At 63.2% G+C, this 57,671-nt stretch carries 48 protein-coding genes (2 of these 48 cut by a window edge); 24 read left to right on the top strand and 24 right to left on the bottom strand.

Features of this window, described 5'->3' with window-relative positions; all coding sequences use genetic code 11:
* A protein-coding gene (locus tag CURSPS6_RS12205; protein WP_051688029.1) for an amino acid permease crosses the window boundary here: on the bottom strand, nt 1–1,053 show its 5' portion. Its footprint begins 402 nt before the window's first position; the window shows 1,053 of its 1,455 coding nt (coding positions 1–1,053); its start codon is at nt 1,051–1,053; the stop codon falls past the left edge of the window.
* Nucleotides 1,054–1,202: 149 nt separating this feature from the next.
* Here CURSPS6_RS12205 and CURSPS6_RS12200 point away from each other — a divergent pair, with 149 nt between their 5' ends.
* Together CURSPS6_RS12200 and CURSPS6_RS12195 are read left to right on the top strand one after the other, a co-directional pair.
* A complete protein-coding gene (locus tag CURSPS6_RS12200; RefSeq protein WP_051688015.1) occupies nt 1,203–2,654 on the top strand; it encodes a carboxylesterase family protein in 1,452 nt (483 codons plus the stop codon).
* A 2-nt stretch (nt 2,655–2,656) separates the two neighbouring features.
* The gene (locus tag CURSPS6_RS12195; protein WP_030016604.1) at nt 2,657–3,070 is read left to right on the top strand and encodes a ChaB family protein; all 414 of its coding nucleotides are present in this window, start codon (nt 2,657–2,659) and stop codon (nt 3,068–3,070) included.
* A 123-nt stretch (nt 3,071–3,193) separates the two neighbouring features.
* Here CURSPS6_RS12195 and CURSPS6_RS12190 read toward each other — a convergent pair whose 3' ends face one another.
* Nucleotides 3,194–4,603, bottom strand: a complete 1,410-nt coding sequence (locus CURSPS6_RS12190; RefSeq protein ID WP_200910962.1) for an MFS transporter — start codon at nt 4,601–4,603, stop codon at nt 3,194–3,196.
* A 453-nt stretch (nt 4,604–5,056) separates the two neighbouring features.
* On the opposite strand from CURSPS6_RS12190, the gene CURSPS6_RS12185 reads away from it, so the two are divergent.
* The gene (locus CURSPS6_RS12185; protein WP_051688014.1) at nt 5,057–5,569 is read left to right on the top strand and encodes an asparaginase; all 513 of its coding nucleotides are present in this window, start codon (nt 5,057–5,059) and stop codon (nt 5,567–5,569) included.
* An 83-nt stretch (nt 5,570–5,652) separates the two neighbouring features.
* Here CURSPS6_RS12185 and CURSPS6_RS12180 read toward each other — a convergent pair whose 3' ends face one another.
* Together CURSPS6_RS12180 and CURSPS6_RS12175 are read right to left on the bottom strand one after the other, a co-directional pair.
* A complete protein-coding gene (locus CURSPS6_RS12180) occupies nt 5,653–6,474 on the bottom strand; it encodes a trimeric intracellular cation channel family protein (RefSeq protein ID WP_030016598.1) in 822 nt (273 codons plus the stop codon).
* Between the two features lie 184 nt (nt 6,475–6,658).
* The gene (locus CURSPS6_RS12175) at nt 6,659–6,844 is read right to left on the bottom strand and encodes a YegP family protein (RefSeq protein WP_030016596.1); all 186 of its coding nucleotides are present in this window, start codon (nt 6,842–6,844) and stop codon (nt 6,659–6,661) included.
* A 375-nt stretch (nt 6,845–7,219) separates the two neighbouring features.
* Between CURSPS6_RS12175 and CURSPS6_RS12170 the strand changes: the two genes are divergently transcribed.
* The gene (locus CURSPS6_RS12170; protein WP_030016595.1) at nt 7,220–8,677 is read left to right on the top strand and encodes an MFS transporter; all 1,458 of its coding nucleotides are present in this window, start codon (nt 7,220–7,222) and stop codon (nt 8,675–8,677) included.
* A 142-nt stretch (nt 8,678–8,819) separates the two neighbouring features.
* On the opposite strand, the gene CURSPS6_RS12165 is transcribed toward CURSPS6_RS12170, so the two are convergent.
* Both CURSPS6_RS12165 and CURSPS6_RS12160 read right to left on the bottom strand, forming a co-directional pair.
* Nucleotides 8,820–9,734 carry an aldo/keto reductase gene (locus CURSPS6_RS12165; protein WP_030016590.1) on the bottom strand — a complete coding sequence of 305 codons (915 nt, stop codon included), beginning with the start codon at nt 9,732–9,734 and terminating at the stop codon, nt 8,820–8,822.
* A 103-nt stretch (nt 9,735–9,837) separates the two neighbouring features.
* Nucleotides 9,838–11,169 carry an MFS transporter gene (locus CURSPS6_RS12160; RefSeq protein WP_051688013.1) on the bottom strand — a complete coding sequence of 444 codons (1,332 nt, stop codon included), beginning with the start codon at nt 11,167–11,169 and terminating at the stop codon, nt 9,838–9,840.
* A 396-nt stretch (nt 11,170–11,565) separates the two neighbouring features.
* On the opposite strand from CURSPS6_RS12160, the gene CURSPS6_RS12155 reads away from it, so the two are divergent.
* Entirely contained in the window at nt 11,566–12,804 is a 1,239-nt protein-coding gene (locus CURSPS6_RS12155) for a PhoH family protein (RefSeq protein WP_416371679.1), read from the top strand.
* Nucleotides 12,805–12,896: 92 nt separating this feature from the next.
* Here the strand turns inward: CURSPS6_RS12155 and CURSPS6_RS12150 are convergent, their stop codons facing one another.
* A complete protein-coding gene (locus CURSPS6_RS12150) occupies nt 12,897–13,874 on the bottom strand; it encodes a helix-turn-helix transcriptional regulator (protein WP_051688012.1) in 978 nt (325 codons plus the stop codon).
* Between the two features lie 92 nt (nt 13,875–13,966).
* Between CURSPS6_RS12150 and CURSPS6_RS12145 the strand changes: the two genes are divergently transcribed.
* The gene (locus CURSPS6_RS12145; protein WP_035811312.1) at nt 13,967–14,530 is read left to right on the top strand and encodes a DUF664 domain-containing protein; all 564 of its coding nucleotides are present in this window, start codon (nt 13,967–13,969) and stop codon (nt 14,528–14,530) included.
* Nucleotides 14,531–14,549: 19 nt separating this feature from the next.
* Here the strand turns inward: CURSPS6_RS12145 and CURSPS6_RS12140 are convergent, their stop codons facing one another.
* Nucleotides 14,550–15,404 carry a GH25 family lysozyme gene (locus tag CURSPS6_RS12140; protein ID WP_051688011.1) on the bottom strand — a complete coding sequence of 285 codons (855 nt, stop codon included), beginning with the start codon at nt 15,402–15,404 and terminating at the stop codon, nt 14,550–14,552.
* A 366-nt stretch (nt 15,405–15,770) separates the two neighbouring features.
* On the opposite strand from CURSPS6_RS12140, the gene CURSPS6_RS12135 reads away from it, so the two are divergent.
* The 3 genes from CURSPS6_RS12135 to CURSPS6_RS12125 all read left to right on the top strand — a co-directional run bounded on the left by CURSPS6_RS12135 (nt 15,771) and on the right by CURSPS6_RS12125 (nt 16,945).
* The gene (locus CURSPS6_RS12135) at nt 15,771–16,226 is read left to right on the top strand and encodes an SRPBCC family protein (protein WP_030016584.1); all 456 of its coding nucleotides are present in this window, start codon (nt 15,771–15,773) and stop codon (nt 16,224–16,226) included.
* Between the two features lie 110 nt (nt 16,227–16,336).
* Nucleotides 16,337–16,501 carry a hypothetical protein gene (locus CURSPS6_RS12970; protein WP_416371677.1) on the top strand — a complete coding sequence of 55 codons (165 nt, stop codon included), beginning with the start codon at nt 16,337–16,339 and terminating at the stop codon, nt 16,499–16,501.
* 3 nt (nt 16,502–16,504) lie between these two features.
* Nucleotides 16,505–16,945, top strand: a complete 441-nt coding sequence (locus CURSPS6_RS12125; protein ID WP_051688010.1) for an N-acetylmuramoyl-L-alanine amidase — start codon at nt 16,505–16,507, stop codon at nt 16,943–16,945.
* A 143-nt stretch (nt 16,946–17,088) separates the two neighbouring features.
* Here the strand turns inward: CURSPS6_RS12125 and CURSPS6_RS12120 are convergent, their stop codons facing one another.
* Nucleotides 17,089–18,207, bottom strand: a complete 1,119-nt coding sequence (locus CURSPS6_RS12120) for a helix-turn-helix domain-containing protein (RefSeq protein WP_152978157.1) — start codon at nt 18,205–18,207, stop codon at nt 17,089–17,091.
* Nucleotides 18,208–18,311: 104 nt separating this feature from the next.
* Between CURSPS6_RS12120 and CURSPS6_RS12115 the strand changes: the two genes are divergently transcribed.
* The 3 genes from CURSPS6_RS12115 to CURSPS6_RS12105 are packed head-to-tail and all read left to right on the top strand — an operon-like array spanning nt 18,312 to nt 22,664.
* Nucleotides 18,312–19,655 carry an MFS transporter gene (locus CURSPS6_RS12115; RefSeq protein ID WP_035811311.1) on the top strand — a complete coding sequence of 448 codons (1,344 nt, stop codon included), beginning with the start codon at nt 18,312–18,314 and terminating at the stop codon, nt 19,653–19,655.
* 28 nt (nt 19,656–19,683) lie between these two features.
* Complete coding sequence (locus CURSPS6_RS12110; RefSeq protein ID WP_051688009.1) at nt 19,684–21,039, top strand: M20 family metallo-hydrolase; 1,356 nt, start codon at nt 19,684–19,686, stop codon at nt 21,037–21,039.
* On the top strand, nt 21,036–22,664 hold the full coding sequence (locus CURSPS6_RS12105; protein WP_030016572.1) for an amidohydrolase: 1,629 nt from the start codon (nt 21,036–21,038) through the stop codon (nt 22,662–22,664). The genes CURSPS6_RS12110 and CURSPS6_RS12105 overlap by 4 nt, the downstream gene beginning before the upstream one ends.
* Nucleotides 22,665–22,700: 36 nt before the next feature.
* On the opposite strand, the gene CURSPS6_RS12100 is transcribed toward CURSPS6_RS12105, so the two are convergent.
* Nucleotides 22,701–24,692, bottom strand: coding sequence for a GDSL-type esterase/lipase family protein (locus tag CURSPS6_RS12100; protein WP_160319803.1), 1,992 nt, complete (start codon nt 24,690–24,692; stop codon nt 22,701–22,703).
* A 475-nt stretch (nt 24,693–25,167) separates the two neighbouring features.
* Here CURSPS6_RS12100 and CURSPS6_RS12095 point away from each other — a divergent pair, with 475 nt between their 5' ends.
* Together CURSPS6_RS12095 and CURSPS6_RS12090 are read left to right on the top strand one after the other, a co-directional pair.
* Nucleotides 25,168–26,052, top strand: a complete 885-nt coding sequence (locus CURSPS6_RS12095) for a shikimate dehydrogenase (RefSeq protein ID WP_030016569.1) — start codon at nt 25,168–25,170, stop codon at nt 26,050–26,052.
* Nucleotides 26,049–27,920 (top strand): sugar phosphate isomerase/epimerase and 4-hydroxyphenylpyruvate domain-containing protein, encoded by a 1,872-nt coding sequence (locus tag CURSPS6_RS12090; protein ID WP_030016567.1) that lies wholly within the window; start codon nt 26,049–26,051, stop codon nt 27,918–27,920. Before CURSPS6_RS12095 ends, CURSPS6_RS12090 begins: the two co-directional genes overlap by 4 nt.
* Before the next feature lie 79 nt (nt 27,921–27,999).
* On the opposite strand, the gene CURSPS6_RS12085 is transcribed toward CURSPS6_RS12090, so the two are convergent.
* Nucleotides 28,000–29,409 (bottom strand): MFS transporter, encoded by a 1,410-nt coding sequence (locus CURSPS6_RS12085; RefSeq protein WP_035811309.1) that lies wholly within the window; start codon nt 29,407–29,409, stop codon nt 28,000–28,002.
* Between the two features lie 236 nt (nt 29,410–29,645).
* Here CURSPS6_RS12085 and CURSPS6_RS12080 point away from each other — a divergent pair, with 236 nt between their 5' ends.
* The gene (locus CURSPS6_RS12080; protein WP_051688008.1) at nt 29,646–30,434 is read left to right on the top strand and encodes a phosphatase PAP2 family protein; all 789 of its coding nucleotides are present in this window, start codon (nt 29,646–29,648) and stop codon (nt 30,432–30,434) included.
* Here the strand turns inward: CURSPS6_RS12080 and CURSPS6_RS12075 are convergent.
* Nucleotides 30,374–31,819, bottom strand: a complete 1,446-nt coding sequence (locus CURSPS6_RS12075) for a tryptophan-rich sensory protein (protein WP_030016561.1) — start codon at nt 31,817–31,819, stop codon at nt 30,374–30,376. The two genes, CURSPS6_RS12080 and CURSPS6_RS12075, sit on opposite strands and share 61 nt — an antisense overlap.
* An 84-nt stretch (nt 31,820–31,903) precedes the next feature.
* On the opposite strand from CURSPS6_RS12075, the gene CURSPS6_RS12070 reads away from it, so the two are divergent.
* Nucleotides 31,904–32,548 carry a type II CAAX prenyl endopeptidase Rce1 family protein gene (locus tag CURSPS6_RS12070; RefSeq protein WP_051688007.1) on the top strand — a complete coding sequence of 215 codons (645 nt, stop codon included), beginning with the start codon at nt 31,904–31,906 and terminating at the stop codon, nt 32,546–32,548.
* Here the strand turns inward: CURSPS6_RS12070 and CURSPS6_RS12065 are convergent.
* The 7 genes from CURSPS6_RS12065 to CURSPS6_RS12035 form a co-directional block, all read right to left on the bottom strand.
* Entirely contained in the window at nt 32,529–33,644 is a 1,116-nt protein-coding gene (locus CURSPS6_RS12065) for an LGFP repeat-containing protein (protein ID WP_030016558.1), read from the bottom strand. The genes CURSPS6_RS12070 and CURSPS6_RS12065 overlap by 20 nt on opposite strands.
* Nucleotides 33,645–33,979: 335 nt before the next feature.
* On the bottom strand, nt 33,980–34,780 hold the full coding sequence (locus tag CURSPS6_RS12060) for a hypothetical protein (protein WP_152978156.1): 801 nt from the start codon (nt 34,778–34,780) through the stop codon (nt 33,980–33,982).
* Between the two features lie 321 nt (nt 34,781–35,101).
* Entirely contained in the window at nt 35,102–36,328 is a 1,227-nt protein-coding gene (locus CURSPS6_RS12055; protein ID WP_051688006.1) for an AI-2E family transporter, read from the bottom strand.
* A gap of 133 nt (nt 36,329–36,461) precedes the next feature.
* Entirely contained in the window at nt 36,462–37,823 is a 1,362-nt protein-coding gene (locus tag CURSPS6_RS12050; protein ID WP_030016552.1) for an LLM class flavin-dependent oxidoreductase, read from the bottom strand.
* Nucleotides 37,820–39,163 (bottom strand): MFS transporter, encoded by a 1,344-nt coding sequence (locus tag CURSPS6_RS12045; RefSeq protein ID WP_051688005.1) that lies wholly within the window; start codon nt 39,161–39,163, stop codon nt 37,820–37,822. The genes CURSPS6_RS12050 and CURSPS6_RS12045 overlap by 4 nt, the downstream gene beginning before the upstream one ends.
* Entirely contained in the window at nt 39,160–40,503 is a 1,344-nt protein-coding gene (locus CURSPS6_RS12040) for an acyl-CoA dehydrogenase family protein (protein WP_235503775.1), read from the bottom strand. Before CURSPS6_RS12040 ends, CURSPS6_RS12045 begins: the two co-directional genes overlap by 4 nt.
* 137 nt (nt 40,504–40,640) lie before the next feature.
* A complete protein-coding gene (locus tag CURSPS6_RS12035) occupies nt 40,641–41,951 on the bottom strand; it encodes a CoA transferase (protein ID WP_051688003.1) in 1,311 nt (436 codons plus the stop codon).
* A 105-nt stretch (nt 41,952–42,056) separates the two neighbouring features.
* On the opposite strand from CURSPS6_RS12035, the gene CURSPS6_RS12030 reads away from it, so the two are divergent.
* Together CURSPS6_RS12030 and CURSPS6_RS12600 are read left to right on the top strand one after the other, a co-directional pair.
* Complete coding sequence (locus CURSPS6_RS12030; RefSeq protein WP_051688002.1) at nt 42,057–42,653, top strand: LURP-one-related/scramblase family protein; 597 nt, start codon at nt 42,057–42,059, stop codon at nt 42,651–42,653.
* Nucleotides 42,654–42,810: 157 nt separating this feature from the next.
* Nucleotides 42,811–43,035 carry a hypothetical protein gene (locus CURSPS6_RS12600; RefSeq protein WP_152978155.1) on the top strand — a complete coding sequence of 75 codons (225 nt, stop codon included), beginning with the start codon at nt 42,811–42,813 and terminating at the stop codon, nt 43,033–43,035.
* Here the strand turns inward: CURSPS6_RS12600 and CURSPS6_RS12025 are convergent.
* The 3 genes from CURSPS6_RS12025 to CURSPS6_RS12015 all read right to left on the bottom strand — a co-directional run bounded on the left by CURSPS6_RS12025 (nt 42,998) and on the right by CURSPS6_RS12015 (nt 45,165).
* The gene (locus CURSPS6_RS12025; protein ID WP_030016541.1) at nt 42,998–43,960 is read right to left on the bottom strand and encodes a beta-ketoacyl-ACP synthase III; all 963 of its coding nucleotides are present in this window, start codon (nt 43,958–43,960) and stop codon (nt 42,998–43,000) included. The genes CURSPS6_RS12600 and CURSPS6_RS12025 overlap by 38 nt on opposite strands.
* 64 nt (nt 43,961–44,024) lie before the next feature.
* The gene (locus CURSPS6_RS12020; RefSeq protein WP_030016539.1) at nt 44,025–44,525 is read right to left on the bottom strand and encodes an FBP domain-containing protein; all 501 of its coding nucleotides are present in this window, start codon (nt 44,523–44,525) and stop codon (nt 44,025–44,027) included.
* A gap of 193 nt (nt 44,526–44,718) precedes the next feature.
* Nucleotides 44,719–45,165: a hypothetical protein gene (locus CURSPS6_RS12015; RefSeq protein WP_035811305.1), complete on the bottom strand. Its 447-nt coding sequence runs from the start codon at nt 45,163–45,165 to the stop codon at nt 44,719–44,721.
* A 355-nt stretch (nt 45,166–45,520) separates the two neighbouring features.
* Here CURSPS6_RS12015 and CURSPS6_RS12010 point away from each other — a divergent pair, with 355 nt between their 5' ends.
* From CURSPS6_RS12010 to CURSPS6_RS12000, 3 genes are read left to right on the top strand one after another with little or no spacing between them, the layout of a single operon-like run.
* Nucleotides 45,521–47,044, top strand: coding sequence for a pyridoxal phosphate-dependent decarboxylase family protein (locus tag CURSPS6_RS12010; protein ID WP_235503774.1), 1,524 nt, complete (start codon nt 45,521–45,523; stop codon nt 47,042–47,044).
* Nucleotides 47,041–48,357, top strand: a complete 1,317-nt coding sequence (locus tag CURSPS6_RS12005; RefSeq protein ID WP_030016533.1) for a lysine N(6)-hydroxylase/L-ornithine N(5)-oxygenase family protein — start codon at nt 47,041–47,043, stop codon at nt 48,355–48,357. The genes CURSPS6_RS12010 and CURSPS6_RS12005 overlap by 4 nt, the downstream gene beginning before the upstream one ends.
* Complete coding sequence (locus CURSPS6_RS12000; RefSeq protein WP_051688000.1) at nt 48,354–50,717, top strand: GNAT family N-acetyltransferase; 2,364 nt, start codon at nt 48,354–48,356, stop codon at nt 50,715–50,717. Before CURSPS6_RS12005 ends, CURSPS6_RS12000 begins: the two co-directional genes overlap by 4 nt.
* A gap of 39 nt (nt 50,718–50,756) precedes the next feature.
* Here CURSPS6_RS12000 and CURSPS6_RS11995 read toward each other — a convergent pair whose 3' ends face one another.
* Nucleotides 50,757–51,359 carry an AAA family ATPase gene (locus tag CURSPS6_RS11995; RefSeq protein WP_160319802.1) on the bottom strand — a complete coding sequence of 201 codons (603 nt, stop codon included), beginning with the start codon at nt 51,357–51,359 and terminating at the stop codon, nt 50,757–50,759.
* Nucleotides 51,360–51,626: 267 nt separating this feature from the next.
* Between CURSPS6_RS11995 and CURSPS6_RS11990 the strand changes: the two genes are divergently transcribed.
* From CURSPS6_RS11990 to CURSPS6_RS11980, 3 genes are read left to right on the top strand one after another with little or no spacing between them, the layout of a single operon-like run.
* A complete protein-coding gene (locus tag CURSPS6_RS11990; protein ID WP_051687998.1) occupies nt 51,627–52,853 on the top strand; it encodes an ATP-dependent nuclease in 1,227 nt (408 codons plus the stop codon).
* A gap of 46 nt (nt 52,854–52,899) precedes the next feature.
* Entirely contained in the window at nt 52,900–53,826 is a 927-nt protein-coding gene (locus CURSPS6_RS11985) for an ATP-dependent endonuclease (protein ID WP_051687997.1), read from the top strand.
* Nucleotides 53,819–55,624, top strand: a complete 1,806-nt coding sequence (locus tag CURSPS6_RS11980) for a UvrD-helicase domain-containing protein (protein ID WP_030016527.1) — start codon at nt 53,819–53,821, stop codon at nt 55,622–55,624. Before CURSPS6_RS11985 ends, CURSPS6_RS11980 begins: the two co-directional genes overlap by 8 nt.
* A 1,526-nt stretch (nt 55,625–57,150) precedes the next feature.
* Here CURSPS6_RS11980 and CURSPS6_RS11975 read toward each other — a convergent pair.
* Nucleotides 57,151–57,671: the 3' portion of a helix-turn-helix domain-containing protein gene (locus tag CURSPS6_RS11975; RefSeq protein WP_030016526.1), read on the bottom strand. The gene runs 643 nt beyond the window's last position; the window shows 521 of its 1,164 coding nt (coding positions 644–1,164); its start codon lies off the right edge, out of view; it ends in the stop codon at nt 57,151–57,153.

Below are 57,671 nucleotides of genomic sequence, written 5' to 3'. Positions count from 1 at the left end.
GATCACCGAAAGAATGACCGACAGATAGGGAACGCCCTTCTTGTTGATGACCGCGAGCTGCCTGGGAGCGGATCCGCGGCGGGCCAGCGAGTACAGCATGCGCGAGCCGCCGTACATGTTCGCGTTCAGGGCCGAGAGCATGGCCAGCACGATGATGACGGTCATGATTCCTTCGGCCGCCGGAAGGCCGGCCACGTTGAGAACCGCCACGAAGGGGCTGGCCGACAGGGACTCGTCGTCCCACGGCATCACCAAGACCATCACGGCCACGGCGCCCACATAGAACACGAGCACGCGGATCAAGATCGTGCGGATCGCCCGGGTGACGTTCTTGGCGGGTTCGTCCGTCTCGGCCGCGGCGATGGTCGCCAGTTCGGTGCCGCCAAAGGCGAACACGACGACCAACAGCGCACCGGCAACCCCCGAGATGCCGTTCGGCATGAACCCGTGGTGCTCGGTCAAATTGTCCAGGCCGGGCGAGGGCGCGGGGAGAACGTTGATCAACAAGAGCACGCCGACCACGAGGAACCCCAAGACCGCAAGAACCTTCAACAGGGCGAACCAGAACTCCGTCTCCCCGAGGGTCTCGACGTGGAGCAGGTTGACGGCGGTGAAGACGCACATGAAGATCAGGGCCAAAACCCACTGCGGAACCACGGGCCACGCCTCGTTGATGATCTGTGCCGCGGCCGTGGATTCGGCGGCGATGACGATGACGATCTGGATCCACCAGAGCCACCCGAGGGCTCGACCCGCGGTCGGACCCATGGCCTTACCCGCGTAGGTCGAGAAGGACCCCGGGGCGGGATCGGCGGCGGACATTTCCCCGAGCGCCCTCATCACGAGGACCAGGAGCAGGCAGCCGGCGAGGTAGGAGATGATGACGGCCGGACCGGCGGCCTTGATGGCGGATCCGGTGCCGACGAAGAGGCCGGTGCCGATGGCCGAGCCGAGGGCCATCATCACGAGGTGGCGCGACTTCAGGCTGTTATTCGACGGCGCTTTGAGAGGAGGGCTCGTGACCCCTTCGGTGGAGTGTGATGTGTGACTCATGTGGATCGACACTACCCGACCTCGATCCTTTTGTAGAACGATCGGTCAGTATTTTTTTGAAGAAGTTTCGAAGGCAATCTTACCTTGTCACCGGCAAGTATCCGGATCCTCTGTGTTGGTTCAAAGGCTCGGCTCCTAGACTCGGAGACATGACGGAAACGAGCAATGAAACCGCACGTCCCCGAGCCGGATCCGACGACCGATCAGCGACATTCGCGGTCGATCGCCAGAGCCCCGGGCCGTGGGACACGATCGCGGCTCCCGCGGGCACCTTCCGCACGACGCGAGGCGACGACGTCGTGCGCGGCCTGGGCATTCGCTACGCCAGGGCCGAACGTTTCGGCGCCCCCGTGCCCCACGTCTACAGCGAGCCGTTCACGGCAGACACCCCCGCGCCGGCTTGCCCCCAACGCTTCGAGGCTGAGGACGCCGCGATCCAGGCCCTCGGCTTCGACGAGCACTGCCAGCGCCTGAGCATCACCCGGCCCGCCCACCGCCGGTCGGGCCTGCCGGTCATGATCTGGATCCACGGAGGCTCCTACATCGGTGGGGCCGGCGATCTGCCCCACTACGACCCCTCGGCGCTCGTGCGCGAGGAAGACATCATCGTCGTCAACGTGACCTACCGCTTGGGCCTCTTTGGCTACCTGGGCGACGGCCGGACGCGCGAGGCCAATCCCGGCCTGCTGGATCAGGTCGAGGCCGTGAAATGGGTTCACGAGAACATCGAGGCCTTCGGCGGCGATCCAGAACGCATCACGATTGCGGGTCAGTCCGCCGGCGGACATGCCTGCTGGGACCTGCTGCTCGTCCCGGAGATCAAGGGGCTGATCCGCCGCGCGATTCCGCAGAGCGCGCCGCTGGGCATCGTCCACGGGCGGCGTAGGGCATGGAAGGCCGTGACCCCCGGCCCCGAGAAGACGGGGCGGATGCGTCAGGCGACACCCACCGAGCTGGCCGCCGCCGAATCGGTGATCAATCGAAAGGCCGCGCTTCACCTCCGCGCGTCGCTCATGCCGTTCTCCCCGCAGTATGGCGCGCGCCCCCTTCCGGAAGAGCGCGATCTCAAGACCGCGTGGAAGAACGTGGGAGGCAACGTCGAGGTCCTCATGGGCACGACCGCCCGCGAATCGGCCCTGTTTACCGGCCGCGTGAACCTCCTGGAGAAGCTCGCCGGGCGGCGCTGGGGCCGCCGCGGCGTCGTCGAACCGCTGATCCGGCTCACGACGCAGCTCATCTACGCGGCCGACAACGCGATCTGGGCCCAGCGTCTCGCGAACGCGGGCGGGAAGGTCGGCCTCTACCGGTTCGTCTATGGCCGGCCCGATGATGCCCTGTCCTGTTGCCACGTCGCCGAGCTACCGCTCCTCTTCCCCGGCCCGATTTGGACCGAGTCTGAGGACAACGCCGGCGCGGGCGTCTCCGGCCCGCGCATTGTGGAGACCTTTGACCCGGACACTATCGAAGCGGCCGGCCGCTCCCTCCGACGCGTGTGGGGCGGATTCGTGCGCGAGGGATTCGAATCCTCGGCGGTGCACGAGCTACCGGGCATACTGGAGCTGAACACCTTGAACCATACGTCCACGACAACCGGGAGCTGACCATGCCCAAGACCAACAGCCAGGGGAACCCCCGACGCGAGGAATTGCCGGAAACCCTCAAGAAGTCCGACCGCAAGGCCCAGGACACTTTCGCCAAGACCTACGACTCCGCGATGGACGAATACGACGACGCCAAGCGCGCCTCCCAAACGGCCTATGCGCAGTTGAAGCACACGCACGAAAAGGTCGGGGATCACTGGGAGGAGAAGGAAGAATACGGCGATTCGGATGACCGGGCCGAATCTTCGGGGCGCGGCCGCGGGGAAAGCGCCGGCGGCGTCAACGCGAACGCTTCCAAGGAGCACCTGTACCAGCAGGCCCAAGAGCTGGACATCGAAGGACGTTCCGACATGTCCAAGGATGAGCTCGTCGAGGCCCTTCGGAAGGAAAGTCAGCGCCGAACCTCGGGTTCCTGACCCACAACACCGCTTCGTCGCGACGCAAAAAACGCACCGCCCTCACACAGAGGACGGTGCGTTTTTTGCTACCGGCGGCCAGCCCGAAACGGGGGTGTACCCACGACGGGCCGGGGCGACCGGCTAGGAGCCCTTGTTCACACGCGGGTCTTTGACGATGTCGATCGGCATGGTCGAGAGATCATACTTCTCGTTCTCTTCGAGGTTTTCGAGAACGTCCTCGACCTCCTCCTCGTTCTCCACCGCGGGCATCGAGCCCTGGAGGTTACGCCCGGAGGATTCCTTCATGAAGTACACGCCGATGGCGCCCACGACGCACGCGAGCATGATGTAGAACGCGCCCATCATGTCCGTGTGGAACACGTTGGCGAGGGCCGTGATCACAAAGCCGGTGGTACCGCCGAAGATCGCCACGGCGATGTTGAACATGATGCCCATCGCGGTGTAGCGGACCTTGGTCGGGAACAGCGAGGGCAATGCCGAGGCCTGGACCGAAACCTGGAACATCATGATGATGCCCATGATCAACAGGCCCAGGAAGGTGGACCAGGTGTGGCCCATCATCATGAGCAGGAACGCCGGGATCGCGCCGACGACGCCGACGATGCAACCGGTCAGCATGACCGGGCGGCGTCCGATGCGGTCCGAGACGGCGCCGAAGATCGGTAGACCGACCGAGACGATGATCAGGACCGGCACGAGCAAGGCGTTGCCGTGCAGGGTGTCGTATCCGAGCACGTCGGAGAGGTACTCCGGCATGTAGGTGGTCACGGCATAGCCGACGACCTGGGCGCACATGACCATCGCGGCACCGATGAGCAGGTGCTGCCAGTGCTCCCCGATGACGGCCTTGAGCTCGTCCATGATGGACTTGCGGCCGGCCTTGGCCGACTGCTTGTCGTTGGAGTCGTTCTGCGCCTCGAAGGCGTGGGATTCCTGGATGTGGCTACGCATGTACACGCCGACGATGCCCAGCGGAAGGGCAACCCAGAAGCAGATGCGCCAGCCCCACTCGGTCATGAACTGCTCGCCGCCGATGACCTCAATCACGGTGGCCAGCGTCGCGGCGGCCGCGAAACCGAGGTAGGAGCCGAGGTCCAGGAAGGAGCCCCAGAAGCCACGACGGCGGTCGGATGCGTATTCCGCGATGAAGGTCGCGGCACCGGCGTACTCGCCGCCGGTCGAGAAGCCCTGGACGAACTTCAGCAGGATCAAGAGGATGGGGGCGAAGATGCCCCAGGTGTCGTACCCCGGCAGGCAACCAATCAGGAAGGTGCCGAAGGACATCATAAGGATCGTGAAGGCCAGAACCTTGCGTCGTCCGACCTTGTCACCGATCGGGCCGAGGATCAGGCCGCCCAACGGTCGGACCAGGAAGGTCACGGCGAGGGTCGCGTAGGTCGCGAGGCTGTCCCACGGTGCCGGCAGGGGGAAGAAGACGAGGGCGATGTAGGTCATGACATAGGCGAAGACGCCGATGTCGAACCATTCCATGAAGTTGCCCAAGAGGGTCGCGCGGAGCGCCTTCTTCATCTCCGCCTGGTCGACGACGTGAATGTCATCGGTAGTCAGTGCAGGTGAAGGTGATGCGGATGGTGCTGATCGAGAACCACTCATAAGTACGCTTTCTTTTTCGACAAACGCGTGCCACTGTACTCGCTTGTTTCAGGGGTGCAACCAGGTGGTCACCCACCGGACCCCTTCGAAGGCGCTCGGTGAACGCCGTCCGAATCCCCGGACGAACTTCTCGCAGACTCCCCTTCACACCGTGTTGGCAAGGCGAAACGGACTGCAAGTCGATGGCCCCATAGACAGTTTGTGAATCTACCAGGACGTCCGGCCAATGCGGATAGTTGCCAGACCATTTTGTGATGCAAACCATCTGAAACGCGCTGATCGGCCTGTGACCGGCGACCCAGATAGGCTGGTACGGTGCCCGGGACTTCGCCCGGAGCCTCTCATCAGACCCACCAACGGAGGAGCATCGTGCCCATCCCTAGCGCCGCCGACAAAATTCTCGTCCTCACGACCGGCGGAACGATCGACAAATACTATTCCGTGGCCGGTGAGATGGAGATCGACGAGCCCACGGTCGGCCCGATCCTGGACCAGGCGGCGACCAATCTGACCACCGAGGTGCGCTCCGTCGTCGCGATCGACAGCTTGGACATGACGGATTCCCACCGGGCGCTGATCGCGGAGGCCCTCGCACAGACGGATGCGCGCCGCATCGTCATCACGCACGGAACCGACACGATGCCCGAGACCTCCGAGTTCCTCCGCGAACGCCCCGAAGCCATCGAGGGTAAGACGATCGTGCTGACCGGTGCGATGCAACCGTCCTGCATGCGGTTAACGGATGCGCCCTTTAACCTCGGTGCGGCGGTCGCCTCCGCCCAGTTGCTGGAGCCCGGCGTGTACATCTCGATGAGCGGTCGCATCTTCGAGGCGGGATCCGTAGCCAAAGACCGCTCCCGCGGAGTTTTCGTCAGCAAATAGGCCGCCCGTGGTAACCCGTCACGGCGTCGAGGCCAGAGCCCGGCGCCGTCTCGGGGCCCACGAGGCTACCGGAGTCTCCCGGGTCACCGGTCGTCGCGGAAATGACGCCTCTTCTGATTGCGGTGGGCACGCACCTGTTCTTCGGTGACCTGATCGAGGTTCTGCGTCAGGGGCGAGGTGGTGGAATGAGGCTCGGAAGAGCCCCGGTCCCCGGCCCGGCGCGCGCGGAACCGTGGTCGCCGCCGGAAGTCGAAGCTGGGCCGCGGAACGGTCACCTTGAGCGTGACCGGCGCGGGCAGTTGCCAATTCCGCCACCTCGCCAGGATGCCCACGACGCCGCAGGTCAAGATCGAGACGCCCATTCCCACGGATTCCATGTGGAGCACCAGCGAGAAGAAGGCCATCTCGGCCGCGCCAATGACCCCGACCGTGGCGTAGAGCGAGCTGCCCCCGAGGACCGACGGGATGCGATTGACCATGATGTCTCGGAGGATGCCACCCCCGACGGCGGTCGTCACGCCCAAAAGAATCGACGGAACCCAGTGAAGTCCTAGCCCGAGGCCCTTGGCGGTACCGGTGGCGACCCAGCAACCCATTCCGATGAAGTCGACGGCCGTGAGGAATCGGTTGGCCCAGGACGCACCGAGATCCAAGGTGTAGGCGATGGTCGCCGCCACGGCCACGCCGATCCAGTATCCGCTGTCCGTGAGGGCGATCGGAAAGCCGGTGTTGAGGAGGATGTCGCGAATGAGCCCGCCGCCGGTTCCCGAAAGGATCGCGAGCATCACGAAGCCGACGACGTCGAACCGGAAGCCCCGGGCGACCGCCCCACCCAGCAGGCCATTGGCCACGACCGCCGCGATATCCACGACCCGGAACCACAGGCTCGGATCCCACTCGTTCATCCCGTGCACCTCCGCCTCACCCGTCCGCGACCCCTGTTGGGCCGCGGTGATATCCCGATCCTAATGAGTCGATGGTTCTGAGCCGCGCCGGTCTCCACCATGTGGAAGAAGCACGACGCACGCAACGACCCCGCGCCGAGAGCCACGAAGCTCTTGGACGCGGGGTCGTTGTGGGCCCGCCCTATTAGTCCTCTTCGAGGTGCTTGACCTCGGCACCCTCCGCGGCGCGCTGCACCGCGGCGACGCCCTTCTTCGCCGACGCGAGGGACTCATAGCCCTGGCCGCTGGCCACGACCTCGCCGTTGCCCGCCTTCAAACGAAAGCGGAACTTACCGGCCTTGTCCTCGTAAATTTCAAACTTTCCTGCCATGACGGGCTCCTTCCGGGGATGCGGTCATCCGTACACCTCTGACACTAGACCCACGTCACATTGCCGGGGAATACATCCCCGGCAAACTTTTGAGGACCACCCGGCGGATGTGGGTAGAAATTCCAAATTCATGATGATATTGCCCACAGATAACAAGTACGCTGATCAGCGGCGAAGACCACACATAAGGGTGCTTATTCGTTGTAACCTCACTAGTTAGGGACACAAAGTACCCCGAACGAGATCGCCGGATGGACGCCTTTGAGCGACTCCATAGTTTTGTGAAGGGCTGTAGGGTCGGCATCCGACGGTGAATCCGCGCCCTGCCCGCACCATGAGCCAGGGCACTTCCCCCTTTACGGAAGGTTGTAAGCAATGTTTGGACCCGACAATGTTCGTCGGCGCTGGAGCGTCGACGACGTCACGGTCACCAAGCCGAGCGTCATCAAGCGCGCGATCGGTGCTGCCGCCATCGGCAACATCACCGAGTGGTACGACTTCGGTGTCTATGCGTACCTGCAGGTCACCATCGAGAAGGTCTTCCTGCCCGATCTCGATGGGGCCTTAGGCTCCATCATCACGGCCGCCCTCTTCGCGGTGGCCTTCCTCGTGCGCCCGATCGGCGGCATGGTCTTCGGACCGCTGTCGGACAAGATCGGCCGCAACAAAGTTCTTTCGATGACCATGATCATGATGGCCCTGGGCACCTTCGCCATCGGCATCCTGCCCGGCTACCAGACGGTCGGCCTGTGGGCCCCGTTCCTGTTGCTGGCCTGCCGCCTCTTGCAGGGTTTCTCGACCGGCGGCGAGTACGGCAACGCGATGACCTTCATCTCGGAGTACGCCCCGGACCGCCGTCGCGGTTTCTTCGGGTCCCTCCTCGAGGTCGGAACCTTCACCGGGTACCTCTTCGGCGCGACCATCGCGACCGTCATGACCGGCGTGCTGTCCAATGAGCAGATGCTCAGCTGGGGATGGCGCCTTCCGTTCTTCGTCGCCCTGCCCTTGGGTCTCGTGGGTGTCTACCTGCGGACCAAGCTCGCGGATACGCCCGCCTACCTCGCCCTGGAAAAGGAAGCCGAGCAGGCCGAGAAGGCGTCCAAGTCCGGCGAGAAGAAGAAGGGCGAGTTCAAAAACATCTTCAAGCTGTGGCCCTCGATGCTCGTCTGCGTCGGTCTGGTCCTGGCCTGGAACGTCACCAACTACATGCTGACCTCCTACATCCCGACCTACTTCACCGCGGTCAGGGATATCCAGGGTTCGGGCGGGGTCTCCGACCTGACCTCCTCGATCCTGCAGATCATCGTGATGGCGGTCTGCCTGGCGACCATCCCGCTGTTGGGGCGCCTGTCCGATCGCGTGGGGCGCAAGGCCGTGATTGCCACCGGTTCGATCGCGCTGATCGTCCTCTCGGTGCCGTCGATCCTGTTGATCCGCGGCCACAGCGACATCACGGTGATGTTCGGCCTGCTGATCATGGGCCTGAGCCTCATCTGCTTCAGCTCGACCATGCCGTCGACGCTGCCGTCGCTGTTCCCGACGCTGGTCCGCGCCGGTGCGTTGTCGATCGCGTTCAACATCTCGATCTCGCTGTTCGGCGGCACGACCTCGACGGTCATGAGCTCCCTGATCGGAGCGACCGGCAATCTCATGTGGCCGGCCTACTACCTCATGATCGCCGGTGCGATCGGCCTGGTGGCCCTGTTCTTCACCCCGGAGAGCAACGGACGTCCGCTGTGGGGCTCCTCCCCCGCCGCGGAATCCAAGCCCGAGGCCGTCGAACACGTGGCCGACCTGAACCGCGAATACGAGATGGCCAAGGCCGACTCCTAAACCCGCGGTCTCCAGCGAGAGGGCCCCGAGACGCATCGTCTGATGCGTCTCGGGGCCCTCCGTCGTTGGCTCTACGATGCGGTCCACCGGGACGAGGCAACGAGCGTAGCCTCAGTCGGCGCCGGTCCCGGCAGGACCCGAGTCAGTCTCCAGCGACGTGCCGGGTGTCCAGACGACGCATGGCTTCGGCGTCAAGCGAGATTCGCCCCGCCGACAGGTTCTCCCGAAGATGATCGGGGTTGCTGGTCCCGGAGATGACCGCCGTGTTCGGGGAGTGCTCGAGCAGCCAGGCCATGCCGACCTGTTGCGGCGTCACCCCCATTGCGTGGGCGATCTCGATGACGACGGGATCATCGACCACGCGAGGAAGGCCGAAGAAGCTCCCGCCGCCGCCCAACGGGAAGTACGGGATCCAGGCGGCGTCGTGATCGCGGCAAAGTTCGAGGAGGCCCTCGTCGCGACGATCCAGAAGGTTGTAGATATTCTGCACGGCGACGATTCCGGCCGGCAACGCGGCCTCGACCTGCTCTTTGCGCACGTGGCTCAGGCCGATTCCGCGGACCTTTCCTTCCTCGCGGAGGGCGATGAGCTCGGCGAGCTGGTCCTCCAGGTTGACCATCTGATCTTCCTCGACCACGAGTCCCGGCCGAAAATCCATGCGTCGCAGGTAGACGATGTCCACGTAATCGCTCGCGAGGGTCGCCAGATTATCCTCGACGGACGCCCGCAGCTCGTCGGGGTGCTGGGCCGCCGTCATCGGTGCCGGCCCTTCGGGGGTGGCTCGAGCGCCCGCCTTCGTCGCCACCACGACCTCGTCCCGATTTCCCGCGAACGCCTCCGCGAGCAGGGAATTCGCGTGCCCCGCACCGTAAAAATGCGCCGTGTCGAAGATCCGCACGCCGTCGTCAAAGGCTTGGCGCAGGACCGAGACGCCGCGGTCGCGCGAGGCCGCCGAATCCTCCGTGCGGCCGAGGCTTCCCATGCCAAAGCCCACACGAGCCACCGACCGGCCACCGAGCCTCAGGTCCCCGCCCAAGCCCTGTTCTTCCGTGCCCATTCCTGTGCCCTTCGACGAGATGATCAGTACAAACGCTTTCCAGCGTAGGCACAGCGGGTGATCGTTTCCTTGGAAGACGCCGCCAGCTTGCCGGGGCGGGGCCCTACTTCACCCGGTAGGCGCTGTTCTCCGGGTTGTCGAGGGTCGAGTGCTTACGGTTGTCGTGCATCGCGATCACCGCGATCAATCCCAGCACCGCCATGACCACCACGTACCAGGGGAAGACCCCGGCGATCCCCTGGTTTTTCATGAACAGGGCGACATATTCGGCCGAACCGCCGAACAGCGAGTTGGCGATCGCGTACGTGAATCCAACCCCCAACCCGCGGATGTGTGCGGGGAACATCTCGGCCTTCACGACCCCCGAGATGGAGGTGTAGAGGCTGATGAAGATCATGGCGACGACGATGAAGACCGCCGAGACCACGATCGAGGACTGCGAACCGATCAAGGCCAGGAGCGGGACGGGCAGGACGACCATGCCGATCACGAAGATCAGCATGTTGTTCTTGCGCCCGATCTTGTCGGACAGCGCACCGGCCAGTGGCTGCATGATGATGAAGAGGAGCAGGCAGATCGTCATCGCGTCGGCGGTCTGGCCCTTCTCGAAACCGGCCGTGTTGATCAGGTATTTCTGCATATACGTGGTGAAGACGTAGAACACGAGGGAACCGATGCTCGTGATGCCGAAGACCACCCAGAACGCCCGCTTGTGGCGGAATACTTCCCGAAGGCTTCCGGACCCCTTGGCGTTGCGGTCGATGTGGGAGGTCGTCTCCGTGAGGCCGGACCGCAGCCACAGGGACACCACGGCCGCGACCGCGCCGATCACGAACGGCAGGCGCCACCAACCCGCGCTGATCTGCTCGTCGCCCAGGGTGTGCGTCATGATCACGGCAAGGAGGCTCGCCAGCAGCTGCCCGCCCACGAGGGTGACGTATTGGAACGATGAGAAGAAACCGCGCTTACCGGAGGTCGCGACCTCCGACATGAAGGTCGCGGTCGATCCGTACTCGCCGCCCACCGAAATTCCTTGGATGCACCGCACGACGGTCAGCAGGATCGGCGCCAGAACCCCGACGGACGCCGCGGTGGGGAGCAGGGCCATGGCGAGGGAACCGGCGCACATCAGAAGGATGGACGAGAGCATCGACGCCTTGCGACCGTAGCGGTCCGAGATGCGACCGAAGATGTACCCGCCCACGGGCCTCATGAGGAAGCCGACAAAGAAGACTCCCGCGGTGCTCATGAACGCGCCGGTTTGCCCGGTGTTCGCGAAGAACTGCTGGGCGAAATACACGCTGAAGAACGAATAGACGTAGAAGTCGAACCACTCGACGAGGTTTCCGCTGGAGGCGGCCAGGATCGACTTGACCGTCTTCCAGGTCGAGCGCTCGGGTATTCCTCGCGTGGGCTGTTCCGGGTGAGACGCCATGGCGCGCTCCCTCCTGCCTATGGCGGTCCCTTCCGCCGGATGTGATTGATCGGTCCAGGGTATCTCCCCTGAGACCCGGGTCATAATGTCTCGCGTTCGACCGCCGCGTTGTTTCCCGAATCTGAAGAAGCCGCCCGGCGGCGCGGTCGGGATTAACCAGGCATTCATGCAAACGTCATGGCGGCATGGGGTGTTGCAGGACACGTCGGGTCGGCCCGCCCCTAGGTTGGGAGTAGTCGGCACACGCCGGCTCGGGGTTCCGGCCTCGACGTGGAAAGGGAGAGGCCGATTGCCGCGAGGCGCCCCGTCCACACCGCCGAAGGGGAACTCATCGTGAGCTCGTCCGTCACCACTTACGTCCTCGACACCTCGGTCCTTCTCTCCGATCCGAGGGCCATGTTGCGCTTCGACGAACACGAGGTGGTGTTGCCACTGGTGGTCGTCTCGGAGCTGGAAGGCAAACGGCATCACCCGGAGCTCGGGTATACGGCACGAAAGGCCTTGCGCATCCTGGATGACCTGCGGGACGAATTCGGGCGCCTCGACCGGGAGATTCCCGTGGGCGAAAGCGGTGGCACCCTCCGCGTCGAGCTCAATCACATCGAGACCTCCCAGTTGCCGCTCGCCTTCGATCGCTCGGAGAACGACACCCGCATCATCGCCGTCGCCCGGAACCTCCAGGCGGAGGGGGCGGACGTCGTGGTGGTCACGAAGGACGTTCCGATGAGGGTCAAGGCGGCCTCGATCGGTCTGGCGGCCGAACAGTACCTCGCCGAGCAGGCCGTGGACTCCGGGTTCACGGGACTCTCGGAAGTATTCCTGAATCAGAATGATATGGACGAGCTCTACAAGAACGGCCATCTGACCACCGATGCGGTGGTCGAGGAGGTCGTCAACACGGGGTTGATTCTCTCGTCGCCCGGCGGATCGGCCCTGGGCCGCGTGGTGGGCTCCGACCACATCAAGCTCATCCACGGGGACCAGCAGGCGTTCGGCGTCGGCGGGCGTTCCGCGGAGCAGCGGATCGCGATCGATATGCTTCTCGACGAATCCGTGGGCATCGTGAGCCTCGGGGGCCGGGCGGGCACCGGTAAATCCGCCCTGGCGCTGATGGCAGGGCTTGAAGCGGTCCTCGAGAAGGGTACGCACCAGAAGATCACGGTCTTCCGGCCGCTTTATGCGGTGGGCGGGCAGAACCTGGGATACCTTCCCGGGTCCGAGGGCGACAAGATGAATCCGTGGGCCGAGGCGGTCTATGACACCCTGGGCGCGCTCGTCAGCAGGAACGTCCTCGACGAGGTCATCGAGCGGGAGATGCTCGAGGTTCTTCCCTTGACGCACATCCGAGGCCGGTCATTGCACGATACGTTCGTGATCGTCGACGAGGCGCAGTCCCTGGAACGCACGGTGTTGCTGACGGTTCTGTCGCGTCTCGGCGAGAATTCACGGGTGGTTCTCACCCACGACGTCGCCCAGCGGGACAATTTACGGGTGGGCCGGCACGACGGCGTGACCGCGGTGATCGACCGGCTCAAGGGGCATCCCCTCTTCGCTCACATGACGCTCACCCGCTCCGAGCGTTCGGAGATTGCCGACCTGGTCACGGACGTCCTCGAAGACAGCGAACTGGTCTAGCCGGGAAGGCGCGGCCACGGCGCTCATCGTTCCGAGCAGTTCGGAATACTCGGCGGCCCGCTTGGAATACGCGTCGACAACACGCGGCTCGTTCACGGCATCTCACTTTCTGATCCGGTGGGCGCACCCTCCGCGACGGACCGTCCCAGCGACTGGGCCAACCCGGCAACCGAACGACGCACTGCCTCATCCCCCACGACTACAAACGGGTGCTCGAGCCGGGCCAGGAACGAGGCGGCGCGGTCCGGATCGTCCGTTCCCGCCCGATACCGGCACCGGCCCGGGGCAATTTCCCGGACCTCGGCGCTACCCCACAGGAATTCCGGGGGAATGTCCCGCGGTCCGCAGCGAATCTCCACGTCAATGGTGTGGGCAAAGGCCGCCAGGGGCATCGGCTCCCTCAAGCGATTCAGCGCTTGTCCCGCATCCCGGCGCGGGCTGAACGCCCACTGCCCGACGTCGATCTCACGCATTCGATCGACCCGAAACTGGCGCCATTGTTCCTTTTCGACGTCGAAGGCCCCCAGGTACCAGGAGCTTCCATGCCACATCAGACTGTATGGCTCGACCCACCGATCGGATTGCGTGCTTCGCCGATCCACGTATCGGAATCTGAGGCGACGATGGCGACGCGCCCCCTCCGCGCAATGCTGCAGATTGCCAGACAGCTCCGCGTCGACGGGCACCTCGAGGTCCAGCGACGCACGGAACCCCCGCACGGTGCGCCGCGCGGATTCGGGGAGGAGGTCTTCCACCTTGCTCTTCGCCCGCTCGATGACGGATCTATCCGCAACCGAGGTAGAGGCGACGTCGAGGGCCAATGTCAGGGCGAGGGCCTCCTCTTGGTCCAAAGCCAGGCTGGGCAATAGCTGCCCCCGATCCAGCCCGTAGCCCCCGCCGTGACCGGATTCCGAGCTGATCCTGTAGCCGGCCTCGCGGAGCCTTTCGATGTCCCGCCGGAGTGTTCGCGGGGTCACGCCAAGCTCCTCGGCGAGTTGCCGTCCCTCCCACATGGGGGTCTGGCGAAACAGGCCGAGGAGCTTCAGCGCACGGGACGTCGGATCGTTCACGGTCCCAGTCTCTCAACTTTGCGGACAGTTGCTGTCCTCTATCCACAGATACTGGAAGCAATCGAAAAGATCGCTCACGAAAGGACAACGTCATGGCATTCCTTACTCCATCCGCCCAGGGGGAACGAGATGTCCTCAAGACCTTCATCTTTCAGCAACTGGCACAGGTGAGAACCACGGTCCATGGATTGACGGACGAACAGGCACGCTCCACGCCCACGTCATCCGATCTGAGTCTGGTGCGATTGCTCCTTCACTGCGGCGGTGTCGCCGCGTGGTGGACCACCGTGTCCGCTCAACTTGCGGCTCAACCGTCCATCGACCAAAGGTTCTTGGACCAACAGGGGGCCACAGCGGGCGAGGCACCGAATGTCACGCTCGAGGAGGCCCTTCGCGCGTTCGATGAAGCCGTCGCCTATTCTTCGGCGACCTTCGATGCCATCGAGGATCTCGATGCGTTCGTGCCGGCCCCAGACTCTCCGTGGATCCCCCGGGATGTGACGCAGTGGCAGGTTCGGTGGATGCTCACCCACATAGCCACGGAAGTAGCGCGTCATTGCGGTCATGCCGATATCATCCGGGAAGCCATCGACGGCAAGGGAGCTTTTCAACTGAATGACGAGGCCGACGGCGTCGAAGGCCGGGACAATGGCTAAGACCGGCGACTCATAAGGCCTAGTACCCCAGGTATGCCCGAGCGTTAGCCCGCCCCACGGGGACGTACTGAGGATTGCTCGCCAAGTCGGCGAGTTTCTCCGCCGATCCATTAAATCGGCTGCGGTCCGCGACGCTCGATTTTCCGGCGCCGCCTTCAGTGTGCTGCCAGAAGTCGTAGTCCCCCCATGCCAACGGGACTTGTCCCGAGGTCTTGCTACCCCACTGGGCGATCATCAACGGGCTATCGGTGAACTCGGGGGTGTCTCCGACGCATTGATTCCACCACGCGGTGGTCGTGTAGATCATCGGGATCCGGCCGGTTTCGGCCTGATATTCAGTTCGGAAGTCTTCGATCCACCGGATCATCTGATCTTTCGACTGGTGATAGCACTGCTCCTCGGCGGTTTTGGCACTCGGCGTGGGCTCCAGGTCGAGCATGCCGGGCAATGTCTTTCCGTCCGCGGTCCAACCGCCTCCGTTTTTGACGAAGTGCTGGGCCTGTTCGGCCCCACCACTCTGTTGAGGACGCGCGAAATGATAGGCGCCCTTGTACAGGCCGGCATCACCAATCGCCTTGTACTGCTGTTTGAAGGCGGACGAGGTCCAGTCCATACCGTCCGTGGCCTGTGCCTGTCCGAACTTCACACCGGCGTCGGCAACACCTTGCCAGTCGTAGGCGGTGCCTTGATTGACCGAGATATCTCGGCCCTGGATTCCGTCGGTGGCATGAGCCGTCGACGCCGCCTGGGCGGGAGAAATCATCGCGGAGATGCCGACCAGGGCGGTTGCGGCCGCCGCTATCGTCGCGATCCGACTGCCTCGGAATCGGGCCCCAGAGATCAGACGTGAGCGTTGCATTCCTGGATCGACCATTTCTGTACCTCGCTGTGCGGTGTCGAGTGCGTTCGTGACATACCGAGAAGACCACCGATCCTCACCGATCGGGCGTCAGAAACGCTCCAAGGGTTCGCCGGGGAAGACGTGCGGACGCCGGGTCACGACGTTAGAGGAGTATCACGCAGTATGTCCAGAACCACACCGTTGTATTTATATTTGAAGGAGCAGACGGGTTGGTCACGGGATACCCTTCATCCCGCGTGATTCCGGGAATTCTCGCGGAATTCGGAACACGAGACGGAAACCCCAAAGTTCATCTGGCAGATACGGCGCGTTATCGAAATATCTCGACCAAGCACCGAGATATCTGCCCACATTGCCGGGGAAACTACACTGACAACCATGACCTACGAGATCTCAGATTCCATCCATATCTCCGCCCAGCCCGACGATCTGTACGCTCTCCTCTCGGACGTCACCCGGACCGGCGAGTGGAGCCAACAGTGCTACCTCTGTGAATGGACCGAACCGGGCCATCACGGCGTCGGATCAACCTTCGTCGGGCACAACCGAACACCCAGCAGGGAATGGAGCACGACATCCGAAGTCGTCGCCGCCGATCCGGGCCGACACTTTGCGTGGGAGGTCATCCCGGCACGAGTCCGCTGGGGATACCGGCTTGAGCCCGAAGGGGACGGGACCAGAGTTACTCAGTACACGATGTTCGGAGAGACGGCCGAAACGGTCTTCTCGGAAAGATTCGGGGAGGACGCTGAAAACCAGGTCTCTATCCGCCGGGAAGCAGCAGAATACGGGATCCCTCAAACACTGAAAGAGATCAAGAATTTAGCTGAATAATATGAATCCTCGGCGCCAAGTCGAGGGTTTGTGGATAAATACACACGCGGTGTCGTCACATTCGTACGTCCGTGTTGAGGCACCCCACGGGTCGTCAGTAATTTGCCCGTATGGAATTTTCGAGAAGAAATGTGCTCTCGTGGGGTGCGGTCGCTACGGCCGCCTCCGGAGCAGCCATCATCACCGCACCCGCAGCCTCAGCCGCAGAGGCGACCCCGCAGAACACCGGCACCAAGAAGCGGCCCTTGAGCTGCCCAATGGGTAAGGGGAAATAAACCATGGCAGTTCAGATCGGTTCACCGAATTACAGCCCCGGTCGAGAAGGCACCGCCATCGATCGCATCGTCATCCACTACATCGTCGGGAACCTGGCGGCCGCGGACACCACGTTCACGGATCCGAACTCGGGTGTCAGCGCCCATTACGGAATCGGCGAAGGCGAGGTCCACCAGTTCGTCGCCGAAGCCGATACCGCCTGGCACGCCGGGGATTGGAATTTCAATCTGAGAAGCATCGGCATCGAGCACTCGGCCGATCCCTACCGGGCCCCCACCCAAGACACCTACAACCAGTCCATCAACCTGTGCGCAACCATCTGCCGCACGTATGGGATGGACCCGCAGTCTCAGATAGTCCCCCACAACTTTGTGGTCTCCACCGAGTGCCCAGGCACGGTGGACATTCAGGCGATTCGCGACGGGGTTTCCGCCATCCTCTAACCGCTCAGGGGCGCTTCTGCGCCGCGACTTTCATCGAGACCGGGCCTCGAGCACCGTTTCCGACGGACGCTCGGGGTCGGTCTTTGCCTTGGAGGTCACCAGAAACGAGCGAATCCACCTCGCCCGCCGGGTTCGCGGAAGGACTACCCCCACGCCAACACCACCCGGGCCGCCTGACTTGGCACCCCCAGATCGATGCCGGTCATGTCGCGGAATCTGTTGAGGTGATTCTGCACCGTATTGCGGTGACATGGGATGGATTTGGCCACTTCGGCCACCGATCCGAGATCCAGGAATCGCCGGACCGTTGCCTCAATACGCTCGGCTTCCCCTTCCCGCGCCCCGCTCATCCCGGACGCGATGGCCTCCCGGAGCCCCAGACCCACATCCTCGAGGGCCGAACGCGCGATGCGCGGCCAGGCAAGTTCCGGGGTCAGGGCCGTATCCTCCCCGCTGACGACCTCGGCAATTCTCTGTGCCAGGCGCATCTGCGCTCGGGCTCCGCCCAAGCCCCGGACCGGGCCCACGACCGCGCACGGAACCTCGGCGACTTGCTGACGGAGGTCGTCGCATCGGGCGGGAAAGATCAGCACGGCATACCCGTCGACGTTGACCAGATGGGCTGGGCGCAACAGATGAAGCGCCTGGGACATAACCTTTTGCAATCCGCGACCCAGCCCGCCCGCGGCAACACAGAGAACAAGGCTCTCCGTCACCTCAAACCCCAGGATCCGCGATACCTGATGAATCGTTTCGACCGAGGCGTCGCGGTGGAGGGCCTGGACCAGATATTCCTGGCGCAACACAGATTCCTCGCGCACCTGCCGCTCGGTCTGTTCGAGGTAGGCCCGATAGACGCCGTTCGCGTAGTCCTCAACGGCGCGCCAGAGGGGCTCGGCAAGATCCACGACGAGGTCGACGTCGTCCGGATCGCAGATGCTACGTAACAGCTCCCACAGCACCGTGAAGTCCAGGCGCACGGCCGTCAGAAGCGGATCCAGGTGAACACCCTGGTTGTGACGCCGAGATACCAGGTCCCGCGCGGTCTCTTCCAAAGGCTCGGAGCCGGACGGGTCGCGCGTGAAGACCTGATGAATGAGAGCGTCGAAGCTCGTCCTGGCGGTCTGTCGGATATCGGATTCTTCCACCAAACCGTCGCGATAATCCTGTAATTCCAAGACTCTGCCGACGTAGGTCTCAACCGATCCCTCGACGCGAGCGCGTAGCTCCTCGATGACGTGATCCCTGCGTGAATTGGTCATCTGCACATGATATCCGGGGAATTTCGCGACATATGGATCTTTCAGTGGGCTTTTCCACCTGAGATACTGATCACTATTATCCGATTCCGGACCCAGGACAGGACATGACTGCACCCCACGACGTCGCGAACCTCCCCGTGGAGGACGAAGGCGAGTACGCCACGTCCCTTTCCCCCGCCGAAGCCCGAAAGGTCACCTTCGGGGCGCTCATCGGCACCGCCCTGGAGTGGTATGACTTCTTCCTTTTCAATACGGCCGCCGCTTTGGTCTTCAATATTCAGTTCTTCACGAACGAGAACGCCGTCGCCGCGCAACTGAGCTCTTTCGCGACGCTGGCGGTCGGCTTCCTCGCGCGCCCCCTCGGAGGCGTGATCTTCGGATCCGTCGGTGACAAAATCGGCCGCAAGACCGTCATGATGATCACCGTGGTGGGCATCGGAGCGGCCACGGCGATCATCGGTCTCCTCCCGACCTACGCGACGATCGGAGTGGCCGCGCCCCTGACCCTCGTGATCCTCCGGTTCCTTCAGGGGATCTTCGTCGGCGGTGAGTGGTCGGGTGCCATGACCATCGCGATCGAAAACGCGCCTCCACAGAGCAAAGCCAAGCTCGCCGCCATCCCGCAGATCGGCTCCCCCATTGGGACCATCCTCGCCTCGGGTGGGTTTTTTCTCGTCACGACGCTGCTGAGCCAGGAGAACTTCGACTCCTTCGGGTGGCGCATACCTTTCCTGGCGGCCATCCCGTTACTCCTCCTCGCCGTGATCATGCGCCGACGCCTCGACGAGTCGCCCGCTTTCCTGGCGATCAAGGAATCGGGGCAGGCCGAGCCGGCCCCGATGCGCACGGCCTGGAAGAAGTCGTGGATTCAGATCCTGGTCGGGGCGGGGGCCGCTCTTCTGGGCATCGGTGGGTTCTACCTGATCACCACGTTTGTGGTCTCCTACGGCAAGCAGCACCTCGGCTTGTCCCCCAGCCTGTTGCTCTTTGGATCGATTTTCGCGGCCGTGGTCGAGGTCCTGGTTCTCGTGACCGGAGGCCGTCTCGGCTCCCGTTTCGGCGCCAGCAAGGTGATCGTCTGGGGCGGCGTCGTGTCGATCGTGTGTGCCTTCCCGAGCTTTCTGCTGGTCGGCACCCGCGAGCCGGTGCTCGTGGTGCTCGGCATGACCTTGGGTGTCGCGGCGCTCTCCTTCCCCTACGCGACCTCTGGCGCCGTGCTCAGCGCGCTCTTCCCCCTGACCACGCGGCTGTCCGGGATGGCGATGGCTCAGAACCTTTCGGGTGTGGTCGCGGGGTTCGTCCCGTTCGCCGCGACCGGAGTGGTGGCCCTCGCGGACAACGCCTGGTGGCCGGCGGCGACTTTGCTGGCCGTGATCTCGGCGATTTCTGCGGTGTGCGGCGCCGTCGCACCCCGCTTGAGTCAAAAGATCACCGGCTACCGACACTGATACCGCACCTTCCCACCGAAAGGAACACATGCACACCGTCTTCCCCTCCCTCAGCGAACTCACCGACGAACGCTTTCTCGCCGATTTCCGATCCATGAGCACCCACGGTGCGACGCCGGCCGGCGGGGTCCATCGCGAGGCCGGAACTCCCGCGGACATGGCGAATCGGCATTGGTTCCACGGCCTATTGGAGGGGTACGGTGCCCGGGTCGTCTACGACGAGATCGGCAACCAGTTCGGGCTCTGGGAGATCTACCCTGGGCGGCCCTACGTCCTGGTCGGCTCGCACCTGGATTCGCAACCTTTCGGGGGACGTTTCGACGGGGCCTATGGCGTCCTGAGCGGCGCGCACGCCTGCGCCCGGGTGGCGGCGGAACGCTATGAGACGTCGGAGGGCAGCACCCACGACGCGGGGGCCGCCGAGGGCACACCGGCCGGATCTGCGGAGGTTCCGCTGAACGTCGCCGTGGTCAATTGGTTCAACGAAGAAGGCAGCCGCTTCAAGCCATCAATGATGGGAAGTTCGGTATTCACCGGCAAGGCGAGCGCCGAGGACATGCTGGCAGTGTGCGATGCCGCAGGCGTCTCGGTGCGGGAAGCGTTGCGCGCCATGGAGCTTCCGACGGATCCGCCGGCGGACCTGCCCACGATCCACAGCTACGCCGAGATTCACATCGAACAGGGCAAGGACATGGACGCCCAGGGGATCACCATCGGGGTGGTCGACAAGACGTGGGGCGCCCGAAAATACGAGGTCGCCGTCCACGGATTCCAGTCCCACACCGGCTCCAGCCTGCTGGAGGACCGGCACGACGCCCTGTACGGAGCGGCCCTCATCGTCACCGAGATGAGGAGGATCGGCGAGAAATACACGACCGCCGACCAGCCGCTGGTGACCTCGTGCGGTCAGCTGAACGTCATACCGAATTCGCCGGTCGTCGTTGCCCAGGGTGCCGAGTTGCTCGTGGACCTGAGATGCGGCGACGAGGCCGTGCTCCAAGCCGCTGACGACGAATTCCGAAACGCGCTGGCCGACATCGAGCGCCGCGCCGCCGTCGACATCGAACTTCGAGATTCGCACGCGTGGACCGAGCAGGCTTACACGGACGCCGGCGTGGATCTCGCCGAGCACGTCGCCAGCAGCCTCAACCTGACGTTCGTCCGCACCCAAACGCGGGCGGGCCACGACTCCACGAACGTCAAGGACGTCCTGCCCACCGTGATGCTCTTCGTTCCTTCAAAGGACGGCATCTCGCATAACGAGCTCGAGTTCACCCACGACGCCGATATGGTGGCTGGTCTGTCGATGCTGACCCGAACCCTGTCCACCATGACCTCGAACCCCCTCGACGACGAGGGACAGCCCCGAGGAGTCGGCGCATGAGACTCGACCTACTGATCACCGACGCCACCATCGTCACGATGAATTCGGAGCGCACCACGGCCCGGTCCATGGGCGTGTGGAACGGGAAAGTCATCGGATTCGATGAAGAGATCGAGGGATTCGACGCCGCGCGGACCGTCTCTTGCGGCGGCGCGACCGTGGTCCCCGGATTCATCGACGCACACTGTCACACCGTGTGGTTCGGTCAGACCCTGCTCGGCCTGGACTGCGCCGGCGCGGCATCGTGGGGTGAGGTCTGCGAGCGCATCCGCGACCACGCCGCGTCGTTGGCACCGGATGCTTGGATCCTCGGCACGGGCTTGTCCCCTTCCGAGCTCACCGGCGAGCGAGAGATCTCCCGGCTGGATGAGGCCTCCGACGGTCGCCCGCTCTATGTACGGCACACCTCGGGTCACGCCCTGACCACCAACACCGAGGCGCTACGGCGCGCCGGGTACTTCGATCGGTCGCCGGGCTCTCCCGACGGATCCGGCATCCGGGTGGACGACGCCGGCCGCCCTACCGGTTTGGTCGACGAGAACGCCCAGGAAATCATCCAGGATCTGGTGAAACCGTTCCCGGAAGAGGAGATCGTCGCCAGCCTCGATCTCGCCACGTCGCGGTACGCGAGCGAGGGGATCACCAGCTTCACGGACGCCGGCATCGGGCTCGGCTGGATCGGCCATTCTCCCGCGGAGTTCGCCGCCTACCAATCGGCCTTGGACTCCGGGAGGCTGCACGCACGCGCCCAGGTGATGCCCGTTATGGACACCCTTCGCGACCTGCCTCACGCCCGCGGAGAATCGGGGCGTACGGGCCTCGACCTCGGCATACGGACGGGCTCCGGAGATGATCGGCTGAGCATCGGCCCGGTGAAGATCTTCTCCGACGGCTCACTGTTGGGCGAGACCGCGGCGATGCACGACGCTCTCTGCGGCGGGAGTCATTCCCGTGGTGACTTTCTGATCGCGCCGGAGCGGCTCCACGAGGTCGCCGCCTCGGCGTACCGCGCTGGATGGTCTTTGGCCCTGCACGCCATTGGCGACCGCGCCGTGGATCTGGCCATGGACGTCATCGAAGAGTGCCAGGAGGCTTACGGAAAGAGGCGGTTCCCGAACCGGATCGAACACGCTGGGCTCACGAGCCCGGATCAGGTGAGGAGGCTGTCCGATCTGGGCATCGCGGTGACTCCGCAGGCGGTGTTCGTCGGTTCTCAGGGCGACCATATCGGCATGCTGGTGGGTCCCGACAAAGCTGGATGGCTGTATCGGGGCCGGAGCCTGACCACCGCGGGCGTCTGTGTTGCGGGCAGCTCGGACAGGCCCGTCGCGGATGGTCGACCCCTGTTGGGCATGCAGCGTGCGGTGGATCGCCTGACCGACGGCGGTCGGGTCCTGGGGCCAAACGAGCGCATGACCCCGTACGAGGCGCTCTCGACGTACACGGTCAACGCCGCGGCCGCCACGGGATTCGCGGAGTCGCGAGGTCAACTCGCCGAGGGGTTCAACGCAGACTTCGTGGTGCTCTCCGACAACCCCCTGACCGCGGACTCGATCGTCGACATCGATATCCTCGCCACATATCTGGGCGGCGAAGAGACATACAACGGTTCGACACCGTCCTGAGCGGTGCCTTGCCCCGGCCAGGACCGCCGCGTCGGGCTACCTCGTCGCCGCGGCGAATGCGTCACGCATGCGAGGCGCGAGGGCGGCGTCTCCCGCCGGGGTCATGTGGATCCCGTCCGAGAGCAGATTTTCCACGTGGAAATCCGTGATCCAGTACCGGGCGTCGACCGTGCGCACGCCTTCCTCTCGGGCGGCCTGAAGCTCCAGGGCCGCGAGCTGATTACGGTCGTTGTGGTCCGGCGTGCGTTTGGTGATCGGGCAGGCCATCACGATCTTCGAATTGGGGTATGCCTGCTTGATCTTCCTGAGCGTCGTATGGATATCCGCGATGACGGCCGGATTATTGTAAACCCACTGGTCGTTGCCTGAGCCACCGATATAGACCACCGACGGGTCGCCCGCGGGCAGCTGCCAGTAGTTGTCCACGACGCCGGCCCTGTACGTGCCGTATCCGATACCGCTGAAGTCTCCCGTGAAGCCGATGCCGCCCATCGCATAGACCGCGTTGGTCCGGTACCCGGCCTGCCTGATCCCGGCGACCACCCACGAGTTGTATCCACCCTTGGCGGTCTGGGAGTCGCCGATGATGAACGAGTCGCCGGCGCTCAACGCGGTGTCGGTCCGCATCACGAGGTTGCCCCGCTCCGGGAAGTAGGCCAGGGCGTTCTTCTCAAAGGTCGTGTAGATCTTGCCATTCGTCAGCTTCGCGGAACGAGGCAGTCCTTCCGGCCCCGCGTTGGACCGCCATAGCTCGAAGACGTGGGTATCCATAGCCACGGGCCCGTATTGCGCCGTCGTAACCACCACGCCGCCCGGGTACCGACGGTACTGGGCGCTCGTGCTACCGCTGAATACCTGCGACAAAGCCGAACCGGAGGAACCAAATCCATCATCAGAGGCCAGCTGGTCCATCGCCTTGTCGAGGTCGGCGTCGTCGTTCGCCCCACGAGGGGTCCACGTGACCGTTCCATTCGGGGCCTGGGAAGCCCTACCGCCCTGGAAGTTTTGGATCCACGTGCCGTTGGTCTGCCATGAGGGGGAGGTGGGGTAGCCCCATGAGCCGCGTTCGTAGCCGTTGCGCGCCCATTCGTTGAGGATCGGCCCCCATTGAATCGGCTGAGTTCCGGTGGCCGGGGACCAATAGATTTTGCCGCCGTCGAAGTCTTCATACACCCCGCCCGAGGGCAGCCCGGGAATTTCCGAAGACGTCGGGTATTCGAGACCGCTGTTTTCGGCCCCGAGTTGCCGCCACAGACCATTGATCGCCCCGTCGGTCTTCATCAACACCACTCGTCCTTGGTGGGGATGCCAGATCGTTGTGCGTCGGGCGCCGTCGGCGCCGAGGAAGGTCTGCTGGGCACCGCCCGCCGAGAGCGGCGACTCTTCGACGGTGGCCCCACCGAGGGCCCCGCTCACGCCGCCCTGACGGTCGTAGTAGGCGTTGAAGCCGTTCTTGACCACGTGGGTTCCGGCGGCCGAAGACCACGTGACCTGGCCGCGCGAGAATTTTTGAGAGCAAATGGGGCCGTTGCAGGCCTCGACGGACAACGGATACCCGAGTTGGCTCAGGTGCGTCTCCCAGTAGGAGCCGATGGCGCCGGTGGTCTTCACCGGAATTGCCCCGGCCTCGTTCGACCAGGTGATCCAGTGCCACCCGCGGGTATTCGGGTTATAGGTCTTCAAGTACCAACCGTTGGTGCCTTGGCTGTAAGAGGTCACCGGTGTCATGGGCATGCCGAATTCGGAAGCGACCGCGCCACGTCCCTTGTAATAGTCGTGGACACCGCCGTTGCGAACCCACATTGCCGGGGTTCTCGGGGACCAGTAGATCCGCCCGTTGGCGAATTCCTGGTACACGGCCCCGTTGGGTCCACCGATCTCGCCACTGACCGGCTGTCCGAGGGTGGACCGGGCGGTGGAGTTTCCGTAATAGAGGCCGCCGATGGCGCCCTTGACCGCCGGCGTAGCGGCGTCGGCCGGCCCCGCGACGGGCCCAGCCAACAACGACACAAAGGCAAGGAGAGCCACGAGGGCAGGCGAAATGAACCTTTTAGGGGACACGAGTGAATCCTCAGGGGGAGGTCATCGAAACGATGAAAGGAAATAAACCTGGATAAATATAAGCCCATTTCCCCTTCCCGGCAACAAGAAAAATCCCCCTTGCCGAATGGTTTCACGAAGCCTCTATGATTCACGGCTTCCTCCCCAGGACCAGCGCCGTTCCGGTGATCGCACACCACGACGCGTCGACACCCGACCGGATACCGTCATGCATGCTCTGCAACCTAGCGTCGCTTAGGTTTATCCGGATAGAAGTCGAGTGGGGTCATTTATATACATACTTATGCAATGATTTATCCTCTTCGATTCCGCGCCCCGAGCAGCCCTCACTGCGCAGCCGCGCCCATCCACAAAAAGTGCGCGATCCGAACAGCGGTGCGTTCTGCGTCGGGAGGGTTGAGTACCGTGAGAGGCAGGTAACCTACCCGGGAAGTGGAGTTTCATGAGCCTCGTCGGCGAGTCATATGTGGTTGGTCTGATCGGTAGCGGGATCACCGCAACCCTCAGTGCCCCGATGCACGAGAAAGCCGCGGACACGCTCGGGTTGCGATACATCTACCGACCCATCGATCTAGACACCATCCCCAACGGCGTCGAGCGAGCACCCGAATTGCTGAAAACCGCCGTTGACGTGGGCTTCAGCGCATTCAACATCACGTTCCCCTGTAAACAGTCGATCATCGAGCACCTCGACGAGGTCGCCCCCGACGCCGCGCGCCTCGGCGCCGTCAACACCGTGGTGGTCGACGACGGCCGGTTGATCGGCCACAACACCGACTTCTCAGGATTCGCGAGCGCCCTGGATGCCGGCCTTCCCGGTGCGAACCTCGCGTCGGTGGTGCAGTTGGGAACCGGCGGAGCGGGGTCTGCAACCGCCTACGCCGTCCTGTCTCGCGGGGCCGAAAAACTGTCTCTCTTCGACGTCGATCCGCAGCGCGCGGCCGAGCGGGCCACGGAATTGAGCGGTCAGTTCCCGGAGGCAAGCGTCGTCGCGTTGACCGCCGAAGATCTGCCACGGGCCCTCGCAGCGGCATCCGGCCTGATCAACGCCACGCCGATCGGCATGCACCACCATCCGGGCGCCCCGCTGGACCTGGATCTCCTCCACCCGGGACTCTGGGTCGCGGACGTCATCTATCTCCCGCAGGAGACCGCCCTCATTAAGCGTGGCCGTCAGCTCGGCTGCCGCGTGCTCCCCGGTGGCTACATGGCCGTGGGGCAGGCGGTCGATGCCTTCGAACTGATCACCGGTTCGCGGCCTGACTACGCGGAACTGCGCACCTACTTTGAACGCCTGGTCGCCGACCAACAAGGAGAAACACCGTGAAGACGTCGATAGCCACCGTGTGCCTATCCGGGACCCTCCGGCAGAAACTGCGGGCCGCATCCGCGGCGGGATTCGACGGCGTCGAGATCTTTGAGCAAGACCTCGTGGTCGCCCCGGAATCCCCCGAACAGATCCGCGACTACGCCGATAAGCTGGGCCTGAGCCTGGACCTCTACCAACCGTTCCGCGACGCCGAGGGGACCGCCGAACCCATCTTCGAGGACACCCTTCGCCGCATCGAGGAGAAATTTAGCCTCATGAACCGCCTGGGCATGGATCTCATGCTCATTCCCTCCAATGCGGGAACCGCCACCGTGGACGACGACTCCGTGGTCGCCGCCCAGCTCGGGCGCCTGGCGGACCTGGCCGCTGGCTACGGCATTCGCCTCGCCTATGAGGCTCTCGCGTGGGGCAGATTCGTCAACGACTTCGAGCACTCGTGGCGCCTGGTCGAGGCCGCCGACCGCGACAACCTGGGCATCTGCCTGGATACCTTTCACATCCTCTCCCGGGCATGGCCCACCGATTCGATCCCTGACATCCCGGGAGACAAGGTCTTCTTCCTCCAACTCGCGGACGCACCGCTCATGTCTCTGGACGTGCTCTCCTGGTCGCGCCATTTCCGCGTCTTCCCGGGTGAAGGCGGGTTCGAACTCGTCGACTTCATGGTCAAGCTACTCGCCGGGGGTTACTCCGGACCGCTCTCCCTCGAGATCTTCAACGACTCCTTTCGCCAAACCCGCGTGCATCGCACGGCCGTGGACGCGCTGCGCTCCTTGGTGTGGCTCCAAGATCAGACGGCCCGTGCAATGGAGGCCTCGATCGGAACCGACGCCGTGACGACCCGCGCGGCGGCACGCGTCGGGGAACTGACCCGGCTGCCCGGGGCCGCCGTCCCTCAGGGGCTGACCTGGGCCGAGGTTCGAGGCCAAGAGACCGAACAGATCGAGGTCCTCCTGATGCATCTGGGCTTCGAGCATCGGGGGCGTCATACCAGTAAGCCGGTGCAGCTCTGGGAACAGGGCGAGGCACGCGTGGTCATCAACGAAGAACCGGGAGCCTCCGACGAGCCCACGATGGCCTCGCTGGGATTCGAGGTTCAGCACCCGGCCGCGGCCGCGGCTCACGCCACCGCGCTCAAAGTCCCGGAGGTCCCCCGCGTCACGCGCGAGGGTGAACAGCACTTCCCGGCGTATCTGGCCCCGGACGGGACGGAAGTCTTCTTCTGCCCTCCCGCCTCGGACGGCGGCGACCGCTGGATCGAGGAGTTCTCCTGGCCGGACCATCTTGACGCCGCGACCACGGACAACCCCTCCCTCGGTGAACCGCTGATCACCGGGATCGACCACGTGAACCTGGCCCAGCCCAAGCATCACTACCCCGAATCCGTGCTGTTCTACCGCGCGGCCCTGGGCCTGAGCGTCCAGCCGTCCCAGGACGTTCCGGGACCCAACGGACTGGTCAGCTCGCAGGTGGTCCGCAACGACGCAGGCTCGGTGCGGCTTCCCCTGAATGTGGCACCGGACCTGCGCAAGGATCCCGACGTCGAACACGTCGCTTTTTCCTGCCGCGACGTCGTCGGGCTCGCCCGGAGGGCCCAGACCTCGGGACTGCGCTTCCTGCGCATCCCGCACAACTACTACGAGGATCTGCGAGCCCGGTTCGGCCTTCCGGAGGAAAAGATTCGCGAGCTCGAGGAGCTGGATCTGCTCTACGACCGTGACGAGCGCGGAGAATTCCTGCACTTCTACACCCAAACGGTCGGGAGCCTGTTCTTCGAGGTCGTGCAGCGGATCGACGGTTACACCGGATACGGCGCACCGAACGCCCCCGTCCGCATGGCCGCCCAGTACACCCACTCGCTCTAGGCGGTCACGTCCCCGGGCACAAAAGGCCGGTTCGGCGAATAGTTCATTCGCCGAACCGGCCTTTCCGTGCCGATGGCGTTCAGTCGCGGGGAGCTTCCTGAACCGTGACCTTGGCCTTCTGATCCAGACGCACCACTTCGAGGGCTTCGGTGCGGGACATGTGCAGGTTGTCGATGTCGGCCAGTGGACGACGCGCGGTTTCCTTGGCCGTCATCGCGACGGCGGTCACGCACAGACCCACCACAAAGACGAAGATCGCCGGCAGGACCCAGTTGTCCATGTTCTGGCCGTTCAGGGCGGCCGCGATCACGGGGACGAAACCTCCCGACAGGGCAAAGCCCACCTGGGTTCCCAGGGCCAGTCCTGTCGAACGGACCTTGGTCGGGAACATCTCGGCGTAGAAAGACGGCCAGGTGGCGTTCGAGAACGAGTAGAAGCCACCGTGCATCAGGGCGCCGAAGACGAAAATCAGTGGGATATTCCCGTGAGAGACCGCCGACAAGAACGGGAACATCATCGCCCCGGAAAGCAACGCCCCGGCCGCGAAGACGGGCTTTCGCCCCACCCTGTCGGAAACCATGGCCGAGAGCGGGATGACCGCAAGTCCCACCGCGTTGGACACCACCGGAACCCACAGCATCGTCGAGCGCGGGATCCCGACGCCGTTGGTCGCATAGGAGATCGCCCAGACGGTAAAGGCGACATTGAGGGTGTTCACCAGGGCGCAGATCGCCACGCGAAGAATCGCGGCCTTGTGATACCGAAACACGATGGCCAGGGGCGCCGCGTTGTCCAGAACGGATTCCTCCTTCTCCATCTTCTCGAAGGCCGGGGGCTCTTCGAGCTTGCGGCGGATCAAATACGCCGCGAGGACTACGAACGCCGACAGCCAGAACGGCACGCGCCACCCCCAAGCGAAGAGCTGGTCCTCGGACAGAAAAGAGGTGAAGGGGATAAAAACCGCGGTGGCCAGCAGGGATCCCGCCTGAGTGCCCTGGAGGGACCAGCTGGTGATCAGCCCTCGCTGATCGTCGCGGGCGTGCTCAAGGGACATCGAGATGGCCGAGGCCTGCTCGCCGGCCGCAGAGAGACCCTGGACGACCCGGCACAGGATCAACAGGATCGGCGCGAGCATTCCGACGGAACCGTAGGTCGGCAGACACCCGATGGCGAAGGTCGCGCCGCCGATGAGGAACAAGGTCATCATGAGCACGAATTTGCGTCCGAGCTTGTCCGAGAGCGGCCCCATGATCAGCGCGCCGAACGGCCGCACCACGTAGGCGACGCCGGCGACACCCATGGATTGCAGGACCGCGGCGGCGGCGTTCCCCTCGGGGAAGAAGATGTGGTTGAGCACGACCGCGGCGGCGGTCGCGTAGACCGCGAAGTCGTAATATTCGAGCGCGGAACCGATCCACCCGGCGAACGCGGCGCGCCCAGGGGATTTGCCCGGCTGGACTGCGGTGTCGGCAGCGGAAGACGAAGACATGAACCTGACCTTTAGACCGGTGGTGATGGAACTCGCATCAGCCTAGACGTGGCGGAGAACACAAGTCGAACACGTGTTCGCAATGCGAACCGATGTGTCGTCGAATCACGGACCGGCCCGCGGAACGCTCCCTACGACGAGGGTTGCGAGCGGTGTCGTGCCCGAGGGGCGCAAGTGCGGGTTACCTTCACGAATAAACACAGCTGATTGATAGCAACCCGTGGTCCAATCGATCCATGCACAAAATCGCCTTGTCGCCGGCCAAGCGCACCCTGGCCGGCGCCGTGATAGTCGCCTTGGCCGCGACCCTCGGCACCATCGTCCACACGACGGACGTCACCGCGGGGGACACCAAGATCCTCGACGAATTCATCGAGAACCGCACGCCGGCCTTCACGGCATGGATGACCATGGTCACCAACGCCTTCAGCCCGGTCGGCACGATCGCGATCTCGGTCGTCGTTGCCCTGGTGTTGTGGTGGCGCACCGGAATGTGGAAGTCGGCGGCTTACGTTTTCTGCTCGGTGGCGGCCTCGGCCCTCGTCACCTACCTGCTCAAACTGCTCTTCCAACGCGCCCGGCCACCGGTCATGGACCATCTGGTCAACGAGGTGGACTTCAGCTTCCCCTCCGGCCACGCGACGGGCACCGCGGCCCTGGCCTTCGCGGCGGCATGGGTAATCTCCCACGAGCTACAGCGACGGGCGCGGTCCATATCGCTGACCTGGGGAATCGCGGCGTTCGTGGTGGCCGTGGTCTGTGGATCGCGGCTCTACCTGGGCGTGCACTGGTTCACCGACACCCTGGCCGGAACCTTGATTGGCCTCGGGATGGCCCTCGCCCTCACCGCCGTGGTGGAGGTGAACCGGGGCAGGAGGGATTCCGCTGGGCGTCGGCTCAGCACCCGCCGAGCCTCCCGTCGACACCAAGGACCCGAAACACGCGACCACGGCGCACCCACGCCTCAATTCCGGGCAGCCACGGCGCCATTGAGGAACGTCGCGAACGACGTCCAGGCCGCGTAGGGAGCCAGGAGCACGCCCCGCTCTGGGGAAGACTTCCAGGCCCTGCGCACCAGATCGGCCGAACTCGCCGCAAGTAGCGCGGCCCACGCCGTGGACAACCGGGGCCTCTTCGAGCGGAAGAACAGCCCGCACCAGCCCGCGTTGAGCGCGAGGTTCACGCCCAAGGCAAGCGCCGACGACCTCACCGCACGGTGGCTCCCCTGCTCGCGCTGATCGGCCATGACCAGGGACTCCACCACGGCGATATCCGCGTACAGACCGCTCCACACCACCGGGAACACCGCGGCCGGCGGCTGCCACGACGGCAGATCCAACCTCCGGTACCAGGGATTGTCGGGCTGGACCAGCAGGGAACCCACGATGCCGCAAGTGACCACCGCACCGCCCACCACGGCCGCCGTCCGTCGCCACCGCCGAGGGTCGATCCCCCGGAGCGCCTCGCCCAGGGCCGTATCGAAACTCTGCAATCCGCCCGCCGGGGTCCCGACGGCCGCCTCGAGGTCGCGCTCCTTGAGCTCCGTATGGTGCAGAAGGCTACCGATCAAAGGCTGACTCAGGGTCCTCGATACCGGCGTCACCAGGGACACCCAATACGATGCCAGCCGCGGCGTGGTGACCGGTGCGGTGGCGACCCATCGCGGCGGCAACCCCGCGACCCGGGCGTAGGCCTTCATCATCTCGGCGTATTCCATGGTGTCGGGGCTGCCGGCGTCGAATTCTCGGTTGGTGCCGACCGGAAGATCGGCGGCGGACGCCAAGAAATAGACGGCGTCTCGGACCGAGATAGGGGTGATGCGGTGACGAATCCATCGAGGGGCGATGGCGCCGGGGAGACGCTCCGAGAGGTGGCGCAACATCTCGAAGGACGAGGAGCCCTCGCCGATCACGACGCCGGCCTGCAAGACCGCGGTGGGCACCCGCGATGCCATGAGGACCTCGCCGACCTCGACGCGCGAGGCCAGATGCTCCGAGAGCGACTCCCCCTCCGGATGGAGGCCGCCGAGATACACGATCCGCCCCACGTCGCCCTCTTCGGCCGCATGGGCGAAAGCCTTCGCCATCCGTACCTCTTCCGCGCGAAAGTCGGACGTCTCCGACATCGAATGGATGAGATACCAGGCGACGTCGACCCCGGAAAGGGCCGCCCGGAGGTCTTCGGCGGCGGAGGCATCTCCCTCGTAGACCTCAACCTGACCGGCGTCGGCCCTCGCGCCCCGCGGAACGATCTGATCACCCCACGGCATCGATTCGGCCTTCCCGCGGTCACGGGACAAGGTGCGCACCGCCCAACCCCGACGCAGCAGTTCGGCCGTCACCTCGCCCCCGATGTACCCCGTGGCCCCGGTGACCAGCGCCCGTCGAGCAGATTCGTTATCCGTGTTCATGCCGCATCCTCTCTCGACCCGTTATCGCCAGTCTTGCACGCCCGAACGGCCTCGTGGCAGGGATCCCCGTGAAAGACTGTCGATATGGCATCCGCCGCTCGCAAGCTCAAGCCGTCCCACGCCCGGGTGATGACGCGCGTCGCTCTTCCGGCCCTTCTGGGATTCTTGGGACTGTTCGTCTCGGCGAGGGCGCCGCACGGCTCCGGCACGTTCTACGCCGCGACCCTATTCACCGCCGCCGTCTATCTGGCGTCCTGGTGGCGGTGGGGCGATCGCCGGGCCTTTTCCCCTCCCCGACCGGGTCGCGAGGCCCTCCGGGGGATCGCCATCGGCGCTGGCCTTCTGGCCCTGTTTGTACTCGGCGCTTTCTTGCTCAGATACTTCCCGTTCATGACCGGGTCGGTTCACGAACTCCTGGATAATGCTCGCGTCGGCCCGCTGGCCATGACCTTGCTGACCACAACCGTCAACGGCCTGGGCGAAGAGATGTTCTTCCGCGACGTCGTCCGCCGCACCATCCCCCGTCAGCGGGCCGTGGGCCTCATCCTGTATCTGGCGGTCACCGCGGCGATGGGTGTACCGCTGCTCCTGCTCGCCGCGCTGATCGTGGGCGGCGCCGCGCAATACGAAGCGCGGCGCTCCGCCCACCTGATCTCCCCGCTGCTTCTCCACCTCACGTGGAGCATCGGGATGCTCTTCGCGCTGCCGCCTATTTTGACGACGGGGTGAAGATCACCGAGTTATCGGGGTTCTGCACGGCCTGGCCACCCTGGAAGTTCTGGATCCACTTGCCGTTGCTCTGCCAGGAGCCCGACGTCGGGTATCCCCAGTCGCCGTTTTCCCATCCCTTCGCGGCCCATACGTTGTAGATTCCGCCCCACTGAATCTTCTGAGCGCCGCTCGCCGGGGACCAGTAGATCTTGCCGCCGTCGAAGTCCTGGTACACGCCGTTCTGGGCCGTCAGGGAAATCTCGTCCGAGGCCGGGAAGCCCAGTCCTCCACGCTCGCGGCCGAATTCGCGCCACACCCCGTTGATCCCGCCGTTGGTCAGCACCGCGCTTGCCCTGACCTTGCCGGGATTCCAGATCAGCGACTGGGGCACGCCATTGGCGGACTCGAATTTTTGTTCCGCACCGTTTTTGGACATCGGGGTTTCGTTCCCGACCGCCGCCCCGAGACGGCCCCGGGCCGCCCCCGAGTTCACGTAGTAGACGTTGAAGCCGCCGCGCACCTCGCTGGTCGGCGTCTTGGTCGACCAGGTCACGGTTCCCCGTGAGAAGGTCTGGGAGCACGATTGGCCGGTGTCGGAGCAGGTCTCCGGGGAGACCGGGGCGCCCAGGCGCGAGATGTTTCGCTCCCAGTAGCTCCCGATGCCCCCGGTGGTCAGCACCGGCACGACGCCGGTGGAAGGCGACCACGTCAGCCAGTACCACTGGCCGGTCGCGCGGTTGTAGGTCTTCACACGCTGGCCGGACTGGTAGGGCTCTTCCTGGGTCATGGGCCGGCCATATTGGGAGTCCGGGCCGCCGTTCTGTTTGTAGAACGAGAGAATTCCGCCGTTCTTGACCGCAATGGCCGCTACCCCGTCGGACCAGTACATGGTCCCGCCGTCAAAGTCCTGGTACTTGATGCCGCTGGCCGATGTGGCCTCGGCGGCGGTCGCCGGACCCATCACCGCCTTGACCTCGGGGTCTTGGTAGGCGCTCGCGATGGCGCCGTGCACGGGGTAGTTCTCTGCGGCCTGGGCCGGGGCGGTCAACGTCCCGAGGGATAGGGCGGAGACGGCCAAGGCCGTCAGCAGGGCGGTGTTGGTGCGTTTGCGCATGGGGATCCTCTGTGATTCTTGAGTGCGAGTTTTTCCGGATCAGGAATGATCACAGAATAATCTATGCCACGGCATATCGTTTCCGCCTTCATGACACCAAGATTTCAATATCCTTCAAAAACACCAAGGCACGCGAAACATCCACTGGCGAGTCAAACACAACGCTGCGAAGCGAAAATCCCGTGAAACTAAAGGGTTTTTAGTTTCATTTTTCGCAAGGCCCTAGCCCACCGGGCCGAAAGCCTCGCGACCTACCCCAGTCGACGAGGCCGGCGCCGCGGAACCGCCGCCGTCCAGCGACGACGACGGTTCCGCGGTCACTCGGCGGGAGGCGCCTACGCCAACACCGTCTCCGTCAAGACGCGCCCATCGCTCAAGGTGGCCCGAACCTCGGCCCTCGCGAAGGGGGCACGCGGGGTCCCGCCCTCGAACGGAACCTGGGTCATCCCCTGATAGGTCACGTTGTACTGGCCCGACCAGCCGGTCGAGAAATTCCGGCAGCCACCGGGCGCCCCGGTATATCGGTTCTGGAGTCTATTCCGGCGCGCGGACCATTGATACTCCAATTTCCATCCCGGGGAGACCGAGCCGTCGCTCCACTGCGTGGGGATGCCGTCTGGCGGATTAGACAACGTCACGAAGGGATCAAATCCGCTATTGATGGCCGGATATCGATCGGAAACGTTGTAGTTCTGATCCTGATCGGTGGTCTTGTTCATCCAGGAATCGCGGTAATCCTGCGGCCGGAAACCACCCGTCTGTCCGCTGAAGGTCGCGGCCCTATTAGCCGGAGACAGCACGCCCGGCCCTTCGGAATGCTGGCCTTGACGTCGCTGAACGAAGATATCGATCACAATAGAACTGACGGTGACGCCCGCCGGGAGATTGTAAATGCTCACCGACCCGGCCCCGGTCTGCAAGACCTGCGTGGTTCGGCCCTGTCCTTCGTGACGACGGTACCGTTGGCCCCAGTGATATCGGATATCCCCGTTATAGGAGATCGTTGGAATGCACGCGGAACTTGCCGCATACGCGGAAACTGACGTGGTTGCGGCGATCAGCGGAACGGACCAGGCCGCCCCGCGCGCCACCGAACGTCGACTCAACCCCTGGGGGAGATGGGAAAATGTATTCATGTTTTTGCTCTTTGAAAATTAGATATATTAATTAGACGATAAAATCAATCCCAGCAAAAACCAGACATAAATAATCCTCCATGGTGCTACTGTAAAAATAATCAACAAAGCACGACACCGCCTTGACGGTGTCGTGCTTGATATTTTACTCAAAACTATAAGTAGCTACAATGGGGCGCTTTTAGCCGCCCTGAGGAAGCGTCACGATACGTCGTTCCTTGTCAGAGCCCATCGCGGATAACCCGGGGGCCCACGACGGGGCAGAACGCGGCGAAAAAGTAGGACGCGTCACTCGAGCGATCCGCCCGAGGGGTCCCTTCCCTATCCGTGGGCCTCCGGGAGGGAGCTGCCCGATCCTGAGTTGCCATCCCCGACGGTGGCCCCCGGCGGGATCTCCGCCTCGGCCCCTTGGTCATCCCCGGAGTCCTCCCCGGCAGTGCGCCTCGTGGAGCGGAAGGCCTTGAAACTCGCCCAGATGACGGCCGACACCGGCACCGAGAGCAGGGCGCCGGCCACACCGCCTTGATGAGCACCGATGGCCAAGGCGCTGATGATCACGATGCCGTGGAGGCTCAAGGCCGACCCCATGACCTTGGGTTGCAGGATGTGGTGCTCCACCTGATTCACGAGCACGACGACGCACACCAACACGATCGCCGCGACCGGTCCGGCCGCCACGAGGGCCACCAGCGCCGCGGCGATGCCGGTCACCAGGGCACCGACGATCGGGATGAATGCGCTCAGGAAGATCATGGCCGCCAAGGGGAAAGCCAGCGGAACGTGCATCACGAGCATCGCGATGAGGTCCACGATGGCCGCGAAACCCGCGATGATCACGGTTCCGCGAATGTATCGTCCCAGGACGTGGACGCTGGCGTGACCCGCGGCGTCGATGCGGTGGGTCAATCGTTCCGGGACGAATCCCAAGATGAACCGCCACATCCGGGGGCCGTCCAACAGGAAGAAGAACAGCATCACGATCATGAGCAGGGCGCCCGTGATCAGCTCGGTGACCACGGTGAATCCTTCGACGGCGCTCGTGCTGGCGTCGTGCGTCTGAAGATAGCTCGTGGCCTTGTGGAGGTATTCCTGAATGTGGGTGTTATCCAGCGGGATGCCCCATCCCTCCAGGATCGTGAACAGCTTGTCCACGCCCTGCTGGGCCTGCACGGCCAGGTCGGACCACTCGTAAATGACCGTCATGACCACCGAGGAGATGACCGCCGCGAGAGCCAGGATGATCGCCAACAAAGCGGTGATCGCGGCCCAGACCCGGCTGAAGCGGGCCCGACGCAGCATCCGGATGATGGGGTGCATCGCGCTGGCGATGATCAGGGCCAGCAATAGGGGGAGCGTCACGAGCCTGAGCGTGACGATCAACCAGATCCCCAGCGCGACCGTCCCCGCGAGGATGAGGATCTGAAGGCCACGAATCGCGGCCCTGCCGAAGGAATCCTTCCACAGGTGCTTCGGCAACGGGGACGCGATGTCGGCGGCGGTCTCGACCCCGCCCCGTGGCTTCTCGACCTCGCGAGAATCTGTTGCCATGGTCTGCCCCTATTCGTCCGGTGATCAGTCAAGTCATGCGGCACGGCCGGGACGGCGTACCAGTGGGTTCAATACTACGAGAACCGGACCCACACGATCGCGAGACCTGCTGAATCGACGAATGTTGCGGCCCTCACCGCCGGTATTGCGCTCCCCGGTGATCCGGTGCGAGGTGCGGTCCCTGTCCGCCGAGCCGCTCACGGAGCGTCAGCCCGGGTTCGGATTCCTCGAGCAGCCCCCTCCGCCGAAGCTCGGGTGAGACCAGACGGGCAAACCTTTCCAGATCCGCCGGCCGGACCGCCGCGGAGAGGTTGAACCCGTCCACGTCGGCCTCCGTGATCCATCGTTCCAGCTCGTCGGCCACGGTCTCCGGCGATCCCACGATGACCGGGCCACGGCCCCCGATCGCCACGAATTCGGCCAGGTCGCGGACGGTCCAGGTGCGGTTCGGGGAAAGGGTCGTGAAGCTCGCGAGCGCGGACTGGTTGGCCTCGGTGGCCACGTGCGTGAGCTCGGAGTCCGGGTCGACCCCGGACAGGTCCACGCCGGTCCAGCCGCCGAAGAGGGCCAGGGCCGCGTCGGTGTCCACGAGGGCTTTGTACTCGTCGAGGCGACGTTCGGCGAGTTCGTCGCTCTCCGCGACGACGACGGTTGCGAGGCTGAACAGGGAGATCGCGTCCCGCGGCCGGCCCTGCTCTTCGAGTTGGTCCCGGACGGAGGCCGTCCAGCCTCGGACCAGTTCCGGGGTGCCACCGGAGAAGAAGATCGCCTCGGCGTGGTCGATCGCGAATTTCTGGCCCCGCGGCGAGGCGCCGGCTTGGAAGAGGAACGGCGTGCCCTGCGGACCCGGGTGCGCGAGCGCGGCGCCGGGGATCGAAAAGAATTTTCCCTCGTGGTGGATGGGCCGGACCTTCTCCGGGTCCACGAACACGTTGGCCTCGGGGTCGGCCCGCACCGCGCCGTCGTCGAAGGATCCCTCGAACAGCTTGTACATGACCTCCAGGTATTCGTCGGCCCGGTCGTACCGCTCGTCGTGCGGAATCTGCCCTTCCATTCCGAGGTTCTTCGCCGCCGAGTCTTGGTAGCTCGTCACGATGTTCCAGGCAATCCGCCCCTGCGTGAAGTGGTCCAGGGTGCTCAACGTTCGCGCCAGCAGGTACGGCTGTTCGTAGCTGACCGAGGCGGTCACCCCGAAGCCCAGGGTCGTCGTTGCCTGAGCCATCGCGGTGACGACGACGAGCGGATCCAGCAGCGGGTACTGCACGCCGCCGCGGGCCGTCGCGTCGGCGTTACCACCGTAAACGTCATATACCCCGGGAATATCCGCGAGGAACAGCGAGACGAAACCGCCCTCTTCCAGGGTCCGGGCCAGATCGGTCCAATAGGTCAGCCGGTCGAATTCGGCCGCGCGCGACTCCGGGTGCCGCCAGAGCCCGGGGCTCTGGTGCACGGGAACGAGCATGTCGAAGGCGTTGATCTTGATCGGGCGGGTCATGCTGACTCCTGATTCCGCGTCCGGGGAGAACGCTGACGGGTGGGGTCCACGGCCAAGAGGGCGGCGATCACGGAAAGGACCACGAGGACGGAAAGATAGGCGGTGATGAGCCACGGGGTCTGGCCGCCCCAGGCGTAGAGAAGGGTCGCGGTGAAGGGCATGAGGCCTCCGCCGATGAGCGTGCCGAGCTGGTACCCCATGCTGACGCCGGAATAGCGCACCTCAACCGGAAATTGCTCGGCAAACCACGCGGCTTGCGGGCCGTAGACGACGTCGTGGGCGAACACGAGCCCGATCACGATGATGACCGGCAGGATCGCGGTATTGCCCGAGTCGGCGGCCAGGAAGATGGCCCAGCCGAAGACGCCGATGCCCAGGTACCCGATGATCGAGACGGGTCGCCGTCCCACCTTGTCCGAAACCCAACCCCAGAAGGGTCCCGACACAAGGCCGATGGCCGAGGCGATCATGACGGCGGTCAGCACCGATCCCGATCCGCCCTGGGTCTGCTTGAGGTAGGTCAGCAGATACACCGTGACCAGGTAATAGATGCCGTTCTGCGCGACCCGCAGGAAAGTGGTCACCGCGAGGGCGCGCGGGTGCCGGGCAATCATCTGCCGCACCGGTGCCTGTTCGACCGCGCCGCTTCCCTTGAGTTGGCGAAATTCCTGGGCGTCCGTGACCCCGAGCCGGATCCACAGGGCCACGATGACGAAAACCCCCGAGGCCAGGAACGGCAGGCGCCAACCGAAGGTCGCGAACTGCTCCTCGGTGCATAGCGCCTGAACGATCCCGTAGAGGCCGGTGGCCAGCAGCATCCCTCCGGCCGAACCGATCTGAGTGAAGGATCCGAAGAACCCCCGCAAACCGCTCGGGGCGTGCTCGACGCTCAGCAGGGCAGAGCCTCCCCATTCGGCACCCGCGGAGAGCCCCTGAACGATGCGCAGCGCGACGAGCCCGATGGGAGCCCAGATGCCGATCGACTCGTAGTTGGGCAGAACACCGATGAGGAAGGACGAGATGCCCATCGCGAGCAGCGAGACCACGAGCAGGGCCTTGCGCCCCACACGGTCGCCGATATGGCCCGCGATAACGCCGCCGACGGGCCGCGCGAGGACCCCGACCGCCAACGTTCCGAAGGACGCCAGGAGGCTAATAAACGGCGTAGACCCGTGGAAAAACTGGGTGTTGAAGATGATCGCCGAGGCGATCCCGTAGAGGTAGAAGTCGTACCACTCGAGGGTTGTCCCGGCGAACGCGCTGCCGAGCACGCGGATCGGCCGGCTGCGCTGGGGCTCGACCCGTTCGGTCGGCGTCGGGGTTGCGGTTTGGGTGGTCACGACGTGCGGACCGCGCTTCGGGAGTCGGCGTTCGTCGATTCCGCGGGTGCCTCAGGCCGTTGGGCGGATCCCGCGGTGGCATCGCCGATCGCGTTGAGGCCGACGGGGAGGGTCCCGTTGATCCAATAGTCGCCGACGGCGCGCGCACGGAACGCGATGGGGTTGTGCGTCGCGATCGTCTGAGCATTGCGCCAATGCCGGTCCGTCCCCTTGGTGCGCAGGGTCGCGGAGGCTCCCCCGGTCAGGAAGATCTCTTGGGCCGCACCGATCGCCAGCTCCGGGACGGTGATCTGCGCGTGCTCGACCGCGATTTCGGACCAAGAGAGCTCCTGCGGAATGCGGGCGACGAAGTCCGGGTACTCCAAGAATTCCCACGACGTCGCGCCTGCGGCTTCGGCGGCCGCCAATCCATCGTCCAGGGCACGGGCCGCCTGGAGCACCGTGGCCTCGGCGGTGAAGGCCTTCGCGGCGATCCGGCCGGTGGCCTCCTGGATGAGGGGGTCCTCGCGGAATGGCAGCCCCGAACCGGTGTTGTAGGTTCGCGCCCGGCGCGCGACCGAGGCCGCCGAGTCTCTCCGGGCGGCCCGCGCGATCCCGGCAAGCACCGCGAGCAGCACGAGCTGGAAGAACGCCGCCTCGTGGATGGTCTCCGGCGAACCGGATACGCGATCGATCAGGCCCGATTCCTCGACGCGAACGTTGTCGAAGGTCGTGGTGCCGGTTCCGGTCAGGCGCTGCCCGAAGCCGTCCCAGTCGTCGACGACCGTGACCCCCTCGGCGTCGATCGGGACGATCGCAAAGCGGCGCCCGTCGGCGTCGTCCCCCTCCTGCGAGGCCGAGACCCGGGTGTAGTCGGAGAAAATCGTTGCGGTCGTGTAGAACTTCTCGCCGTTGAGCCGCCAGCCATCAGATTCACGCGTCAGCTTGGTGTTCAGGGAACCGAGCGCATTGCTACCGCGCTCGGTCGACGCGTTACCCACCGTCTGACCAGCCACGACGCGGGGGAACCACACGGCCTGGACATCGCGCGGCTGGAAGCGCATGGCCTCGACGAACCCGAAGTGGGAGCGGTACACGTGCGCCACGTTCGAATCCGCTTCCGCCAGGTCGATGAGCAGCCGGGTGAAGGTCTCGATGCTCACGCCTGGCCCGCCCCATTCTGTGGGCACGCGCAACGTGCTGAACCCGGCCTCCTCCAAAGCGCGGAACTCCTCGAACGGGAGGTCTCGTTCAAGGTCGCGGTTCAGCGACCCTTGGGCGATGCGCTCGAAGTGGGGCCGGAAGTGCTCGGCCAATGCGGAGTATTCGCTCGGTAACGACCTGGACAGGTTCTCTGACATGGAAATTCTCGATTCATCGCGGAAGCACGTTGACATCGAGGCTAAGAGAAATCCGCGGCACCGCGGAAGGCTGTGTCCTGGCGTTTCACCGTGACGCCGCGTGTCCGCGGTGCGCCGTCACATGGGCACATGTGTCGTCATCGGCCGCCGTATGACGCGATGGGATCGTTCGTTCCTCCGGGGGCCGTCCGGCATTCCCAGCGCGGCACCGATCCCCCGTAGTCCCTGATCGGCAATTCCAAGGTTCTGCCGTCCCGCATCATCGGCGGGGGCGGGAGTGTGGCCGTTCCACGGGAGGTCGCGACCTCGACGAGGACCGGCGCGAACGTCTGAAGGCGGTCCTCGGGTTCCCGCGTGCCCCAGGACAACAGCCTGCGCGCCGCCCCGAGGAGGCTGGCCCGCACGCAACCACCTCGACGTCGTTCGAGCAGTCCCATGATCTCGGTGGCCAGGCGCAGCCCGGTCGAATGGTCGAGGGCCTGGACGGGCAGGGCGCCCGGCTCGTCCTCCGTCCCGCACACCGTGGCGATCCCGGTGGCCGCCTGAACCACGGAATCGAATCCGATGCTGCGCCCCATGGGGCCGGTCTCGCCCCAGGCGGAGAGCGAGCCGACGATCTTGCTCGGGTCCGCCTCGAGGATCTGCTCCGGCTCGAGCCCGTAGGGCTCCAAACTGCCCGGTCGGTAGCCGTGGAGCACCACGTCCGCGCCGGGCAAGAGGACGTCGGCGAGGAGGTCTGCGTGATGCGCGAGGTCCAGCTCGACGGATCGTTTTCCCATGCCGTTGGAGACATATTGGGCGAGCAATTCCGCCCGCCGCGGGGGATCCACCCGCAGGACCTCGGCGCCGAGGCACGCGAGGAGCTGCGAACACGTGGGACCGGCGATCACCCGTGTCAGGTCGAGCACCCGCACCCCGGCCAGCGGCGCCTCGTCGGCGGTGAGGCCCGGCCGGTCCCCCGTTTCGGAGACGGAAACCCACGGTTGATCCCTGGTCACGACGTCGTGCGGGTCCAGCGCCCATTCTTCGGGCGTGTTCACCGGGGTCGCCACGCCACCCTGGGCGCGAATTCTGCCCACCGCCTGTCGGGTAGTCTGCCACCTCAAGCGCGTGGTGAGTTCGCCACGATCCTCGGTGCCGAAGGCCCGCAGGATGGCGGACGCGTGATGCGGATAGTTGGCGTGCATCCGGATCCACCCGTCCTTGGTGGCGTGGAAGCCGGACAGTGAGGACCACGTGGAAACCGGCCGACCGTCCAGGTGAAGGAGGTTCACGGCGTCGTAGGCCGACGCGACCAGAACGGGTTCCGTGGAATATACGGCCTCGCTACCGCGGGATCGGGAGAGCCGCTGAGCGGCATCCGTGGCGTCCGTCGCCGCGGACCAAGCGAGCCTTTCCACCTGCAATGGCGTTCTCCACCATCGCTCCCAGTGATCAATGCGCCCCATGGGGGCCTCCAATGAGTAGTCCTTGTCCCTTCATTATCGACCCGCCGCCACGGAAGGTCTAGGAATGTTCCCCGCCGACCAGGGAAATCACTCATACTTTGAAGCATGGAAGCACAACAGGCACCTCAACCGGGCGGCCCGCCACCGTCGCGACTGCTCCAGAGCAATACCTTGGTCATGCAGCAGGTCACCGGGTTCATGTCCAACGACTTCGACATCCTGGACGCGAACGGCGCGGCCTTGGCGACCGTGAGCACGACCAACGACGCCGGCCCGCGGTGGCTCGTCGGGAGCCGCTCCTTCACGGTGGTGGACGCGAACGGCCAATTCCTCATGGGCATTACCGACCCCATGGATTTCATGAGGGACACCTACCAACTCGCCGATCCCGGGGGGAACCAGTTCGCGCTGGTGCGAAAACGGTTCACGTTCATGGCGCTGCGAGCGACCATCGTGATCGCCGGGGCCTCGACGATCACGTTGGCGGGCAAGCCTTTCTCGATGGAGTTCCTAGCCGACGTTGCGGGCGTCGAGATCGCGCGCGCCACCCGCCAATGGGCAGGGCTCGGTCGCGGCCTGCTGGGCCACAGCCGCTACGCGCTGGAGATTCGCCCGGACGTCACGCCGATCGACCGTCTGGGCCTGATCGGCGGGATGGTCGCGATGGATCTGATGCGCCACAAGCAGTCCCAGGGCAACTGACGACCAGATAAAGACGGCCACCGTATATCACTCGTCATCTCCCCGACCGCGCGATTCTCCACCGCGCCCGGCGGCGCCGTAGATGGTGCCCATCATGGCCTACGCCACTTCTTCCTGCCAGGATGGAACCGGAATCGACTAGTGAAAGGCTCTGCACGTGCGAACCAGATCACTCAACATCGCGATCATCCTGTTCATCGCCCTCATTTTCCTGTTCTTTTATCTGCTCAAGAACGGGATCGTGGAAGGGATGCTGGTCTCCGCGGGGATTCTTGTCTGCTTCCTGGGAATATCGGCCTGCGTGGTCCTCGGCGCCATGAAACGAATCTCCGCTCGGCGCGGGCCTACTCCGGGAGCTGAACGACCTGACCGGCGTAGGTGAAGCCTCCGCCGAATCCGAGGAGAAGGGCCATGCCGCCGCGCGGGAGGTCGCCTCGGTGCCAATACTTGGACAGGCCCAGCGGCACGCTGGCCGCGGAGGTGTTTCCAGACATCACCACGTCCTGGATCAGGACCTGCTCGTCGGTCACCTTGAGGGCCTTCGCCAGGGGTTCGATCAGACGAAGATTCGCCTGGTGGAATGCGAAGACGTCGATATCCTGCACGGTCAGGCCGGCAGCATCCAGCACCTTCTTGGCCTGCTTGGCGGCGTCGGTGAAGGCCCAGCGCATGACCTGACGCCCGTCTTGATCAAAGGTTTCGGGCTGGCCGTGAATGACCACGGCATCCGCCATGGCCGGCACGGAACCCCACAGGGTCTGGCTGACCTTGGGTTCATCGGATTTCTGCAACACGACGGCGCCCGCACCGTCGGCAGTCAAGATGCACGTGCGGCGGTCCGTCCAGTCGGTCACCTTACTGAGGGTCTCGGAGCCTATCACCAGGGCGCTTTCCGCCGACCCCGCCCGGATCGCCTGATCGGCCATGCCGACCGCGTACTCGAATCCGGAGCAGGCCGTGTTGATGTCCACGATGGCGGGGGACGTGAAGCCCAAGCGCTGGCTCACGCGGCCCGCGGTGTTGGGGCTGCGATCCGTAGAGGTCGTGCTCGCGACGATGACCATGTCGACGTCGTCCAGGCCCGCATCCTTGATAGCCATACGGGCCGCGGCGACGGCCATGTCGGCCACCGTTTCGTCCTCCGCCGCGATGTGACGCTCGACGATCCCCGTCCGGGACTGAATCCATTCGTCGTTCGTGTCGACCATCTCGGCGATGTCGAAATTCGTCAGGATCTTCTCGGGCTGATAGTGCCCCAATCCGGAGATCCGGGAACCGTGTTGCGTGGAATTCTGTGCGATGGGCATGCCCCCGATCTTACTGCGTCGAGGCCCCGGGTGAAGAAAACCCGGGGCCTCGAGGCGGCTCCGACTACGCCATCTTCTGCGCGATGCGGTCGATCAACCCCGCGGCATTGCGCCGCGTCCGCTCGGCGCGGTCCTCCGGCGTGAGCGTCTCTTCCATCTGACGAATACCCGCGGGACGCTTGGTGCCCCACGTGTAATCGGTGCACCGAAGATCGGCACAGATATAGGTGCCCACCGAGTTGTAGTGGTCCTTGGAGGACTTGGTGCTCTGGATCGAATACATCGAAACCCCGCTTCCGGGGTGCAAGGTCATGCAGAGCTGACACATTTGGGCCCCACCCTTGGTCTTCTGCGTGTTCTTCTGCAAGACGATGCCCCGCAGGCCGGCCTCGGTCTCGACGACGATGTACCCGCTCTGCGGGGCCTTCGGGTCGATCCACCCGAGGAAAATCTCCCGTTCCCAGTCGATGTCCGCGAGGTCGTGGGGGAGATTCAGGCGCTTGGCGGCGCCTTTGGTGCAGTTAAAGAAGCTCTTGCGGATCTCTGATTCTGAATGCTGCTGCATAACGATAAGCCTTCGTGACGTCATGAATGAGGGCATAGTTCACGGGCCGGTCCGCCTTCTCGGGCGGCCGGCCGGGGCAGGGCTATCTAGTGTCGACGGTCAAACCGCCGGCAACCTCCTGACGCCCGCGGGCGTTGTCGTTCATGCACGTCACACGACCATTGTGACACCCGGGTCAACCCGGGGGGGGGAGTTAGCGGGCCGGGCGCCACGGGGCCGGGCGCCTCTTCCGCTCCGGATTCTCCTCGTGGTTCTTCTCGAAGGCCCGGACCCACGGCAGGAGGAGCACGTAGACGAGATGAACGATGACCGCCTGCAGAAATGCGTAGACCATGGACTCGACAATGAGAGAATATCCGAGCGTATAAATAGCAATGGAAATGGCGTTTGACGCTATCTTGCCAAGAATTCTATGGCGGGCATAAGTATTCACCATGCGTTCCACGGGATTATCGATCACATAGGCAACGCAGAAGATCACGACGGACAGCAGGGCGGCCGAAACGGGGCCCACCTGCGTTGACATACCGGCGATCCAGGGCAGTAGCCCAACGATCACGGTCGGCAACGCGAGAAGCACGACCAGGGCCACAATGGCACCCGAATATCTCAAGACTTCCCTCATCCGCAGCATATCCACGACAATTCTCTCCTTATGCTCCGCCGGATCGTCCCGATGATCCGTGACCCCCAATCTACTGGGCACAGAAGAGTGGGTAAATGATTCCTCCATTTCTTGATCAAATCGTGATCTCCCACCAAAGAAAGGGAGGTCGACGCCGCCGCGGGGAGACACGCCCGTCGCAAGCAGCCCGCCACGCATAGGCCACCAATATTACTTTCCGTTTCAAGTAAATGAGCAGAGGCGGACGCCCCTCTTTTGGACCCGCCACCCTCACTGACGGATGACCTGCGACGACGCTCACTGGATTAGCCTTCTCGGACTCTGCTAGCTTCGAGAGCGACCGATTCGCTATGGATAGGCTTACCTAAAATTGACTGTAGTAAACACCATGATGACGGGACACCGTGCCCTTTTGGGCACACATTCTGCCTCTGAATATCGTGACCTCGTCACCGACATGGCCGACCGGGTTGCCCGCCGGTTCGAGACCGCGGCGGCCCCCGCCACGGGCACGCCGATCGACGAGCTCCAACGGCGGGTCGACGCGCTGGACCTCGACGGCGAGCCGGTCGGCGGGTCGGGAGCCGTCGAGGAGATCGACTCCCTCTTCCTCCGCGAAGCGGTGTGGTTCCACCACCCCGACTACCTCGCCCACCTCAACTGCCCGGTCGACATCAACGCCGTCGCCGCGGAAACCGCCCTGGCCTCGGTGAACACCTCTGTTGACACCTACGACCAGTCCCGCATCGCGACCCTCATCGAGCGTCGGATGCTCGCCTGGACCGCCGAAAAGATCGGTTTCACCCACGGTGACGGAATCTTCACGTCGGGCGGCACCCAGTCGAATTTCCAGGCGCTGTTCCTGGCGCGACAGGCCGCCCTTCGCGGTTTTCACGGCGCCGAACGCACGGATCGTCAGTCTCGTCTGGTCGTCATGACCAGTGCGGAGAGCCACTTCAGCGTCGCCAAGTCGGCGCTGCTCCTGGGATTGACCGAAGACGCCGTGGTGACCGTCGCGTCGGATGACGAGGGCCGCATGGACATCGAGTCCCTCGAAATCCGCCTCACCAGCGCATTGGCCGAGGGCAAAATCCCGATGGCCATCAGCGCGACGGCGGGCACCACGGACCGCGGCATGATCGACCCCCTCCCCCGTATCGCCGACATCGCCGACCGGGAGGGCATCTGGTTCCACGCCGACGCCGCCTACGGTGGAGCCCTGCTGGTCTCCCCCACGCGCCGGGACCTCCTGAACGGCATCGAGCGGGCCCGGAGCGTGACGATCGACTTCCACAAGGGCTTCTTCCAGCCGCTGTCCTCGTCTTCCCTGATCCTGCGGGACGCCCAGGACTTCCATCTCGGCACCTGGTACGCCGACTACCTCAATCCCGAGGAATCCGACGAGCCCAACCAGGTAGACAAGTCTCTCCAGACCTCCCGGCGATTCGACGCGTTAAAGCTCTTCGCGACCCTGCGCGGCGCGGGTTCATCGGCGATCGGTGAGGCCATCGACAGCGTGATCGACCTGGCCCACCAGGCCCACGACGTCCTGCGGGCCCACGTTTCCCTGCGTCTGCTCTCGGACAGCGATCTGTCGACCGTGATCTTCCGCTGGCAGCCCGACGGCGTGACCGACGCCGAGGCGGATGCCCTGGTCGCCCCGATCCGCCAGCACTTCCAGGAGTCCGGCCGGCTTTTGATCGCCAAGACCGTGATCCAGGGAAGGCCGGCCCTCAAGCTGACCCTGCTAAACCCCGAGGTCACGGTCGAACACCTGACCCACCGATTCGACATCATCGCCGAGTTGGCCGCCGACCTGCACGCCCACGGAGCCTCGGCCGTCAATCCAGCCCAAACCCCGATCGCCCACACCGCCCAGGAGGCCCGCTCATGACTCAGGTATCGCCGGAAAACCACGTGTATGACCTGGTGGGCATCGGTATCGGCCCGTTCAACCTGGGGTTGGCGTGCCTTGCGGAACCGCTCGAGGACGTCGACGCCATTTTCCTCGACGAGACCGACGGCTTCGCCTGGCATCACGGCATGATGTTCAACGACGCCACGATCCAGGTTCCCTTCCTGGCCGACATGGTCTCGATGGCCGACCCCACCTCGCCGTATTCGTTCCTGAATTGGCTCAAGCAGACCGGGCGGCTGTACTCGTTCTATATCCGCGAGGACTTCCACCCCCTTCGCCGCGAGTACGACGCGTACTGCCGCTGGGCGGCGTCCCAATTGCCGAGTCTCAGGTGGCAGCATCGCGTCGAGTCGGTCGAGTACCTCGAGTCGGAGGACCTCTTCCTCGTCACCTCGCTGTCGACCCAAGGCGTGGAGAAGCACCTCGCCCGGCACGTGGTCACCGGCATCGGGACCGGCCCGCGTGTGCCCGAGGTCTTCGCCGGCCTCGAGGGGGCGCGGCATTCCTCTCGGTATCTGCACGAGAGGGAAGAGCTCATCGGCGCGGAGTCGATCGCGGTCATCGGCAGCGGTCAGTCGGCCGCCGAGATCTACCTCGATCTGCTCACCGCCCAGAAGGAGCACGGGTACCAGCTGGACTGGATCACCCGTTCGCCTCGCTTCTTCCCCATGGAAGACACCAAGCTGACCTTGGAGATGACCTCCCCGGAATACGTCCGCCACTTCCACTCCCTCCCGGAAGCCATGCGCGACCGCCTCGGCCGGGAACAGCGCGGGCTGTATAAGGGCATCAGCATGACCACGATCGACGACGTCTACGAGGCCCTGTACCGGGAGTCCTTCGAACGCGATCTGCCGACCACCCTGCTGACCAACACGGCGGTCGTCGGCGCCGAACGATCGGCGGACGGGACCGAGACCACGCTGTCCCTCCGCCACGAAGAACTGGGCACGACGACCCAGCGGAGCGCCCAGCAGATCGTCCTGGCGACCGGTTACGCCCCGCGGAACCCCGAGTTCCTTCGACCCGTCGAGGGCATGATCCGCAGGGACGAGGCCGGGCGCTTCGACGTCGACCTGGAATTCCACATCGACACCCTCGGTGGACGCCTGTTCGTTCAGAACGCCGAGGAGCACACGCACGGCCTGACGGCGCCCGACCTCGGCATGGGGGCGTGGCGTAACGCCACGATCCTGAAGAACATCACCGGTCGCGAGGTCTACCCCATCGAGCACGACATCGCGTTCCAGAAATTCGGCACCGCCCCGGCCACGGAGGAGATCAAGTGACCACCAGTATCCACGCCCATCGCAGAAGCTCGGCCGGGCCCGGGCAGCAGACCCACGACCTTTCGGTCCGCGCTGCGGATCCCGCGACCGACGCGGGCTTTCTGACGAGTTGGCTCACCGACCCCGCCTCCCACTACTGGGAGATGCTGGAGACCACGGTCGAGAAGACCTCCGGGTACCTCGCCGAGATCATCGCCGACGACGCCCAGGACGCCTGGATCATCAGCGAGCGCGGCGAGCCGATCGCCTACGCGGAGACCTACGATCCCGCCCGCATCCTCCTGACGGACGTCTTCGACGCCGAGCCCGGGGACCTGGGGATGCACCTGCTCATCGCCCCCGCCCCCTCGGAGGCCGGAGCGCGCAAGAGCGGGTTGACCAGCGCCGTCATGCGGCGGGTCGTTGACCTGTGCGTCGACGAACTGGGCGCCCGGCGCGTGGTCGTCGAGCCGGATTCTCGGAACGAAGCCATCGCGCGGAAGAATCGCGAGGTGGGCTTCCGTTTTCTGCGCGAGGTCGATCTGCCCGGAAAGGTTGCTTCCCTCAGCATCCTGGACGCGGACAACGCTGGACGTCCCGTGCCCGCCGATCCCGCACCGCACCTGGGCCCGGAGGACATGGAACCGGCCCAGCGGCACGTCGTCGCGAAGGCGATCCAGGAGTTCAACCACGAGCACCTGATCGAATCGACGCGAGTCGCCGAGGGACTGTGGCAGACCGCGGCCCCCGACGGATCGGTGTACCGGTACCGCGCGGAGGTGCTGAGGCTCAACCACTGGGTGATCGACGAGGAATCCCTCGTCCGCCTGGATGCCGCGACCTCCACGCCCTTGCCCTTGGACGCCCAGGAGTTCATCGCGCAGATCCACGAGCAGCTCGGGATCCCGGACAAGCTCCTCGGCACGTATCTGGAGGAGCTCGCCTCGACGTTGGCCAGCGCGGCCTTCAAGAATCACCGCGGCGGGCCCAGCTCCCGGCAACTCGCGCGCGGTCGTCGGGACGGCGACATCGCGGCCGACTTCCAACAGGTCGAGTCCGCGATGACCGAGGGTCACCCCTGTTTCGTGGCGACCAACGGGCGCATCGGCTTCGGCCTCGAGGATTTCAGGAACTACGCACCCGAGGCCGGGAATCGATTCCACTACGTGTGGGTCGCGGCCCTCAAGGAACACGCGGTCCTCGAGGTCTCCGAATCCAGCACCCCCGAGGAGCACTGGGCCGACGAGCTGTCCGAGGAGACCCGCGACCGGTTCACCGAGCGCTTGAACGCCCTGGGCCTGAACCCGGCGGACTACGTGTGGATTCCGGTGCACCCGTGGCAGTTCCAGCACCGGGTGGCGATCAGCTTTGCCCCGGACATCGCCGCGCGGCGGCTCGTGGTCCTGGGCGAATCCGAGGACCGGTACCAGCCCCAGCAATCGATCCGCACGGCCTTCAATCGTGACCACCCCGAGCGTTCCTACATCAAGACCGCCCTGTCCATTCAGAACATGGGTTTCCTGCGTGGTCTGTCCCCCGCGTATATGCGCGCGACGCCCGCGATCAATGACTGGGTCGCGGATCTGGTGCGCGGCGATTCCCGCCTGCAAGCGGCGAACTTCGACGTCCTGCGCGAGCACGCGTCGGTCGGCTACACGGGGGATGCCTACCATCACTCCGAAACCAAGTCCGACCAGCAGAAAATGCTCGCCGCCCTGTGGCGCGAGAGCCCGCTGGACAAGCTGGCCGAGGGAGAGCGCATCATCACCATGGCGTCGTTGCTGCACCGGGACCCTCACGGGCGTCCGGTCGTCGCGGAGCTGATCGAGGCCTCGGGCTTGGATGCGTTCACGTGGATCCGCGAATACCTCGAGGCGTACCTGATCCCGGTGCTCCACTGCCTGGAAGCGCACGACCTGGCGTTCATGCCGCACGGCGAGAACCTGATCCTTCGGGTGCGCGAGGGCCGGGTCACCGGCGCGTTCATGAAGGACATCGGCGAGGAAGCGGCCATCATCGGCGACCGCGAGCTCCCGGAGGAAATCTCCCGGATGCGCCACGTGATCGACGACGCCGAGGCCGCCCAGCTGATCTTCACGGACGTCTTCGGTGGCGTCCTGAGGCACCTGGTCGGGATTCTTCACGGTGAGGGGATTCTGGATCAGGACTCGTTCTGGCGCGTGGTGCGTGAGGTGATCGACGCGTACCGGGCTGAGGGTCTCCCCCGGCGGCGCGCGCTGGACCTGGACGTTCCGGGGTACCCGCACTCGTGCCTCAACCGATTGCAACTGCGGAACACCCTGGAGATGGTGGACCTGCAGGACGCGTCGGGGTCGTTGATCTATACGGGGACTTTGCAGAACCCGATCGCGAACGGCTAAGGGGCGAGAAAGGGGGTAGCGCTCACCAATGGTTGAGCGCTACCCCCTATTGCGCACATTGCCGACCAAAGCGGCAAAAGTGTTCGGCGCGAGTCTCGGCACTCCTCCGTATCGGCCCAAGAGATACCGGCGGGCGACATTCGCGTCGGGGTGTTTGGGGAAGTCCGCGAGGCACGCGACCTCCGTGGCGCCGTCGTAGGACTTGTCGGTGAACCAAATCTGCTCGGGGTCGAGCGCCACCTCACTCAGTGGAGAGAGCACGTACGATTCGTGACTGGTGAAAACCAGCTGGGCGTTTCGCGTATTAACCGTGGGATCCGCGAATGCACCCAGCAAGACTTCGAGCAGGTGCGGATGAAGGCTGGAGTCGATCTCGTCGACCAGAAGCAAGGTCCCTCCGCGCAAAGCCTCCAGCGCCGGTACCGCGGTTGCGAGCCACGCAATGGTGCCGTCGCTTTCATCCTCAATAGAGAATTCAGGACTATTCTCGCCGTTACCTCGGTGCGTAAACACGAGATATCGTGATGCCTGAGAGAACTCGTCGTTCTCCAGGTCTTGACCGAGATCGGCATCATCGGTGTCGAATTCGTCCCGGAACTCTTCGCGAACCGCACGCCGCAGTTGCTGAATCGCTCGGCTCACCGGCGAATGCAAAGTACACCCCGATTGGTGGGGCAACCTCTCTCAAAGGAGTGTCGTGGTACCCGTCAGTATCTAACATGCTTCCTCCAAAACGGAGCTTAGCGTACGCTAGGACTCGTATCCACCTATCGCAACATCAAGCCAGTTGATTGAACTACAGTCGGGGCACGAGTGCTCGCCTACCATTTGCCCCCCGTAGCCTCATGGCGGCTTTCCTCTGCAGAGCATAGGGACTCACCCCACCGGCAAAAGGGAATAGGAAGCATCGTGCACATATCACGTGTATCGCTAACCAACTATCGCAACTTTGCGCGAACTAACGTCGCACTCACTCCTGGCGTTAACACCATCATCGGTGAGAATGGATCGGGGAAATCAAATCTCTTTCGTGCCATACGCCTCCTCCTCGACGACACTTTCGCGACGCGGCGCCACGACCTAAGGGATACCGACTTCCACCGAGGCCTGAGCGACTGGCGCGGTCACTGGATCGTAATCAAGATCGAGTTTGGTGACGTCAGCGACGATGAGGCAGTCCAATCGCTCTTGTTACAACACACTGCGGACGATTCTACAGGAGACACCGACCGCGCTACGTACGCTCTAGTATTTAGGCCCAATACACAAAAGAGGAACGAGCTCTCCACCTTGACGACCGGAGACCACAAGGGCCTATTAGCGTTACAGGAAGCGATCACACTTGACGATTACGAGCGAGTTCTCCTTGGGAAAATGAGCGTCGACCTAACCAACCCAGATGAGTACGCTCGGATCGTTGGTGACTTCGATAATGTCATATTTCCTTCCACTAAAAACAATTCATTGCCGAATTACACCGCGGAGACCGGAGTTCCTGTCCAGCGAGACATGTCTCTATGGCGCGAGTTTTCACTCTCTTATGTGCCCGCGCTTCGGAACGTCGTTGCTGATTTCAATGACCCTCGGAAGAACCCGCTTCGAACGCTCCTATCCATCAGAAGCGAAGAAATTCCTGAAGGCGACTTTGACGATATCCTGGAAATGGTCCGAGAGCTCAATGAAAGCATTGAGGGCAGGGATGACGTTCAGGACGTAACAAGGGGGATTAAAAAGACCTTCAAAGATGCAGTTGGTGAAACCTATTCGCCAACATCAATGAAGATCCAGTCTGAACTTCCCTTGAAGTCCTCCGACCTCTTCCAATCGCTCAAACTTTACGTGAGTGAACACGGAGACTCTGCGCTTCGAGGGTTGCACGAAATGAGCCTCGGTGGTGCTAACCTCGTTTATCTAACCCTGAAGCTTCTCGAATTTGAGTACCAATCAAAACGTCAAGCAATCGCCAACTTCTTGCTCATTGAAGAGCCTGAGGCACACATTCATACCCACGTACAGAAAACGCTATTCAACCGTGTCACTTTCGAGAACACACAAATCATATACTCGACTCACTCCACGCACATATCCGAGGTAAGCGAAATCCAACGAGTAAACGTATCTCTCGCGCGAGGGTAGCTCGTGGGTTGCGCTCCAACCGTCAACAGGCCTCGGAGCGAGTGAAGTGCAGTCAGCTCAACGCTTTCTCGATGCCATCCGCTCAAACCTTCTTTTCTCCCGAAGCGTTCTGCTGGTCGAGGGTGATGCGGAAGAAATCCTCATACCGAGCTTAGTGAAGAAAATCTACGGCATAAGTCTCGACGAAATCGGCGTTAGCTTAATCAACGTTCGTAGTACGGGATTCAATAATCTCGGTAACCTATTCCACGAAGATCGCCTTCGAAAGCGATGTGCAATCGTGACCGATTCCGACGCCGCGTTCTTCAGTTTGGCTCCAGTCGATGGCGATTCAGACGCTGTCGCCCAACGCAAGAGGACAGCAGAATCTTCAGCCAAATCCGGGCGAGATCGGAAGGCATCGCTTGATTCGTTCTCAAGGGACAATCCTTACCTCCAAGTAGAGTACGCACCGCACACCTTCGAGGTTGATTTCGCGGACGCTTCTAAAGCGAACCGGGAAATTCTCGTGTCGACCGTCAACAGCATCTATACACGAGAAGATCCCCGAGAGTCGAAAAAGCAGTCGCTGCGCACCGACGTGATTGCTCAGTACGGACAAGCGGTCCTCTATCTAGCCGAGAAAGTAGGAAAGGGGTGGTTCGCGCTACTGGTTAGCGACCATCTCGACGTTGCCGACCCACACTGCGGACCTGTACTTCCTAATTACATACTCAATGCGCTGGCCTTCGCGGCCGAAGTTCTACCACGCGAAACCTGGGCACGCATCATCGATTATCGCATCGGCAAATGGGAGGAATCCGAGACCGTGGACGAGGACCAGATCCACGGCGGACGGGAGCTGCTCAAGCAGTTCACACACGAACAATTCGATCTCGACTCCGTGCTCTCAGAAATAGAACTCATGCCCGAAGTAGATGATCGTCTTCTGCAACTTTTACGGGCATTCGAACAGCGAAGCTACCGTGGATAAACTAAACCAGGAACAACGAGAGGCTCTGGCGGCCGAAGGGGACGTTCTCGTAGTAGCCTGCCCCGGAAGCGGAAAAACACACACACTCATTCACAAGATCGCAGCGGAACTTTCACAAGTCACCTCACACCGAGAGTTCGTCGTTGCCCTTACCTATACTCACATAGCGGCAGAGGAAATCCGTGACCGCATTGAGGCCATGGGGGTCGACATCAGTCAGCTCTGGGTAGGTACCATCCACAGCTTTTGTTTCACCTGGATACTACGTCCTTACTCCATTTATCATGAGAATCTCCGAGACGGATTTAGCGTGGTCGACACGTTCGAGAGCGAAGAGCTCCTGAAAGAAATTGCAAAACGTCATCCACCACTGAGGTCGCAATACGATTGTAAGTACCACGCAACCGATCGCGGGTTCTCCCCCGATAGAGGCATTCCAAGTGCGAACATAATAGCCGTCCAGTCGTCTATAGCGGAGTATCACGAACGCTTGCTTGAACAAAAGAAGATCGACTTCGAGATGATGCTCAAGTTTGCGCATGATTTAATCATCGAGCACCGACCCATCGCTAAGCGACTCAGCAAACTCTTCCGCGTCATCGCCATCGATGAATATCAGGATACGAGAGATATCCAGTACTCAATTATATCGCGCATAATTAGAGAAAAAGAGTGCAAAACGAAATTGTTCATTGTAGGTGACCCCAACCAGGCCATATTTGGGTCCCTTGGTGGCGTCGCCAGGACAGCCGATGAAATCAGCGCTTTGATCGGACGACCAGTGAAGCAGCTAACCCTGAAAAACAACTACCGATCCTCACAACATATCGTCGACTATTTCAGCCACTTTGCTGTCAATCCGCTACAAATCCAAGCGACCGGTCAACATCGAGAACGGCATGGAGATCTGGTACACGATACGACAATCGATAAATCGGGACTCGTTCAGGCAATTTCACAGCTCATTAGGCATAACGTTGAGGTGCTTGGCATCCCGCCAGAGCAAATCTGTATCGTCGCCCCCTGGTGGATACACCTAGCCTCAATCACGAGATCTCTCGTTCAAGCACTGCCTGAATACGACTTCAACGGCCCTGGACTATCGCCATTTGCTGAGAATCGCGACAACTTCTGGTACAAAGTAGCGCGGCTCGCTCTAACCGATTCGGCACCAGACCTATTCCGACAACGGATCCGTTGGGCACGCGAGGTCTTGGATGAATTGGCAAAAGCTGGACATGTTCATGATTTGAGTCCTAGGGATTTCTTGAAGGTAACCAACGGCATTCAGGTACGAGCCTCCAGAGGGACTGAGTATCTAGCGGAATACTTCGACAACCTTTCTAGGTCATTTAATCTCGCCATCAGGCCAGACTCTGAGCTGTCGATTCAACGTCAAGGCTTCTTTGATAGGACATCCAACAGAATCGCTCGCATCCACAAGGAGGAGAGCATCAACGTTGATGATATTGAAACTTTTCGGGCCGTTTTTCGCCCTAGAACCGGAATCGTCATCTCCACCATTCACGGCGTCAAAGGCGCAGAGTTCGACTCTGTCATAGCCTTTGGTTTGCTTGAAGGTTTAGTCCCTCACTTTGGCGAGCCCGCCCATAAGAAGTTGGATTCAGCAAAGAAGCTCATGTTCGTGATTGGGTCACGAGCTCGCCTGAACCTCTACCTCATTTCGGAAACTGGTCGTGGTCGTCCAGGTTATCCGAGGTACCAGAGTAACGTGCTTAGATCACTTGCCACCTATGATTACAGCTCCCGTTCGATCGTCGACCCGTCACTACGTTGATGTCGGGTGGCTATTAGATTTTCAACTCTGTCGCGACGACCCTTCTGCTCATAGAATTGCACGTGGATCGACTTGGTGAAGCCGACGGGGTCGATTCAGAGCATCTTGAACGTGTTCCAAATGCGCTGAATGACCAGGAGATGCGACCAGCCCAGTCCTCAGGTCTCGATTTGTTCGCGGAGATGGCAATGCCATTGAGGCAAGAGCCGGCGAGGAGCGTCACCGGAACGCCTCATTTTCAGGCCCCGACAGGTGTCGTGTAGATCGCGTCACGCGGGATGTTCTTCGGAAGCCACACCTGCGGGAAGGCGTCGCTCATTTGGCCGAGATTCCAGGGCGCGCAAGTCTAGGGGGCCGCCCTCCCGACTCGTTGCTCGCAACAAGTGAACTTCTTTGAGAGGGCCTTCTGCCGTGGGCTCGGACCGAGCCATCGACTGGAACTACGGCGCGTATATGTATCTCTATCCAGCTATGGTTCTACATCTAGCCTGAGAATTTAGGAAGGAACAAGGGGAAATCCGACGGTGGCGCCGCGCCCAGGAAGGACGGTTCATGGCGCTCGTTATTCTCAGTCTTGATGCCTTTTTCCATCAAAGATTTAGCGATGCCCACCAAAGGTAATCCCGGTGAAAGGCTTTTGCTGGAATGCAACCGAAATTGTCGACCAGCCGCTGGACCGCTGACTGGAACGATGCATCGCAGAGAGGACGGACCCAGCTCTGGACCAGCTCGCGATCCGTCAACGAAAAAGAGGATCGACCGTTCTGATGGAGTTCCAACGTTCGGTGTCCCGATCACTTTCCAGGAGATCCCGTGAGTTAGGCAAGTTCCCGAGCGATTCTCCACGGAAACCGTCGTGGTCCACCTCTAAACCGTGAGTTGCTGCCAACAACGGTAAACGAAGTTCAACTCATAGGAACTGGACACCGTTTGCTCGCTTCCATCGAGATAAAACGGCAACCACCACACCGGCCTAAACGCCTGCCACATGCCGGCAGAACAATCGCTTGCTTCGATGATATACAACCAAGGCATCGAGAATAACCGACTTACCCGTATCATCCCCCCACAGAAAGTGCCTTCAATTTGGAACGTCGCCGCCCCGACTCACCATCCCTGGACTGGAGTGTTCTCGACGAGGGGGCCCGTGAAGTTAATCGTGATTTCATCACAGATGCTCTTGTGGTTGCGGACGGTGAATCCCAGGCGAGTCATGCAATGAATATGGCACCTGTAATGGTCCGAGGTAAACGTTTTTCAAATAAATTGCGACTCTTAGATCGTACGGCCGTCGTGACTGACTCTCATGTTTTTAACTTGTAGCTCAGACCAGTCACCACTCCCAATTCAGACTCTCCGTACGTCGCAGGACACACCGCCAATCGGGGTTCAACCCGTGAACGCCCAGCCCTCCGCCGTCAATCGAACGTCGATACTCTCGTATAGATGTGCTCGTTCTCTCGAGGTTCTGGAGTAGAGATGACTTCATTCGTATTAAGCTACGCCAGGAGTCTGAGTATACGTACCTATGCCTGGGATTGGTCTCTGACTAGCCGTAGGGCCGGTCGAGGATCTTCCACGCCGAGGACCTCACGCACCCGCGCAGGGTGCCACCTCAGTTCTCGTGCAAGATCAGCCTGTCCAAAGCCTGATTCATTGGCTAGCTCGGCCGCCTGTGCAAGCATAGTGGGCACTTCTCCCGGATAGGCTTTCACGGGTTCAGGCGTTTCCAGTCCCGAGCCACGCAACTGATTCAGCTTCTGGTACCCGCGACGGATCGATGCATCAGAAACAGTGCCGGTCTCCTTCATTCGCAACAGCAACGAGTCTATGGAAACACCCCAGTGTCGCGACAACTCGTCCAGTCTCGGCAGATCCACCCTCCGAGGCAGCATGTTCACGATCTGCGCTCCCGGTGTAAGAAACTCCGCCGCGAACTGGTCAGCTTCGCGTTCCTGCTGTTTATCACCTGGTGCCGCCTCTCCATGTAACAGCAGGTGCCCAAGCTCGTGCGCGACCGTAAACCTGTACACAAACACGGACTTTG

This window comes from Curtobacterium sp. S6, assembly GCF_000710345.2.
GTDB lineage: Bacteria > Actinomycetota > Actinomycetes > Actinomycetales > Micrococcaceae > Rothia.
This window is presented reverse-complemented; position numbering and strand designations above follow the sequence as displayed.

What these genes read in the sequence shown, in the direction of transcription:
- CURSPS6_RS12200 (WP_051688015.1), top strand. Translation starts at nt 1,203, where the DNA reads ATGACGGAAACGAGCAATGAAACCGCACGTCCCCGAGCCGGATCCGAC.
- CURSPS6_RS12195 (WP_030016604.1), top strand. Translation starts at nt 2,657, where the DNA reads ATGCCCAAGACCAACAGCCAGGGGAACCCCCGACGCGAGGAATTGCCG.
- CURSPS6_RS12190 (WP_200910962.1), bottom strand. Translation starts at nt 4,603, where the DNA reads ATGAAGAAGGCGCTCCGCGCGACCCTCTTGGGCAACTTCATGGAATGG.
- CURSPS6_RS12180 (WP_030016598.1), bottom strand. Translation starts at nt 6,474, where the DNA reads ATGAACGAGTGGGATCCGAGCCTGTGGTTCCGGGTCGTGGATATCGCG.
- CURSPS6_RS12175 (WP_030016596.1), bottom strand. Translation starts at nt 6,844, where the DNA reads ATGGCAGGAAAGTTTGAAATTTACGAGGACAAGGCCGGTAAGTTCCGC.
- CURSPS6_RS12170 (WP_030016595.1), top strand. Translation starts at nt 7,220, where the DNA reads ATGTTTGGACCCGACAATGTTCGTCGGCGCTGGAGCGTCGACGACGTC.
- CURSPS6_RS12165 (WP_030016590.1), bottom strand. Translation starts at nt 9,734, where the DNA reads ATGGGCACGGAAGAACAGGGCTTGGGCGGGGACCTGAGGCTCGGTGGC.
- CURSPS6_RS12160 (WP_051688013.1), bottom strand. Translation starts at nt 11,169, where the DNA reads ATGGCGTCTCACCCGGAACAGCCCACGCGAGGAATACCCGAGCGCTCG.
- CURSPS6_RS12155 (WP_416371679.1), top strand. Translation starts at nt 11,566, where the DNA reads ATGTTGCGCTTCGACGAACACGAGGTGGTGTTGCCACTGGTGGTCGTC.
- CURSPS6_RS12145 (WP_035811312.1), top strand. Translation starts at nt 13,967, where the DNA reads ATGGCATTCCTTACTCCATCCGCCCAGGGGGAACGAGATGTCCTCAAG.
- CURSPS6_RS12140 (WP_051688011.1), bottom strand. Translation starts at nt 15,404, where the DNA reads ATGGTCGATCCAGGAATGCAACGCTCACGTCTGATCTCTGGGGCCCGA.
- CURSPS6_RS12135 (WP_030016584.1), top strand. Translation starts at nt 15,771, where the DNA reads ATGACCTACGAGATCTCAGATTCCATCCATATCTCCGCCCAGCCCGAC.
- CURSPS6_RS12970 (WP_416371677.1), top strand. Translation starts at nt 16,337, where the DNA reads ATGGAATTTTCGAGAAGAAATGTGCTCTCGTGGGGTGCGGTCGCTACG.
- CURSPS6_RS12125 (WP_051688010.1), top strand. Translation starts at nt 16,505, where the DNA reads ATGGCAGTTCAGATCGGTTCACCGAATTACAGCCCCGGTCGAGAAGGC.
- CURSPS6_RS12120 (WP_152978157.1), bottom strand. Translation starts at nt 18,207, where the DNA reads ATGACCAATTCACGCAGGGATCACGTCATCGAGGAGCTACGCGCTCGC.
- CURSPS6_RS12115 (WP_035811311.1), top strand. Translation starts at nt 18,312, where the DNA reads ATGACTGCACCCCACGACGTCGCGAACCTCCCCGTGGAGGACGAAGGC.
- CURSPS6_RS12110 (WP_051688009.1), top strand. Translation starts at nt 19,684, where the DNA reads ATGCACACCGTCTTCCCCTCCCTCAGCGAACTCACCGACGAACGCTTT.
- CURSPS6_RS12105 (WP_030016572.1), top strand. Translation starts at nt 21,036, where the DNA reads ATGAGACTCGACCTACTGATCACCGACGCCACCATCGTCACGATGAAT.
- CURSPS6_RS12095 (WP_030016569.1), top strand. Translation starts at nt 25,168, where the DNA reads ATGAGCCTCGTCGGCGAGTCATATGTGGTTGGTCTGATCGGTAGCGGG.
- CURSPS6_RS12085 (WP_035811309.1), bottom strand. Translation starts at nt 29,409, where the DNA reads ATGTCTTCGTCTTCCGCTGCCGACACCGCAGTCCAGCCGGGCAAATCC.
- CURSPS6_RS12080 (WP_051688008.1), top strand. Translation starts at nt 29,646, where the DNA reads ATGCACAAAATCGCCTTGTCGCCGGCCAAGCGCACCCTGGCCGGCGCC.
- CURSPS6_RS12075 (WP_030016561.1), bottom strand. Translation starts at nt 31,819, where the DNA reads ATGAACACGGATAACGAATCTGCTCGACGGGCGCTGGTCACCGGGGCC.
- CURSPS6_RS12070 (WP_051688007.1), top strand. Translation starts at nt 31,904, where the DNA reads ATGGCATCCGCCGCTCGCAAGCTCAAGCCGTCCCACGCCCGGGTGATG.
- CURSPS6_RS12065 (WP_030016558.1), bottom strand. Translation starts at nt 33,644, where the DNA reads ATGCGCAAACGCACCAACACCGCCCTGCTGACGGCCTTGGCCGTCTCC.
- CURSPS6_RS12060 (WP_152978156.1), bottom strand. Translation starts at nt 34,780, where the DNA reads ATGAATACATTTTCCCATCTCCCCCAGGGGTTGAGTCGACGTTCGGTG.
- CURSPS6_RS12055 (WP_051688006.1), bottom strand. Translation starts at nt 36,328, where the DNA reads ATGGCAACAGATTCTCGCGAGGTCGAGAAGCCACGGGGCGGGGTCGAG.
- CURSPS6_RS12050 (WP_030016552.1), bottom strand. Translation starts at nt 37,823, where the DNA reads ATGACCCGCCCGATCAAGATCAACGCCTTCGACATGCTCGTTCCCGTG.
- CURSPS6_RS12040 (WP_235503775.1), bottom strand. Translation starts at nt 40,503, where the DNA reads ATGTCAGAGAACCTGTCCAGGTCGTTACCGAGCGAATACTCCGCATTG.
- CURSPS6_RS12035 (WP_051688003.1), bottom strand. Translation starts at nt 41,951, where the DNA reads ATGGGGCGCATTGATCACTGGGAGCGATGGTGGAGAACGCCATTGCAG.
- CURSPS6_RS12030 (WP_051688002.1), top strand. Translation starts at nt 42,057, where the DNA reads ATGGAAGCACAACAGGCACCTCAACCGGGCGGCCCGCCACCGTCGCGA.
- CURSPS6_RS12025 (WP_030016541.1), bottom strand. Translation starts at nt 43,960, where the DNA reads ATGCCCATCGCACAGAATTCCACGCAACACGGTTCCCGGATCTCCGGA.
- CURSPS6_RS12020 (WP_030016539.1), bottom strand. Translation starts at nt 44,525, where the DNA reads ATGCAGCAGCATTCAGAATCAGAGATCCGCAAGAGCTTCTTTAACTGC.
- CURSPS6_RS12005 (WP_030016533.1), top strand. Translation starts at nt 47,041, where the DNA reads ATGACTCAGGTATCGCCGGAAAACCACGTGTATGACCTGGTGGGCATC.